This is a genomic window from Klebsiella quasivariicola (genome assembly GCF_002269255.1).
In the GTDB taxonomy this organism is placed as follows: Bacteria; Pseudomonadota; Gammaproteobacteria; order Enterobacterales; family Enterobacteriaceae; genus Klebsiella; species Klebsiella quasivariicola.
Map to the genome: position 1 here is coordinate 2,910,566 of NZ_CP022823.1, position 56,661 is coordinate 2,967,226.

The 56,661-nt window shown below is 58.9% G+C and carries 55 protein-coding genes (2 of these 55 only partly in view); 31 read left to right on the forward strand and 24 right to left on the reverse strand.

Annotated features, from left to right (window positions below):
* Positions 1-415 carry the 5' end (the start) of a peptidyl-dipeptidase Dcp gene (gene dcp / locus B8P98_RS14545; RefSeq protein ID WP_025712253.1) on the reverse strand. The gene continues 1,631 nt to the left of window position 1, outside the view, so the window shows 415 of its 2,046 coding nt (coding positions 1-415); the start codon lies at positions 413-415; its stop codon lies off the left edge, out of view.
* Positions 416-545: 130 nt separating this feature from the next.
* On the opposite strand from dcp, the gene ydfG reads away from it, so the two are divergent.
* Both ydfG and B8P98_RS14555 read left to right on the forward strand, forming a co-directional pair.
* Complete coding sequence (gene ydfG, locus B8P98_RS14550) at positions 546-1,295, forward strand: bifunctional NADP-dependent 3-hydroxy acid dehydrogenase/3-hydroxypropionate dehydrogenase YdfG (RefSeq protein ID WP_025712254.1); 750 nt, start codon at positions 546-548, stop codon at positions 1,293-1,295.
* Positions 1,296-1,386: 91 nt separating this feature from the next.
* Positions 1,387-2,073 (forward strand): GntR family transcriptional regulator, encoded by a 687-nt coding sequence (locus tag B8P98_RS14555; RefSeq protein WP_025712255.1) that lies wholly within the window; start codon positions 1,387-1,389, stop codon positions 2,071-2,073.
* A gap of 48 nt (positions 2,074-2,121) precedes the next feature.
* Here the strand turns inward: B8P98_RS14555 and B8P98_RS14560 are convergent, their stop codons facing one another.
* The 4 genes from B8P98_RS14560 to B8P98_RS14575 all read right to left on the reverse strand — a co-directional run bounded on the left by B8P98_RS14560 (position 2,122) and on the right by B8P98_RS14575 (position 6,309).
* Positions 2,122-2,553 carry a universal stress protein gene (locus B8P98_RS14560; protein ID WP_008805007.1) on the reverse strand — a complete coding sequence of 144 codons (432 nt, stop codon included), beginning with the start codon at positions 2,551-2,553 and terminating at the stop codon, positions 2,122-2,124.
* Positions 2,554-2,819: 266 nt separating this feature from the next.
* Positions 2,820-4,283, reverse strand: a complete 1,464-nt coding sequence (locus B8P98_RS14565) for a mannitol dehydrogenase family protein (RefSeq protein ID WP_087805612.1) — start codon at positions 4,281-4,283, stop codon at positions 2,820-2,822.
* 267 nt (positions 4,284-4,550) lie between these two features.
* Positions 4,551-5,834 carry an MFS transporter gene (locus B8P98_RS14570; protein WP_095033158.1) on the reverse strand — a complete coding sequence of 428 codons (1,284 nt, stop codon included), beginning with the start codon at positions 5,832-5,834 and terminating at the stop codon, positions 4,551-4,553.
* A gap of 112 nt (positions 5,835-5,946) precedes the next feature.
* Positions 5,947-6,309 (reverse strand): YnfA family protein, encoded by a 363-nt coding sequence (locus B8P98_RS14575; RefSeq protein WP_167382697.1) that lies wholly within the window; start codon positions 6,307-6,309, stop codon positions 5,947-5,949.
* Between the two features lie 108 nt (positions 6,310-6,417).
* On the opposite strand from B8P98_RS14575, the gene B8P98_RS14580 reads away from it, so the two are divergent.
* The gene (locus B8P98_RS14580) at positions 6,418-6,759 is read left to right on the forward strand and encodes a DUF1283 family protein (RefSeq protein ID WP_004206035.1); all 342 of its coding nucleotides are present in this window, start codon (positions 6,418-6,420) and stop codon (positions 6,757-6,759) included.
* Between the two features lie 78 nt (positions 6,760-6,837).
* Positions 6,838-7,398, forward strand: a complete 561-nt coding sequence (speG, locus tag B8P98_RS14585) for a spermidine N1-acetyltransferase (protein WP_025712260.1) — start codon at positions 6,838-6,840, stop codon at positions 7,396-7,398.
* Here the strand turns inward: speG and B8P98_RS14590 are convergent.
* The gene (locus B8P98_RS14590) at positions 7,392-8,102 is read right to left on the reverse strand and encodes a YnfC family lipoprotein (protein ID WP_025712261.1); all 711 of its coding nucleotides are present in this window, start codon (positions 8,100-8,102) and stop codon (positions 7,392-7,394) included. The two genes, speG and B8P98_RS14590, sit on opposite strands and share 7 nt — an antisense overlap.
* A gap of 101 nt (positions 8,103-8,203) precedes the next feature.
* Here B8P98_RS14590 and B8P98_RS14595 point away from each other — a divergent pair, with 101 nt between their 5' ends.
* From B8P98_RS14595 to clcB, 6 genes are all read left to right on the forward strand, one after another.
* Positions 8,204-8,473 (forward strand): DUF1161 domain-containing protein, encoded by a 270-nt coding sequence (locus tag B8P98_RS14595; RefSeq protein ID WP_025712262.1) that lies wholly within the window; start codon positions 8,204-8,206, stop codon positions 8,471-8,473.
* A 151-nt stretch (positions 8,474-8,624) separates the two neighbouring features.
* A complete protein-coding gene (gene ynfE / locus B8P98_RS14600) occupies positions 8,625-11,060 on the forward strand; it encodes a selenate/tellurate reductase subunit YnfE (protein WP_095033159.1) in 2,436 nt (811 codons plus the stop codon).
* Between the two features lie 10 nt (positions 11,061-11,070).
* Positions 11,071-11,688, forward strand: coding sequence for a DMSO/selenate family reductase complex B subunit (locus tag B8P98_RS14605; RefSeq protein WP_080897404.1), 618 nt, complete (start codon positions 11,071-11,073; stop codon positions 11,686-11,688).
* 1 nt (position 11,689) lies between these two features.
* Positions 11,690-12,547 (forward strand): DmsC/YnfH family molybdoenzyme membrane anchor subunit, encoded by an 858-nt coding sequence (locus B8P98_RS14610; protein ID WP_025712265.1) that lies wholly within the window; start codon positions 11,690-11,692, stop codon positions 12,545-12,547.
* 40 nt (positions 12,548-12,587) lie between these two features.
* Complete coding sequence (dmsD, locus tag B8P98_RS14615) at positions 12,588-13,196, forward strand: Tat proofreading chaperone DmsD (protein ID WP_080924578.1); 609 nt, start codon at positions 12,588-12,590, stop codon at positions 13,194-13,196.
* 134 nt (positions 13,197-13,330) lie between these two features.
* Complete coding sequence (gene clcB / locus B8P98_RS14620) at positions 13,331-14,626, forward strand: voltage-gated ClC-type chloride channel ClcB (RefSeq protein WP_080897405.1); 1,296 nt, start codon at positions 13,331-13,333, stop codon at positions 14,624-14,626.
* Here clcB and bioD read toward each other — a convergent pair.
* The 3 genes from bioD to B8P98_RS14635 all read right to left on the reverse strand — a co-directional run bounded on the left by bioD (position 14,579) and on the right by B8P98_RS14635 (position 17,648).
* The gene (gene bioD / locus B8P98_RS14625) at positions 14,579-15,274 is read right to left on the reverse strand and encodes a dethiobiotin synthase (protein WP_025712269.1); all 696 of its coding nucleotides are present in this window, start codon (positions 15,272-15,274) and stop codon (positions 14,579-14,581) included. The two genes, clcB and bioD, sit on opposite strands and share 48 nt — an antisense overlap.
* 127 nt (positions 15,275-15,401) lie before the next feature.
* Complete coding sequence (mlc, locus tag B8P98_RS14630; protein ID WP_025712270.1) at positions 15,402-16,622, reverse strand: sugar metabolism global transcriptional regulator Mlc; 1,221 nt, start codon at positions 16,620-16,622, stop codon at positions 15,402-15,404.
* Between the two features lie 123 nt (positions 16,623-16,745).
* A complete protein-coding gene (locus B8P98_RS14635; RefSeq protein ID WP_025712271.1) occupies positions 16,746-17,648 on the reverse strand; it encodes a LysR family transcriptional regulator in 903 nt (300 codons plus the stop codon).
* A gap of 130 nt (positions 17,649-17,778) precedes the next feature.
* On the opposite strand from B8P98_RS14635, the gene B8P98_RS14640 reads away from it, so the two are divergent.
* Positions 17,779-19,029 (forward strand): MFS transporter, encoded by a 1,251-nt coding sequence (locus B8P98_RS14640; RefSeq protein WP_080897406.1) that lies wholly within the window; start codon positions 17,779-17,781, stop codon positions 19,027-19,029.
* A gap of 30 nt (positions 19,030-19,059) precedes the next feature.
* Here the strand turns inward: B8P98_RS14640 and B8P98_RS31490 are convergent, their stop codons facing one another.
* Entirely contained in the window at positions 19,060-19,152 is a 93-nt protein-coding gene (locus B8P98_RS31490; protein WP_210235180.1) for a KPN_01571 family protein, read from the reverse strand.
* A 216-nt stretch (positions 19,153-19,368) separates the two neighbouring features.
* Here B8P98_RS31490 and B8P98_RS14645 point away from each other — a divergent pair, with 216 nt between their 5' ends.
* From B8P98_RS14645 to B8P98_RS32030, 5 genes are all read left to right on the forward strand, one after another.
* Complete coding sequence (locus B8P98_RS14645; protein WP_080897407.1) at positions 19,369-20,856, forward strand: carboxypeptidase M32; 1,488 nt, start codon at positions 19,369-19,371, stop codon at positions 20,854-20,856.
* Positions 20,857-21,019: 163 nt separating this feature from the next.
* The gene (gene asr / locus B8P98_RS14650) at positions 21,020-21,439 is read left to right on the forward strand and encodes an acid resistance repetitive basic protein Asr (protein ID WP_080897408.1); all 420 of its coding nucleotides are present in this window, start codon (positions 21,020-21,022) and stop codon (positions 21,437-21,439) included.
* Between the two features lie 69 nt (positions 21,440-21,508).
* A complete protein-coding gene (gene ydgU / locus B8P98_RS32140; protein WP_049245797.1) occupies positions 21,509-21,592 on the forward strand; it encodes a small membrane protein YdgU in 84 nt (27 codons plus the stop codon).
* Positions 21,593-22,377: 785 nt separating this feature from the next.
* On the forward strand, positions 22,378-23,190 hold the full coding sequence (locus tag B8P98_RS14660; protein ID WP_025712277.1) for a trypsin-like serine peptidase: 813 nt from the start codon (positions 22,378-22,380) through the stop codon (positions 23,188-23,190).
* 21 nt (positions 23,191-23,211) lie between these two features.
* Positions 23,212-23,298, forward strand: coding sequence for a hypothetical protein (locus B8P98_RS32030; RefSeq protein WP_370511765.1), 87 nt, complete (start codon positions 23,212-23,214; stop codon positions 23,296-23,298).
* A gap of 62 nt (positions 23,299-23,360) precedes the next feature.
* Here the strand turns inward: B8P98_RS32030 and kpnF are convergent, their stop codons facing one another.
* Positions 23,361-23,690, reverse strand: coding sequence for a multidrug efflux SMR transporter subunit KpnF (kpnF, locus tag B8P98_RS14665; RefSeq protein ID WP_025712278.1), 330 nt, complete (start codon positions 23,688-23,690; stop codon positions 23,361-23,363).
* The gene (gene kpnE / locus B8P98_RS14670; protein WP_080897410.1) at positions 23,677-24,039 is read right to left on the reverse strand and encodes a multidrug efflux SMR transporter subunit KpnE; all 363 of its coding nucleotides are present in this window, start codon (positions 24,037-24,039) and stop codon (positions 23,677-23,679) included. Before kpnE ends, kpnF begins: the two co-directional genes overlap by 14 nt.
* A 443-nt stretch (positions 24,040-24,482) precedes the next feature.
* On the opposite strand from kpnE, the gene B8P98_RS14680 reads away from it, so the two are divergent.
* The 9 genes from B8P98_RS14680 (at position 24,483) to mdcH (ending at position 32,800) form a co-directional block, all read left to right on the forward strand.
* Positions 24,483-25,517: an AI-2E family transporter gene (locus B8P98_RS14680; RefSeq protein ID WP_025712280.1), complete on the forward strand. Its 1,035-nt coding sequence runs from the start codon at positions 24,483-24,485 to the stop codon at positions 25,515-25,517.
* A 223-nt stretch (positions 25,518-25,740) separates the two neighbouring features.
* The gene (mdcA, locus tag B8P98_RS14685) at positions 25,741-27,396 is read left to right on the forward strand and encodes a malonate decarboxylase subunit alpha (protein ID WP_025712281.1); all 1,656 of its coding nucleotides are present in this window, start codon (positions 25,741-25,743) and stop codon (positions 27,394-27,396) included.
* Positions 27,396-28,238: a triphosphoribosyl-dephospho-CoA synthase gene (locus tag B8P98_RS14690; protein WP_025712282.1), complete on the forward strand. Its 843-nt coding sequence runs from the start codon at positions 27,396-27,398 to the stop codon at positions 28,236-28,238. Before mdcA ends, B8P98_RS14690 begins: the two co-directional genes overlap by 1 nt.
* Positions 28,239-28,255: 17 nt before the next feature.
* Complete coding sequence (mdcC, locus tag B8P98_RS14695; protein WP_012541865.1) at positions 28,256-28,555, forward strand: malonate decarboxylase acyl carrier protein; 300 nt, start codon at positions 28,256-28,258, stop codon at positions 28,553-28,555.
* On the forward strand, positions 28,548-29,381 hold the full coding sequence (locus B8P98_RS14700; protein ID WP_025712283.1) for a biotin-independent malonate decarboxylase subunit beta: 834 nt from the start codon (positions 28,548-28,550) through the stop codon (positions 29,379-29,381). Before mdcC ends, B8P98_RS14700 begins: the two co-directional genes overlap by 8 nt.
* Positions 29,381-30,181 carry a biotin-independent malonate decarboxylase subunit gamma gene (mdcE, locus tag B8P98_RS14705; RefSeq protein ID WP_012968318.1) on the forward strand — a complete coding sequence of 267 codons (801 nt, stop codon included), beginning with the start codon at positions 29,381-29,383 and terminating at the stop codon, positions 30,179-30,181. Before B8P98_RS14700 ends, mdcE begins: the two co-directional genes overlap by 1 nt.
* Before the next feature lie 136 nt (positions 30,182-30,317).
* The gene (locus tag B8P98_RS14710; RefSeq protein ID WP_095033160.1) at positions 30,318-31,277 is read left to right on the forward strand and encodes an AEC family transporter; all 960 of its coding nucleotides are present in this window, start codon (positions 30,318-30,320) and stop codon (positions 31,275-31,277) included.
* Between the two features lie 3 nt (positions 31,278-31,280).
* On the forward strand, positions 31,281-31,898 hold the full coding sequence (locus B8P98_RS14715; protein ID WP_080897415.1) for a malonate decarboxylase holo-ACP synthase: 618 nt from the start codon (positions 31,281-31,283) through the stop codon (positions 31,896-31,898).
* Positions 31,898-32,800: a malonate decarboxylase subunit epsilon gene (gene mdcH, locus B8P98_RS14720; RefSeq protein WP_025712893.1), complete on the forward strand. Its 903-nt coding sequence runs from the start codon at positions 31,898-31,900 to the stop codon at positions 32,798-32,800. Before B8P98_RS14715 ends, mdcH begins: the two co-directional genes overlap by 1 nt.
* Here mdcH and B8P98_RS14725 read toward each other — a convergent pair.
* The 4 genes from B8P98_RS14725 to B8P98_RS14740 form a co-directional block, all read right to left on the reverse strand.
* Positions 32,790-33,716, reverse strand: a complete 927-nt coding sequence (locus tag B8P98_RS14725; protein ID WP_025712894.1) for a LysR family transcriptional regulator — start codon at positions 33,714-33,716, stop codon at positions 32,790-32,792. The genes mdcH and B8P98_RS14725 overlap by 11 nt on opposite strands.
* A gap of 87 nt (positions 33,717-33,803) precedes the next feature.
* Positions 33,804-34,997 (reverse strand): multidrug effflux MFS transporter, encoded by a 1,194-nt coding sequence (locus tag B8P98_RS14730; RefSeq protein WP_025712895.1) that lies wholly within the window; start codon positions 34,995-34,997, stop codon positions 33,804-33,806.
* 264 nt (positions 34,998-35,261) lie between these two features.
* A complete protein-coding gene (mqo, locus tag B8P98_RS14735) occupies positions 35,262-36,872 on the reverse strand; it encodes a malate dehydrogenase (quinone) (RefSeq protein WP_243812716.1) in 1,611 nt (536 codons plus the stop codon).
* Positions 36,873-37,179: 307 nt separating this feature from the next.
* Entirely contained in the window at positions 37,180-38,100 is a 921-nt protein-coding gene (locus B8P98_RS14740) for an N-acetylmuramic acid 6-phosphate etherase (RefSeq protein ID WP_095033161.1), read from the reverse strand.
* Between the two features lie 372 nt (positions 38,101-38,472).
* Here B8P98_RS14740 and B8P98_RS14745 point away from each other — a divergent pair, with 372 nt between their 5' ends.
* Both B8P98_RS14745 and dcuR read left to right on the forward strand, forming a co-directional pair.
* A complete protein-coding gene (locus tag B8P98_RS14745) occupies positions 38,473-40,089 on the forward strand; it encodes a sensor histidine kinase (RefSeq protein ID WP_080924571.1) in 1,617 nt (538 codons plus the stop codon).
* Positions 40,086-40,805, forward strand: a complete 720-nt coding sequence (dcuR, locus tag B8P98_RS14750; protein ID WP_004176303.1) for a two-component system response regulator DcuR — start codon at positions 40,086-40,088, stop codon at positions 40,803-40,805. Before B8P98_RS14745 ends, dcuR begins: the two co-directional genes overlap by 4 nt.
* Here the strand turns inward: dcuR and B8P98_RS14755 are convergent.
* Together B8P98_RS14755 and B8P98_RS14760 are read right to left on the reverse strand one after the other, a co-directional pair.
* A complete protein-coding gene (locus tag B8P98_RS14755; protein ID WP_080897420.1) occupies positions 40,786-41,736 on the reverse strand; it encodes an FAD:protein FMN transferase in 951 nt (316 codons plus the stop codon). The genes dcuR and B8P98_RS14755 overlap by 20 nt on opposite strands.
* 67 nt (positions 41,737-41,803) lie before the next feature.
* Positions 41,804-44,581: a flavocytochrome c gene (locus B8P98_RS14760; RefSeq protein WP_095033162.1), complete on the reverse strand. Its 2,778-nt coding sequence runs from the start codon at positions 44,579-44,581 to the stop codon at positions 41,804-41,806.
* 641 nt (positions 44,582-45,222) lie between these two features.
* Between B8P98_RS14760 and B8P98_RS14770 the strand changes: the two genes are divergently transcribed.
* From B8P98_RS14770 to B8P98_RS14780, 3 genes are all read left to right on the forward strand, one after another.
* The gene (locus B8P98_RS14770) at positions 45,223-46,734 is read left to right on the forward strand and encodes an anion permease (RefSeq protein ID WP_080897423.1); all 1,512 of its coding nucleotides are present in this window, start codon (positions 45,223-45,225) and stop codon (positions 46,732-46,734) included.
* Between the two features lie 54 nt (positions 46,735-46,788).
* Complete coding sequence (fumA, locus tag B8P98_RS14775) at positions 46,789-48,441, forward strand: class I fumarate hydratase FumA (RefSeq protein ID WP_087805583.1); 1,653 nt, start codon at positions 46,789-46,791, stop codon at positions 48,439-48,441.
* A gap of 161 nt (positions 48,442-48,602) precedes the next feature.
* Positions 48,603-50,219: a mechanosensitive ion channel family protein gene (locus B8P98_RS14780; protein WP_080897425.1), complete on the forward strand. Its 1,617-nt coding sequence runs from the start codon at positions 48,603-48,605 to the stop codon at positions 50,217-50,219.
* A gap of 989 nt (positions 50,220-51,208) precedes the next feature.
* On the opposite strand, the gene pcaC is transcribed toward B8P98_RS14780, so the two are convergent.
* The 6 genes from pcaC to B8P98_RS14820 are packed head-to-tail and all read right to left on the reverse strand — an operon-like array spanning position 51,209 to position 56,273.
* Positions 51,209-51,598 (reverse strand): 4-carboxymuconolactone decarboxylase, encoded by a 390-nt coding sequence (gene pcaC, locus B8P98_RS14795; RefSeq protein ID WP_080897426.1) that lies wholly within the window; start codon positions 51,596-51,598, stop codon positions 51,209-51,211.
* Complete coding sequence (gene pcaD / locus B8P98_RS14800) at positions 51,588-52,355, reverse strand: 3-oxoadipate enol-lactonase (RefSeq protein WP_025713075.1); 768 nt, start codon at positions 52,353-52,355, stop codon at positions 51,588-51,590. Before pcaD ends, pcaC begins: the two co-directional genes overlap by 11 nt.
* On the reverse strand, positions 52,345-53,697 hold the full coding sequence (locus B8P98_RS14805) for a 3-carboxy-cis,cis-muconate cycloisomerase (RefSeq protein WP_025713074.1): 1,353 nt from the start codon (positions 53,695-53,697) through the stop codon (positions 52,345-52,347). Before B8P98_RS14805 ends, pcaD begins: the two co-directional genes overlap by 11 nt.
* Before the next feature lie 9 nt (positions 53,698-53,706).
* Complete coding sequence (gene pcaF / locus B8P98_RS14810; protein ID WP_025713073.1) at positions 53,707-54,909, reverse strand: 3-oxoadipyl-CoA thiolase; 1,203 nt, start codon at positions 54,907-54,909, stop codon at positions 53,707-53,709.
* Between the two features lie 10 nt (positions 54,910-54,919).
* Positions 54,920-55,576: a 3-oxoacid CoA-transferase subunit B gene (locus B8P98_RS14815; protein ID WP_025713072.1), complete on the reverse strand. Its 657-nt coding sequence runs from the start codon at positions 55,574-55,576 to the stop codon at positions 54,920-54,922.
* Positions 55,577-55,586: 10 nt separating this feature from the next.
* Positions 55,587-56,273 (reverse strand): 3-oxoacid CoA-transferase subunit A, encoded by a 687-nt coding sequence (locus B8P98_RS14820; protein ID WP_025713071.1) that lies wholly within the window; start codon positions 56,271-56,273, stop codon positions 55,587-55,589.
* A gap of 169 nt (positions 56,274-56,442) precedes the next feature.
* On the opposite strand from B8P98_RS14820, the gene B8P98_RS14825 reads away from it, so the two are divergent.
* Positions 56,443-56,661: the start of an IclR family transcriptional regulator domain-containing protein gene (locus B8P98_RS14825; protein WP_012541880.1), read on the forward strand. 588 nt of this gene lie beyond the right edge of the window; only the first 219 of its 807 coding nucleotides appear in the window; the start codon lies at positions 56,443-56,445; its stop codon lies beyond the right edge, outside the window.

Consider the following 56,661-nt stretch of genomic DNA (forward strand, 5'->3'; position numbering starts at 1 on the left):
TCTGGGTCAGAAGACGGTGGGATTCGCTATCCAGCGTCAGCGCATCGCGCTGCTGGTAGACGGTATTGACTCGTTGAAATAAGGCCTCGTTAAGCCAGATGTCGTTTCCCAGCTCGGCAAGCTCGGCGGAAAATTGTTCATCCAGAGACTGAATAAACGGATTGGTATGGGCGCCGGCCATGGCGAAAAACACTCGCGTAACCCGCGCCAGCAATTGCCCGCTCTGCTCCAATGCCTCAAGCGTATTGGCAAAATTTGCCGGCTGTGGATTGTCGATAATAGCGCGGATCTCGGCGCGCTGCTGGCGGACGCCCTCATCAAATGCCGGACGATAGTGACTGTCCTGGATCAGATCAAACGGCGGCGCCTGGTAAGGCAATAAACTGACGCTCAGAAAGGGGTTACGCTCAGACATCTTTTTCTCCTGCACAGGCTAATTCTGTAAGATTAGGCTTCTCCTTAAGGGGTCGCAATGATTTCCGTTACCGGTCGCCGTCTGCGCGTGCTATGGTATGAAAACACAAAAAGCGTTGAGGAACAGTAAGATGATTATCATGGTCACCGGCGCCACCGCCGGTTTTGGTGAAAGTATTACTCGCCGTTTTATCGCTAACGGTCATAAAGTGATTGCTACCGGACGTCGCGAAGAGCGCCTGAAGACGCTGAAAGACGAACTGGGCGATAACCTTTATATTGCGCAACTGGACGTCCGCAACCGCGCCGCCATCGAGACGCTGATCGCTAACCTGCCCGCCGAATGGCAGGCGATTGACGTGCTGGTAAACAACGCCGGCCTGGCGCTCGGTCTGGAGCCAGCGCATCGCGCCAGCGTAGAAGACTGGGAAGATATGATCGACACAAATAATAAAGGGCTGGTGTATATGACCCGCGCCGTCCTGCCGGGAATGGTGGAACGCAATCGCGGGCATATCATCAATATCGGCTCCACGGCGGGCAGCTGGCCTTACGCTGGCGGCAACGTCTATGGCGCGACCAAAGCCTTCGTCCGCCAGTTCAGTCTCAATCTGCGCACCGACCTGCACGGCACCGCGGTTCGCGTCACCGACATCGAGCCAGGTCTGGTCGGTGGCACCGAGTTCTCGAATGTTCGTTTTAAAGGTGATGATGCCAAAGCCGGCAAAACTTACGAGAACACCGAAGCGCTGACTCCGGAAGATGTGACTGAAGCGGTCTGGTGGGTCGCCACCCTGCCAAAACACGTCAACATTAACACCCTGGAAATGATGCCGGTCAGCCAGAGCTTTGCCGGACTCAGCGTCCACCGTCAGGGCTAACCGCCAGCCACCCGGCCTGCGGGCCGGGTATGGGCGGAACCGCAAAAAACGCGTAAAATAGTGCGCATAATCCCTTAAAAAGTAACCATCAATGGCCGCAGAAACGCAACTGAATCCGACACAACCCGTCAATCAGCAAATTTACCGCATCCTTCGTCGGGATATCGTTCACTGCCTGATCCCGCCAGGCACGCCGCTGTCGGAGAAAGAAGTCTCCGTGCGTTTTGATGTGTCGCGTCAGCCGGTGCGCGAGGCCTTCATCAAGCTGGCGGAAAACGGGCTTATCCAGATACGTCCCCAGCGCGGCAGCTACGTTAATAAAATTTCGTTGTCGCAAGTACGCAATGGTTGCTTTGTCCGTCAGGCGATTGAGTGCGCGGTGGTCCGCCGTGCCGCGGGCATGATTAACGATGAGCAAATTTATCAGCTGGAACAGAATCTCCATCAGCAGCGTATTGCCGTCGACCGGCAGCAATTAAACGATTTTTTCCTGCTCGATGATGAATTTCACCAGAAACTGTCAGTTATTGCCGACTGTCAGCTGGCGTGGGATACCGTAGAAAATATTAAAGCGGCAATTGACCGTGTGCGCTACATGAGCCTGGACCATATCACCTCTCCGGAGATGCTTTTGCGTCAGCACCATGAGATTTTCAGCGCGCTGGAAAAACGCGACGCCGTCGCCGTTGAACAGGCGATGAATGTCCATTTGCATGAAATCAGCGAATCCGTACTGCTGATCCGCCAGGAAAATCGCGACTGGTTTAGCGAAGAGTAACGTTCAGACGGCTGCGAAAGATGCTCGCAGCCGTCGAGACTGAGGGGGTTATCTGACCACCAGCACCGGCGTTTTGGCGTAGCGCAGAATGGACTCGGCGTTGGAGCCCAGCAGATGGGTAGAAATGCCCGGTTTGCGCGAGCCCACCACGATCACATCGAACTCTTCGTTGTTGCTGATAGCCAGAATTTCATCACGCACGTTACCAAACACCACCCGGGTATGGATCCGCGACATCGGGATGTCGAACAGTCGCGCTACCTCGCGCATCTTTTTCTCCGACTCTTCTTTCATATAGGCTTCGAATTTACGAATATCCGCCGTAAAGCCGCGTAATAGCGAACGACTGCTGTTCGGCAGCACGTTGAGCAATGTGATTTCACCGTTTTCCGCAGTGGCGAGGAATTCCGCGTGACGCACTGCTTTGTCACTTAAATCCATTTCAAAGACATCAACAGGCAATAAAATTTTTTTATACATGGCCCGTACTCCTTTTCCAGAGAAAGTTCTTTTTCAATGACTTAACTATGCCATTCTGGCGCTGAAATACCAGCCATTATTCGGAAAAATAAGGCCTAATTATCTTTAGTAAATCAGGGAAATATAGAGTTATGTATAGACATTGCGTTCGATCATATTTTCCGCCCAGCAAAAGCGATCGACAGCAAAAAAAAGGAAATATCAGCGGAACGTGCTAGTAATAGCAGAACAGCCGGTGTCGGCCCCAGGCCGACACCGGAAAATACTTATTGCGCCTCGGCCCAGGCGGCAACGGTGGCTTTGGCCCCCTGCCGCTGTAGCGCTAAGTAGGCACGGGTCACCGCCGCGACAAAGCGTGCTTCCTGTGGCAGTTCCACGCCGAAAATCGCCTCAATGCCCAGCAGCGCTTTGACTCGCGCTTCGCCATCGGCGCTCGCGGCCACCGCCTGCTGGATAACCGGCAGCAACGGGTCGCATATTTCGATTGCCTGACCCGCATCGTCAACACCGCCGACGTAGCGCATCCACCCTGCCACACCCAGCGCCAGCAGCGTAAAATCACGCTGGTGCAGCAGATGCCAGCGCACCGAGTCCAGCATCCTCTGCGGCAGTTTCTGGCTGCCGTCCATGGCAATCTGCCAGGTACGGTGCTTCAGCGCCGGATTACTGTAACGGTCGATCAGCAAACTGGCATAGCGTGAGAGATCCACCCCCTTCACCTTCAGCGTTGGCGCCTGTTCGTCCAGCATCAGCGACAGCGCCGCACGACGGTAGTTGTCGTCCTGCATGCAGTCGTTAATATGCTGATAACCGGCCAGATAGCCGAGATAAGCGAGGAACGAATGGCTGCCATTGAGCATTCTCAGCTTCATCTCTTCGAAAGGCACCACGTCAGCGACCAGTTCCGCCCCCGCTTTTTCCCACTGCGGACGCCCGGCAACAAAATTATCCTCAATGACCCACTGACGGAAGGGTTCGCAGGCCACCCCGGCCGGGTCGCGTACCCCGGTCAGCTGTGCAATTTTATCGAGGGTTTCCGGCGTAACGGCCGGGACAATCCGGTCCACCATCGTCGACGGGAAGGTCACGTTCTGTGCAATCCACGCGGCAAGATCCTCGTCTAATGCCCGGGCGTAGGCGCAGACGACGTTGCGCATGACGTGGCCATTTTCCGGCATGTTATCGCAGGACATCACGGTAAAAGCAGGCAGGCCCGCTTTTTTACGGCGAGCTAAGGCCTCCACCACCACGCCCGGCGCCGATTTCGGCTGATGCGGGTTCTGCAGATCGGCGACGATCAGCGGATGATCGAGCTGCAACTCACCGCTGGCCGGAGAGTGGCAATAGCCTTTCTCAGTAATGGTCAGGGAGACAATGGCCACCTGCGGCTCACACATCGCCGCCAGCACCGTTTCGAGTCCGTCGACCTGCGCATGCAGGGCCTGCTTCACGACGCCGACCACGCGCGCCGTCCACGCGTCGGCGGACATTTCGGCTACGGTAAACAGCAGGTCCTGCTGTTTCAGATCGGCGATTTGTTGTTCGCCACCAATCAAATTCACTTCGGTATAGCCCCAGTCGCTACCGTGGTCGCTGGCCAGCATATCGGCGTACACCGCCTGATGGGCACGGTGAAACGCGCCAAAGCCAAGGTGGACAATACGGGGGATCAGTGCGCTGCGATCGTAGCCAGGCAGCGTGGCGCGAGCGGTTAAGAGGGTGTTTTCCATGATGACTCTCATTGTTATGTGTCTCATCAACCATTCTCGGGGAGAACTCTCGAGGAGAATGCCTTTGTGCCACCCACCTTCTCACGCAATTGGTATAACATCTTTGATTTCTGTCAACTACCATACAAGAAGATCTTACCTGATAATGTTTCGGGCATGGCTGGCTACCCTCACCGCAGGGACGGGGTAGTAAAAGGCAACGGAAAGGGAAGAACATGGCGGCCGCGCGTCCCTGCGGGCCTGCTGTTAACGGCTTAACGAGTGTCGTTAGTCAATGCGGGTTCTGACGATAAAGAAGTAGCAGAGCGCTCCGGCAAAGGTCACCCCGGCGGCGATGACCAGCGCCAGATTGAAAGAATGGGTGGTATCCACTACCCATCCGGTGACGATCGGCGCGAACGAGGCAAACACAAAACTGCCAAAGTTCTGAATAGCTGCCACCGAGGCCACTTTGTGTTCCGCCACCAGCACCTGCACCAGTCCCCAGGCCGAGGTCCCGGCGAAATGAACGCAGAATAACGCCATGGAGATGAAAGCGACCGCCTGGGTCGGGGTGGACGATTGCACCACCAGCAGGGTCCCCAGCGCCGACAGCACCAGACCGATAACGATCGCCGTTTTGCGGGTCTTCGCCAGATCGTAGCCTCTGCGCGCCAGGGCATCAACCACCAGGCCGTTGACCCACATGCCCACCGCCGCGGCAAGGAACGGGATCGCCGCCACCCAGCCGGTGCGCGCCAGGCTTAACCCTTGCTGCGCCTGCAAATAGCCGGGCAGCCAGGCGATATATAACCAGCCGGTGTAGTTCACACCGGAGAAGCCCAGGATCATCCCCCAGGTGGTGCGCCGTTTGAACAGCGCCAGCCACTCACTGAACTTCAGCGCCGGGCGGGCCACCTCCTCGCTGGCCAGATAGCGCTGCTCCTCCTCCTGCAGGGAGAAGTGCCGGCGGTTTCGGTAGCCGACATACCAGCACAGACCGACCAAGATCCCGGCTAAGCCAATCACCACAAACATCATCCGCCAGCCCCAGGCCAGCTGCATAATGACCAGGGCCGGCGGTGCGATGGCCTGACCCAGCACCGTCGAGGAGTTAAAAATCCCTACCGCCGTGCCGCGCTCTCTTTGCGCATACCAGTCGTTGATCGATTTCACGCCGGCAGGCATAAACGGCGCTTCGCCGATCCCGAGCCCAATGCGCAGCAAAATAAAATGTGAAAACGAATTGACCATTCCGGTCAGGGCCTGCATCGCAGACCAGAAAATCAGTCCGGCGCCCAGCACAATCCGCGGCCCGACGCGATCGAGCAAAATACCAGACGGCAGTTGCGCAAAGCCGTAGGAGAGCGAGAAGGCGGAGAGCAGTACCCCGAACTCGGTGGCGCTCAGCCCCAGATCGGCGCGTATCGCCTCCCCGGCGACACTGAGCGAAGAGCGATCAAGAAAGTTAACGATACCGGCGATAAATAACAGCGTTAACGTGATCTTCTGCACCCGACGAATGCGCAGGGGCGTCGCGCCCGGATGGGCGGTAAGTGTATCGATGGCCATCATTGTTCCTTACAGAGTCATAACCAAATATGATGTCTGATAAGTAAGGCAACAGGTCGACTACCATACAAGAATCAGGGTTAAAAAAGGTGGCCGGGATCACACAGGTGATTCACGCCCGTCCCCAGCCCGCCACGATAATCAGCATCCCACACAGGGCGATGGCCGCCCCCGCCCAGTCGTAAAAGCTCAGTTTGACCCCGTCCACCACCCGCAGCCAGAGCAATGCGGTACAGACGTAGACCCCACCGTAAGCGGCATACACCCGTCCGCTGGCGGCAGGATGGAGCGTCAGGAGCCAGACGAAGAGCGCCAGGGCCAGAGCGGTGGGGATCAGCAAGAGCGGCGTGGCCCCGCGTTTTAACCATAACCATGGCAGATAACAGCCGATGATTTCACACAGGGCAGTAGCGAAGAACAGCAGCGTTGTTTTGAGCATTAAAAGATTCGTAAAAGAGACCAGCCGTTGAACTATTCTACGCGATAATGGCGCCTGCCCCACGCTGTTTTGTCGGCTATGCCCGGTAAAAGAGCTGTAGTAAACTTAACCTGAGGGTTAACCCATCACTTAAAGGAAATCGTGATGAACATGACACTGAACAAACGCTGGTGCCTGACCGCCATTCTGGCGTTAAGCGCCGTGGTCTACACCTCCAGCTCGTTCGCCGCTACCGACCGGCTGGTGATTGAATCTGGCGACAGCGCGCAAAGCCGTCAACAGGCGTCGATGGAAAAAGAGCAATGGAACGACACCCGCAGCCTGCGCCAGAAAGTAAATAAACGGGCGGAAAAAGAGTGGGACAAAACCGATGTCGCTTTCGACGCGCAGGATAACTGCCAGAAAAGCGCCAACGTCAACGCCTACTGGGAGCCGAACACCCTGCGCTGCCTTGATCGTCGCACCGGTCGGGCTATCAATCCCTGATCTGCCTCCTGACAACGCTGGCGCCTGCGGGCGCCGCCTTTCCTATTGTTCTGTTCAGCTTTAACCACAGGATTACCCATGACCGACGCGCTACACGTCAGACTCCGCCCCCTTGAGCGCGAAGATTTGCGCTTTGTCCACCAGCTCGATAACAACGCCAGCGTAATGCGCTACTGGTTTGAAGAGCCGTATGAGGCCTTCGTTGAACTTTCCGATCTCTACGACAAACATATTCACGATCAAAGCGAGCGCCGCTTTGTCATCGAATGCAACGGCGATAAAGCCGGACTGGTCGAGCTGGTTGAGATCAACCATGTGCACCGCCGGGCCGAGTTCCAGATCATCATCTCTCCCGAATTCCAGGGAAAAGGCCTCGCCACACGCGCCGCGCGGCTGGCCATGGACTATGGCTTTACCGTGCTCAATCTGTATAAGCTGTATCTTATCGTCGATAAAGAGAATGAAAAAGCGATCCATATTTACCGCAAGCTCGGCTTTATGGTCGAGGGTGAACTGATCCATGAGTTTTTCATTAACGGCGAGTACCGCAACACCATCCGCATGTGTCTGTTCCAGCATCAGTATCTGGCCGAGCACAAAACACCCGGCCCCTCTCTGCTGAAGCCGACGGCTCAGTAATAGTCGATGCGGTTTTTAATCGTGTAGTGGCGGGTCAGCGGCGGCTGCACGCTTTCATCGATAACCTGCAGTTCACAGCTCAGCGGATTGTCGTGGCGATCGTAGTCGCAGGTCTGGCGCACCGTGCCCAGCGTGCGTTCGTTGAAGGTGCTAATGGCGGTATAGTCCATTTTCTTGCGAGGGTCCTTCGACGGCGTGGAGGCAACGGTAAATTGCTCTTCTTTGGCAGTGGTGGTTTTTCCCAGCGGATAGCCATCGCTGTCATAACGATAGGTGGCGGTGGTCTCTTTGCCGCGGGCGCTAATAATAAAACCGTTCTCATCCGTCTCCCAGATCACCCCGGCGGCGGGCATCTCTGCCAGTTGACACTTGCCCTGCAACCGTAGCCGCTTCTCGTGGGTGCGTCCATCGACATAATAGTTGGCGTCCAGCAGCAGCGTGGCGCCGGTATTGTTCTCCCTATCTTCCAGGGTCAGGAGATCAAAACACCCCTCTTTTGACAGCTGAGCGCTTACCTTTTTTACCACCACATCGTGTTCATCCAGTAGCGTCTGGCTGAAATCTTTCACCGGCCCACGCAGCGGATCGAACTCAAATTCATTGGAAAAACTCGCCATCTCCGGGGTGAAGGCTTCCGGAGCGCTTTGGCGGTCGCACGCCGTCAGCAGCAGCGCTGCCGGGATCAGCCAATACAATCTTTTCACAGGCGATTCCTTTTGTGTACATCCGATCATATTAGCAAATACAATTGTTTACACCAGTTCTGCTATGCTTAATTCTGGATAACATCGATAAGGAGTGTAAGATGAAACTATCCCTGTGGACAGGCGCCGCACTACTGCTGTGCTCCACCACCGTGCTGGCCGCGCCCGATTCCTGTGAACGGGTAAAGAGCGAAATACAGCAAAAGATCATCAATAATGGCGTACCGGAAACGGCCTTCAGCCTGGCCATTGTGCCCAACGATCAGGCAGATCAGGCCGGCGTTCAGGTAGTGGGACATTGCGCCAATGACACCTTTAAAATTACCTATACGCGTAACAGCGATACCCCCGTCGAAAGCGACACTCAGTAAGCCTTTCCCGGCTTTCAAATGAAAGATCTTATCTCTGGTTGACCAGGGATAAGATCTGCTGGCTACCCATAACGTATTATCGCTCACCCCTGCGTCTGTTGATGACGCGGGCGGCCCTTCTCCGCACAGCATAACTATCATGGAGTGAGCAATGTCGAATCAGGAATCCCCCGGCGGCGTCACCCGACGCGCGCTCATCAAATCCACAGCCCTCGGTTCTCTGGCGCTGGCCGCCGGCGGCCTCACCCTGCCCTTTACGCTGCGCAGCGCCGCGGCGGCAGTGCAGCAGGCTACCGGCGACACGACCCGCGTCGTCTGGGGTGCCTGTTCGGTTAACTGCGGCAGCCGCTGCGCGTTGCGATTGCACGTGCGGGATGACGAGGTTATTTACGTTGAGACAGATAACACCGGCGACGACCGCTACGGCGACCATCAGGTGCGCGCCTGCCTGCGCGGGCGTTCAATTCGCCGGCGCATTAACCACCCGGATCGCCTTAACTACCCGATGAAACGCGTTGGTAAACGCGGAGAAGGCAAATTTGTCCGCATCAGCTGGCAGGAGGCGCTGGATACCCTCGCCGACCGCCTGAAAAGCGTGGTGGCGCAGTACGGTAATGAAGCGGTGTACATTAACTACTCTTCGGAAATTGTCGGCGGCAACATCACCCGTTCGTCGCCTTCCGCTTCGCCGGTCACGCGGCTGATGAACTGTTACGGCGGCTCGCTCAATCAGTACGGTACCTATAGTACCGCCCAGATTGCCTGCGCCATGCCCTACACCTACGGCAGTAACGACGGCAACAGCACCTCGGATATTGAAAACAGTAAGCTGGTGGTGATGTTCGGCAACAACCCGGCGGAAACCCGGATGAGCGGCGGCGGTATAACCTGGTATCTGGAGCAGGCCCGCGAGCGCTCGAACGCCCGGATGATCGTTATCGATCCGCGCTACACCGATACCGCCGCCGGTCGGGAAGATGAGTGGATCCCTATTCGCCCCGGCACCGACGCCGCACTGGTGGCCGGTATCGCCTGGGTGCTGATTAACGAAAATCTGGTGGACCAGCCTTTTCTCGATAAATACTGCGTTGGCTACGACGAGAAAACGCTGCCGGAAGGCGCCCCGGCCAACGGCCATTATAAGGCCTATATTCTCGGCGAAGGCGATGACGGGATCGCCAAAACGCCGCAGTGGGCCTCGCGCATTACCGGTATCCCTGCCGATCGCATCATCAAACTGGCGCGCGAAATCGGTATGAGCAAACCGGCGTACATCTGCCAGGGCTGGGGACCGCAGCGCCAGGCCAACGGTGAGCTTTCCGCCCGGGCGATCGCCATGCTGCCGATCTTAACCGGCAACGTCGGCATTAACGGCGGCAACAGCGGCGCCCGCGAGTCAACCTACACCATCACCATTGAGCGCCTGCCGGTGCTGGAAAACCCGGTCAAGACCGCCATCTCCTGCTTCACCTGGACCGACGCCATTGCCCGTGGCCCGGAGATGACCGCCACCCGCGACGGCGTGCGCGGCAAAGAGAAGCTGGATGTGCCGATCAAGTTCCTGTGGAACTATGCGGGCAACACCATCATTAACCAGCACTCCGACATCAATAAGACCCACGATATTCTGCAGGATGAGAGTAAATGCGAAACCATCGTGGTTATCGACAACTTTATGACCTCCTCGGCGAAATATGCCGACCTGCTGCTGCCCGACCTGATGACCGTCGAGCAGGAAGATATCATCCCTAATGATTACGCGGGCAATATGGGCTATCTGATTTTTATCCAGCCCGCCACCTCGGCGAAGTTCGAACGCAAACCGATTTACTGGATCTTAAGTGAAGTCGCGAAACGACTCGGCGACGACGTATACCAGCGCTTTACCGAGGGGCGCACCCAGGAACAGTGGTTGCAATATCTGTATGCCAAAATGGTGGCGAAAGATCCGGCGCTGCCGGACTACGACGACCTGAAGCAGATGGGCATCTACAAGCGTAAAGATCCGAACGGCCACTTCGTCGCTTACCAGGATTTCCGCCGCGATCCCGACGCGCATCCGCTCAAAACGCCGTCCGGCAAAATTGAAATCTACTCCAGTCGGCTCGCCGAGATTGCCGCGCGCTGGCAGCTGGAGAAAGACGAAGTCATCAGCCCACTGCCGATCTACGCCTCCACATTTGAAGGCTGGGACGATCCGTTGCGCAGTCAGTACCCGCTGCAGCTGTTTGGTTTTCACTATAAAGCGCGCACCCATTCCAGCTATGGCAATGTGGACGTGCTGCAGGCCGCCTGCCGTCAGGAAGTGTGGATCAACCCGCTCGATGCCGAGAAACGCGGGATTAAAAACGGCGATCTGGTGCGGGTGTTCAACCCGCGCGGCGAAGTCCGTCTTCCGGCGAAAGTGACCCCGCGCATCATGCCGGGGGTCTCAGCGATGGGCCAGGGCGCCTGGCACGACGCCAATATGGCCGGCGATCGGGTCGACCATGGCGCCTGCATGAATACCCTGACCACCCACCGTCCGTCGCCGCTGGCGAAGGGGAATCCGCAGCATACCAACCTGGTCGACATCGAGAAGGTGTAAGGAGTAAACCATGAGCACGCAATATGGATTCTTTATCGACTCCGCTCGCTGTACCGGGTGCAAGACCTGCGAGCTGGCCTGTAAGGACTACAAGAATCTCACACCCGAGGTCAGCTTCCGCCGTATTTACGAATATGCCGGCGGCGACTGGCAGGAGGACAACGGCGTCTGGCAACAGAACGTTTTTGCTTATTACCTCTCCATCGCCTGCAACCACTGCGAAGATCCGGCCTGTACCAAGGTCTGTCCGAGCGGCGCAATGCACAAGCGCGAAGACGGTTTTGTGGTGGTCAACGAAGATGTCTGTATTGGCTGCCGCTACTGCCATATGGCCTGTCCCTACGGCGCGCCGCAGTACAACGCCGACAAAGGCCATATGACCAAGTGCGATGGCTGCCATGAGCGCGTCGCCGAGGGGAAAAAACCGATCTGCGTCGAGTCCTGCCCGCTGCGGGCGCTTGATTTCGGTCCGATTGCCGAGCTGCGCGCAAAGCACGGCCAGCTGGCCGCGGTGGCGCCGCTGCCGTCGGCGCACTTCACCCGGCCGAGCATTGTGATCAAACCTAACGCCAATGCCCGGCCGTGTGGTGATACCACCGGTTACCTGGCGAATCCGAAGGAGGTGTGAGATGGGAAGCGGATGGCATGAATGGCCGCTGGTGCTGTTTACGGTGCTGGGGCAATGCGTGGTTGGCGCGATCATCGTTAGCGGCCTCGGCTGGCTGTCGCTCGCGGACCAGCACGCCGCAAGACAGCGGCTGGTGCGCTGCATGTTTTTTATCTGGCTGCTGATGGGCATCGGTTTTCTTGCTTCGGTGATGCATCTCGGCTCACCGCTGCGCGCGTTTAACTCGCTGAATCGCGTCGGCGCTTCGGCGCTGAGCAACGAAATCGCCAGCGGCGCCTTGTTCTTCGCCGTGGGTGGATTCTGGTGGTTGCTGGCGGTGCTGGGGAAAATGCCGGCAGCGCTGGGAAAAGTCTGGCTGATCGTCACTCTGCTGTTGGGCCTGCTGTTTGTGCTGGCGATGACCCGGGTCTATCAAATCGATACCGTGCCGACATGGTACAATGGCTATACCACCAGCGCGTTCTTTCTGACGGTGCTGCTCAGCGGGCCGCTGTTTGCCGCCCTGCTGCTGCGGCTGGCGAAAGTCGACTTTAACGGCTGGTTTTTTGCCGGACTGAGCGTGGCCGCGCTGGCGATCAGCGCCGCGGTGATCGTTATGCAAAGCGCCGGGCTCGGCGCCATCCACAGCCCAGTCCAGCAGGCAGCCACCCTGCTGCCAGACTACGGCAAACTCCAGGCGTTGCGCCTGATCCTGCTGGCCCTGGGTCTTGGCTGCTGGCTCTGTCCACTGATCCGCCGCCAGCCGCCGCGCGCCGTGGGGCTGCTGGTTGGTCTGCTGCTGGTGTTGATCGCTGAATGTATAGGCCGCGGACTGTTTTATGGTCTGCATATGACCGTCGGTATGGCGGTTGCCGGTTAATGAGACGGCGCTCGAGCGCGCCGCAGTAAGGAATAATGTCATGATGCCGTTCCCAAATCGCGACGCTGTCGCGTTAAGCGCCCGCACCCTGGGCGCGCTGTTCTCTTATGCGCCGAATAGCGTGGAAATTGCGCCGCTGGTCGCCGCCTTCCAGGACGGGAGCTGGCAGCAGCAGTGGCCCTTCCCGGTAGCGGCCCCGCTGGCGTCAGGGTTTACCGCATCGGCGGAAGAGACGTTGCCTGAAGCCTGGCAGCGCCTGTTTATCGGGCCGTGGGCCCTGCCGGCGCCGCCCTGGGGCTCGGTTTGGCTGGATAAAGAGTCGGTGCTGTTTGGCGATTCCACGCTGGCCCTGCGCCAGTGGATGCGCGAGAACGGCATCGCGCTGCAGGGCGATGGCAACGAACCCGAAGATCATTTCGGCACCTTGCTACTCCTGGCGGCATGGCTGTGCGAAACCGAGCAGGATGCGTTGTTTGCTCAACTGCTGGCCTGGCATCTGCTGCCGTGGTCCGGGCGCTTCCTGCGCGTTTTTGTCGAACACGCCGCCCACCCCTTCTACCGGACGCTGGGTCAGCTGGCGCAGACGACCCTGGCGCAATGGCAGGAGAATCTGCCGATCGCCGTGGCGGAGAAACCGCTCTATCGTTAATCCTTTCACCGCGCCGGTATCCGGCGCGGTATTATTTTGCCACTTTTCAGCCCTTCCCCCGCACTTATCGCTTTTGCATCTAAGGTTATTCCCTATCACAATAAGGCCATGTTTTCCGAACCTTGCCGTGAGTGATGCACCGTCTCCATCCCTATCCTGATGTGCAGGTGATGTTTCGCCGCCTGCTGATCGCCACCCTAATTGGTCTTCTCGCCGCGCTGGCGGTGGCGCTATTTCGCCACGCCATGGTGGTGCTGGAAACGCTGTTTCTTGGCAATGACAGCGGGAGCCTGGTCAACGCCGCACAGTCGCTGCCGGCGTGGCGGCGGCTGATTACCCCGGCGCTGGGTGGCCTGGCGGCAGGAACCTTACTCTGGCTCTGGCAGCGTCGCAGCGTCACGCGCCCTCATGCCGCCACCGATTACATGGAAGCGCTGGAAACCGGCGATGGCTGTTTCGATACCCCGGCAAGCCTGGTGAAATCGCTGGCCTCGCTGCTGGTGGTCGTCACCGGCAGCGCCATTGGCCGGGAAGGCGCCATGATCCTGCTGGCCGCGCTGGCGGCTTCGCTGTTTGCCCGCCGCTTCACGTCGCAGAGTGAATGGAAGCTATGGGTCGCCTGCGGCGCCGCCGCCGGGATGGCCAGCGCCTATCATGCCCCGCTGGCCGGAAGCCTGTTTATCGCCGAGATCCTCTTCGGTACGCTGATGCTGGCCTCGCTCGGGCCGGTGGTTATCTCGGCGGTGGTCGCCCTGCTGTTGACGCAGTTTCTCAATGGCGGCGCCGCGCCGCTGTATCACGTCGTCCTGCAGCAGAACCTCAATGCGCTGCACTATGGCTTAATGCTGGCCACCGGGCTGCTGGCCGGGGTGTGTGGGCCACTGTTTATCTGGCTGATGGACTACAGCCACCGCGGATTCGTCAAACTGAAACTGTCTCCGCCGTGGCAGCTGGCGCTGGGCGGGCTGATTGTCGGTGGCTTATCGCTCCTCACTCCGGCGGTATGGGGCAACGGCTACAGCGTAGTGCAAAGCTATTTGCTGGTACCGCCGCCCGGCGCGCTATTGCTCGCCGTGTTCCTGTGCAAACTGTTGGCGGTGCTGGCCAGCAGCGGTTCCGGTGCGCCCGGCGGGGTCTTTACCCCCACGCTGTTTGTCGGCCTGGCGATGGGCATGCTGTTTGCCCACCTCAGCGGGCTGTGGTTAGCGGGAAATGAGGAGATAGCCATCCTGATGGGGCTGACGGGTATGGCGGCGTTTCTGGCCGCTACCACCCATGCGCCGATCATGTCGACATTGATGATTTGTGAGATGACCGGGCAGTATGTCCTGCTGCCCGGCCTGCTGATAACCTGCGTCGTGGCGTCAGTGCTGTCGCGGACGTTACGCCGGGATTCGATCTATCGCCATCACGTTGCCGAGCATGTCTAAATCGACGTAACGGCTCAGCTCACGCTGTTCGGCGCGCGGCAAATACGGCAGTTCGCCAATCAGCGGTGCCGGCAGCTTTTTGCTGAGTACATCGATGATTTCAGCATAGTGCGCCAGACCGGGGTTGATCCGGTTGGCCACCCAGCCGATCAGCGGCAGCCCGTCATTAGCGATCGCCTGGGCGGTAAGCAGCGCATGATTAATGCACCCTTCCTGGATCCCCACCACCATCAGTACCGGGAGCTGCTCCTGCACCACCCACTCGGAGAGCGGTCGCAGGTCGTTCATCAGGCTGCGCCAGCCGCCGGTGCCTTCGACCACCACATGCTCGACCTGCCCGCTAAGCCGCTGCAAACCATCTGACAACAGACCATAGTTAATCGGACAGCTGTGCGCCACGCTGCTTTCGTCTTCACTCAGGGCGATAGGATTGACCGCCTCATAGGGTAACGCCAGCGTGGAGACGCTCTGCAGTACCAGCGCGTCTTTGTTGCGCAAACCGTCCGGCGTCTCTTTGCTGCCCTTCGCCACAGGCTTGTACCCGGCCACGCTTTTGCCTCTGGCAGCAAGTGCCTGCAACAGCGCACGGGTAACCACTGTCTTCCCGACAGAGGTGTCTGTACCTGTAATAAAGAAACGCTTAAACATCACTAACCCCACAGTTTTGTCGATGAAATATACGGGAGAGAAATAATCAACAGTGGGCAAAGTCTACGTGAAGCCGCTGGGGGTCGGCTTGAGATAGCGCAATTTTTGGTGTGACTATGAAAAAATGTTAACCCTGTAACAGTCGTATGAGTAAGGATCCGTTATAGAGCGCATCCTTGACCAGCGCCGCGCCAGCCATCGTTCCACGGTTGGAGAACTGGGTGCTTTCGACAGCAATATGCTGACTGTAGGCGGGGAGCGATTGTTGCCGAATGCAGCTGGAAATTGCCGGAAAAAGGATCTCTGCCGCCAGATTAAACGGCGAGCCAATCAGGATTTTCTGCGGGTTAAACAGGTTGACCATGATCGCCAGAATACGACCAACGTGGTTACCTACGCCGCTGATAATATCTCGGGCCAGCAGATCGCCCTGCAGCGCCGCCTGGCACAACCACTCCACGCTCAGCGGACGCTGGTGCAGCAGAGAGCTCATCGACTGCGCCATGCGCATCTGCGCCAGCTCCAGCACGCTCTCCACGCTGGCAATGGTTTCCAGACAGCCATGGTTGCCGCAGTAGCAGCGTTTGCCGTAGGGATCGACCTGAGTATGGCCGATCTCCACCAGGCTGCTGCTGCCGGCATGCAGCAGGCGACCGTCGGTAATGACGCCGGCGCCCACGTTATGGTCGATCACCACCTGAATGACGTCACGAGCGCCGCGCGAGGCGCCAAATAACGATTCCGCCATGGTCCAGGCGCTGATGTCATGCTGAATATAGACCGGCACGCCGGTATGATTAGCCAGCGCTTCGCCCAGCGGCACATCTTTGACATCCTCATAAAACGGCATTCGATGGATAATGCCATTTTCGGTATCAATAATTCCCGGCATCGTCATGGCGATGGAAGTAAGGCGTTCCAGCTTCTTTTGATGGCGAATAAAGAACCGATCAATGTGGTCGATAACCCGGGTGAGAAACGGCGTACTGTCGGTGAGCGCCAGTTCCAGCTGATCCTCCACCACCAGCTGGCTACTTAAATCTCGCAGCGAAAGATGGATCTCGCCGCGGCTGATGCGCACCGCCAGATAGTGCCAGGCTTCGGTTTCCACCATCAGTCCTACCGCCGGACGGCCACGGCTACCGGGCTCCTGGATCTCCGTCTCCTGCACCAGATGCGCTTCCAGCATTTCGCGGACGATTTTGGTGATACTGGCGGGCGCCAGTTGCGCAAATCGGGAGAGGTCGATACGCGAAACCGGGCCGAGCTGATCAATCAGGCGATATACAGCGCCCGCATTGGTCTGCTTAATTTGATCGATATGGCCTGGTTGACTATCCGCTACCACCATTGACTCCCTTATTTTCGCGCTTCGAAATAAACTTTCGGCTATGGTGAAGCACTTCGATGGTGAACGTCAAATTTTTACTTAGCCTTGTGATTTACTGCACATTTCCAGCCTGTTTTCGCCTCAATTCTGCTCGGTTTTCCAGGCCAGCAGCGCATCGCGAAAGCGTTTTGCCAGCGCCCCCTGTTCGTGGTGCTTCGACCACACCAGCCACATCTCCGATACGGCATCCTGCTCCTCAATCGGCAGCCAGCGCATTTCACTGAGCTGCACGCGCTGAAAGGAGGCCGGCAGAATCGACACCCCCAGCCCGGCCGCCACCAGGCCGATAATGGTCATCGCCTCCCCCACCTCCTGGGCAATCACCGGCGTATGCCCGTAGCGGCGCAGCAAGCCGAGGATGTCGTCATACAGGCCGGTGCCGACGTGCGGGTCGAAAAAGACAAAGGGTTCACGCGCCAGCGCTGCCAGGCTGACCGAGGGCAGACGGGCCAGCGGATGGTTGGCCGGCACCATCGCCAGCAGCGGTTCGCGCAGCACCCGCTCCCATGCCAGGGTGTCCGGTAACTGAGTATTGCGCAACAGTCCCAGGTCGAGGGCTCCCTCGCTCAGGGGCACGATCTGTTCGCGAGTGTTGGTCTCCCGGGTCAGAATATGCACATCCGGATAGCGCTGGCGAAACATCGACAGCGTATCAGACACCGCCTTAATGAAAGGCGCCGACGAAGTAAAACCGATACGCAGCTCGCCAGTTTCCCCATGATGCAGACGCGCGGCGCGGGCGGCCGCGTCATCGACCTGGGCGAGGATTTGGCGGCTGTCGGCGAGAAACTGTTTCCCGGCCGCCGTCAGGCTAACGCTGCGGTTGGTGCGGGCGAACAGACGCGCCCCGGTCTGCTGCTCAAGGATCTGAATTTGCTGACTTAACGGCGGTTGCGAGATGTTCAGTCGCGCCGCGGCGCGGCCAAAATGCAGCTCTTCGGCGACGGCGATAAAGTAGCGCAGATGACGCAACTCGATATTCATATTTAAAACGTCTTATTTGAGATTATTAATATATTAGACAGAATATTTACATTTTCATACCCTAAAAATGTGAGCTGAATGGTCACAACACTCTGTTGGTAAGCAGCAACTTCTACGCAAGGAATTCTCTGTGAGTCGTACAACAACCGTTGACACCGTGCCGGCGGGCGAGGTCAGCGTCGCTGGTGCATCCCGCCCGGATCAGTTTATTAAGCGCGGCACCCCGCAGTTTATGCGCGTCACCCTCGCGCTGTTCTCCGCCGGGCTGGCCACCTTCGCCCTGCTCTACTGCGTGCAGCCGATCCTGCCGGTACTGTCGAACGAGTTCGCTGTATCGCCGGCCAGCAGCAGTATCTCACTCTCCATTTCCACGGCGATGCTGGCGGTAGGCCTGTTGTTTACCGGCCCGCTCTCCGATGCCGTTGGCCGCAAACCGGTGATGGTCACCGCCCTGCTGCTGGCCGCCTGCTGCTCGCTGCTGTCGACCATGATGTCCAGCTGGCACGGCATTCTGATTATGCGCGCGCTGATCGGCCTGTCGCTGAGCGGCGTAGCGGCGGTTGGCATGACCTACCTGAGCGAGGAGATCCATCCCAGCTTTGTCGCCTTTTCCATGGGGCTCTATATCAGCGGCAACTCCATCGGCGGCATGAGCGGCCGCTTGCTCACCGGGGTATTCACCGATTTCTTCGGCTGGCGCGTGGCGCTGGCGGTAATCAGCGGCTTCGCGCTGGCTGCAGCCGTTATGTTCTGGCGCATCCTGCCCGAGTCTCGGCATTTCCGTCCCACCTCGCTGCGACCGAAAACATTACTGATTAACTTTCGCCTGCACTGGCGCGACCGCGGCCTGCCGCTGCTGTTCGTCGAAGGTTTCCTGCTGATGGGGGCCTTTGTCACCCTGTTTAATTACATTGGCTACCGGCTGATGATGTCGCCATGGTCGTTAAGCCAGGCTGTGGTGGGGCTACTGTCGGTGGCCTATCTCACCGGTACCTGGAGTTCCCCGAAGGCGGGCGCCATGACGGTACGCTATGGCCGCGGGCCGGTGATGCTCGGCTTTACGGCGGTGATGCTCTGCGGTCTGCTGCTGACGCTCTTTTCTTCACTGTGGCTCATTTTCATCGGCATGCTATTGTTTTCGGCGGGATTTTTCGCCGCGCACTCGGTTGCCAGCAGCTGGATTGGCCCCCGCGCTCGCCGCGCCCGCGGCCAGGCGTCATCGCTGTATTTGTTCAGCTATTATTTAGGCTCCAGTCTGGCGGGGACATTAGGCGGAGTGTTCTGGCACCACTACGGTTGGAACGGCGTCGGAGGCTTTATCGCGCTACTGCTCCTTGCCGCGCTACTGACCGGCACGTGCCTGCATCGGCGACTGAAATAGTCGTTTGTGACGTGGCCTGCGGGCCACGTTTCACCACATGCCCATGATGGATGACAAACCCATCAGCTCTCTCAAGGCATCAATGGACAATAAAGCAATAAACAGCCAGGTGAACGGATTCATAAACCACCCCCGAACCTCCAGACCTGTGTAATCGATCACAGTTTAGTACCGATATGTTACCGTTTTCTGTCACACCGATCACAGAGGTGAGCTTATTCTCCCACCATGTGTCTTTCCCTTCCCCTGTGCGCAACGCTCGACCCGCGGGGCGTATCAGGATAGTGTAGAAGCAGACCGATAATCTCTTTATTCACCTGTCACGGACCGCACGCTACTATGACTGAAAATACGCCTTATCAGCAGCTTACCCGCACCTTTCAGCGCCTGTCGCGCTTTTCGCATCTCTCCGCCATCGCCGGCTGGGATATGTTCGCGATGATGCCCCCGGGCGGGAGCGTCGCCCGCAGCGAAGCGCTGGCCGAGCTCGGCGTGCTGCAGCATCAGATCCTGACCGATAAAAAAGTGGGGCAATGGCTTCAGGAGGCCCGCCAGCAGGATCTCAATGATGTCGAACAGGCCAACCTGCGCGAAATGCAGCGTCAGTACGATCAGGCGGCGCTGCTGCCGGAGAGCCTGGTGGAGGCTAAATCGCTGGCCGGCAGCCGCTGTGAGCATGCCTGGCGCAGCCAGCGTCCCGCCAACGACTGGACGGGCTTTGCCGACAATCTTCGCGAGGTGGTCAAACTGAGCCGTCAGGAAGCGCAGATCCGCGCCGATGCCAGAGGCGGTTCACGCTACGACGCGCTGCTGGATATTTTCGAACCGGATATGACCAGCGCGCGGCTGGACAGCCTGTTCGCCGATCTCAAATCGTGGCTACCCTCCCTGCTTAGCCAGGCGGTGGAGAAGCAGGCGAAGCAGACGTTAATCGCCCCGCAGGGGCCTTTCCCCATTGCTGAACAACGGGAACTGGGCCTGCAGGCGATGCGCATCCTCGGCTTTGACTTCGACGGCGGGCGCCTCGATATCAGCGCCCACCCGTTCTGCGGCGGCGTCCCCCAGGACGTGCGCATAACCACTCGCTACAATGAAAAGGATCTGCTCAGCGCCCTGTTCGGCGTGATCCACGAAACCGGCCACGCCCGCTATGAACAGAACCTGCCCCGGCCCTGGATCGACCAGCCGGTTGGGCTCGCCCGCTCCACCGCCATTCACGAATCGCAGAGCCTGTTCTTTGAAATGCAGCTGGGACGCAGCGAGCGCTTCCTAAACCGCCTGTTGCCGGCGGTGCGCGAGCGCTTTGGCGACCAGCCGGCCTTCAGCCAGGACAATTTTGTCGCCTGGAATCAGCGAGTGAAACCGGGCTTTATTCGCGTCGATGCCGACGAGGTCAGCTACCCGGCACATGTGATCCTGCGCTATGAAATTGAACGCGCGCTGATCGACGGCGACATTGAGGTGGAAGATATCCCATCGCTGTGGGACGAGAAAATGCAGCACTGGCTGGGACTGTCGACCACCGGCAATTATCGCGATGGCTGCATGCAGGATATTCACTGGACCGACGGCGGCTTTGGTTACTTCCCTTCCTACACCCTGGGCGCAATGTATGCCGCGCAGCTGATGGCCGCCGCTCGCCGTGCGCTGCCGACCTTAGACCGCGATATCGCCGAAGGGGATTTCAGCGCCCTGTTCGACTGGCTGCGACAAAATATCTGGCAGCATGGCAGCCGCTTCACCACCTCGCAGTTGATCCAGCAGGCCACCGGCGAAGAACTAAGCAGCCGCTATTTCCGCGACCATCTTACCGCCCGTTACCTGTGATCGTGCGCGCCGGGCTACCCGGCGCGTCCTTCCCCCCTGGCTTGTACATTCGGTTACACGCCGATACCAAACACTCACGGAAAGCCCGAAAAGACAAGCATATAGTGATTTCACCGGCCCCGCAGTGGGGTTGAAATTAAGAAAACTTTTCGAGGATATCAGAATGAAAAAAGTATTAGCTCTGGTCGTTGCCGCTGCTATGGGTCTCTCTTCTGCCGCTTTCGCTGCTGATGCAGCAAGCACCACTCAGGCGCCAGCTGCTACCCACAGCACGGCTGCCAAGACCACTCATCACAAAAAACAGCACAAAGCTGCGGCAAAACCGGCTGCAGAGCAGAAAGCGCAGGCTGCCAAAAAACACAAAAAAGCAGACGCTAAACCAGCCGCTGCCCAGAAAGCCCAGGCCGCTAAAAAACACAAAAAAGCAGACGCTAAACCAGCCGCTCCGCAGAAAGCCCAGGCAGCGAAAAAGCACCACAAAACTGCGGCTAAACCGGTAGCCCAGAAAGCCCAGGCAGCAAAAAAACACCACAAAACCACTAAACACCAGGCCGCTAAACCAGCTGCACAGCCGGCAGCATAATTCCTCCCGGTGAACCAACCTTCTTAAATAATCGGCGCTGTTTCAGCGCCGTTTTTTCTGGAGAGCACTATGCTGCGGCGCTATCGTTTTGAGCTCATCCTGATCCTGTTAATCATTTGCGCAGTGGTTGCTACCCGCTTTTTCCTCTATTAATCCTGTCCACCCCGCTCTGATTTTGTTGCTCCTGCTGGCTTTTCAGTTAACTCACTATCGTGCGGCTATCGCTGACCACACCTTCCTGCATCTCCTTTACCTGAAAATTCCAGCAGCACAAAAATGTCCGGCGCCCGAAGACGCCAGACACTTAAGTCATAAACTATTGCGCGCCGGCCACCTCGCAGTGACCAGACTCTTCACAGTACGCGTACCGCTTCCATCACCAGATAACCGGTCGCACCCCAGATAGCGACCGAGACCAGGGAAACATAAACCAGTGCGCGAATACCTTTTTTAGACATATACCCTCCGAACCACGGGGAAATAGAATTGAGGTATCATCGCCGGTATTACCTCTCTATTTACTCAACGGCAGGTTGACCGTAACAACGTTTTCGGTGAGAAAATGTTTCGCATTGAAAATAATTACGAGGGGCGTAAAGAAGTGCGAATTCTGGTGAAGTTCTGGTGGGTAAACGTATTATTTTTGCGCCCATCCCTGACAAACCAGGAATAGTCCCAAGAGCGAATTGATGCAATATTAATCAGATTCAGTACGTTCTGATACACGAATTGAGTTGCGCCGCACGCCGCTTTCTGCGGAAATAATCACTGAAGACTGTTGGCATTAACTGTTTGAAATCAGACGGTTTAGCCGGCAGTCTTTCCAGCCGCGCTTCGGTAAAGATTGCCGTTTGGGCTGACTGGAATTAGTGTTTACTTTCAAAAACTTAAATCTCCTGCTACTGTCAATAGACATCATAGCCTCCCCAGAGAGTGATATGCGTAGAGACGTTCTGTTATTACTGTGTTCATTTTATCTGTTGCCTCTGGGCGCCCATGCCGATGAGAGCGGTCTGAGCGCCAAAGACATTAAAACGCTCTTTTTCGGCCACGATGATCGTAAAGCCGTCAGCCACCCTGAAGAGAGCCCGTGGGATGCGATTGGCCAGCTGGAAACCGCCAGCGGCAATTTGTGTACGGCCACGCTCATCTCTCCGAATCTGGCGCTAACCGCGGGACACTGTCTGTTAACCCCCCCGCGCGGCAAGCCGGACAAAGCGGTCGCCCTGCGCTTTATTTCCCGCAACGGCAACTGGGTGTATGAGATTCACGGTATTGATGGGCGGGTGGAGCCAGGTTTAGGTAAGCGCCTGAAGGCTGATGGCGATGGCTGGATCGTCCCCTCCGCCGCTGCGCCGTCAGATTTTGGCTTGATCGTCCTGCGTTACGCCCCGTCGGGCATCACGCCGATCCCGCTTTTCCCCGGCAGTAAGGCCGATTTAACCGCCGCGCTGAAGGCAGCGGACCGGAAAGTGACCCAGTCAGGTTATCCTGAAGATCATCTGGATAATCTGTACAGTCACCAGGATTGCATTGTGACCGGCTGGGCGCAAAGCAGCGTGCTGTCGCACCAGTGCGACACCCTGCCAGGGGACAGCGGCTCGCCGCTGCTGCTGAAGACCGAGGATGGCTGGCAGGTGATCGCCGTGCAAAGCTCCGCTCCTGGTCCGCAGGATCGCTGGCGGGCCGACAACCGCGCCATTTCCGTCACCGGCTTTCGTGATAAGCTCGAAACGCTGGCCGGAGAGTAATAGACCGTGATCGGCGAGAGAATGTATTTTTGCCCCCTCGTGGCGGAAGAAATTTTTCGCCAGCCGAAAGCCGTGAACCTGCGCAGTCCTCATCATCACCGGGCATAATTACAAGCTGGCCATCACCACAGTGGGCCTGTTTGCCGCCTGCCTTCGCAGGCGGCAAGACGTCAGGCGAGCTTAATGAGCACCATGCCGGCCACCAGCAGGATGAGCCCCGCCCAGCCTTTGTTATTCAGGCGCTGACCAAACAGCACCCAACCGGCGGCAATGGTCGCCGCGATACCGAAGCCGCCCCACAGCGCATAGGCGACTGAGAGATCGATCCCTTTGACCGCCTGTGACAGGGCGCTGAATGCCCCCAACACCGCCGCCAGGGACAGGATACCGTAGATTTTGCGGCGGAAGCCGTCGGAAAACTTCAAAAAGACGTTGGCGATGATTTCAAGCACGATGGCGATAGCCAGCCAGGCGGCGTGTACCCACTCAAACTGCTGCATGGCTCACCTCCTGCGGCTTCGACGTTTTTTTCTGAGTCCCGGACTTAATTAAGACAATCCCCGCCACCAGGGTCGTCAGGCCGGCTATCTTCAACAGCGACAGGCTTTCATCAAACAACAGAACGCTAAACAGAGTAATCAGCAAAATGCCAATTCCTTCCCACAATGCATAAGCCACGCCGAGGGCTATTTTTTTAACTGCAAAGGCGAGAAAAATATATGAGAGGGCAATCATGGCCAGCATTAAAATAAAGCCGGTGTGCCCACCACTCACGCTTGCCCATTTCATAGACAAGGTGCCGGTAATTTCAGCGACAATCGCTAAAGCCAATAAAATCCAATAAAACATGATCCTTTCTCCTGCTTGAGAATATAATCCATTACCGTTTACGCGAAACGTAAACCGGAAAATTTCTGACGTAGATTTCGCTGTGCGCTTGGCGCCAGCTCAGGCAGTAAGAAAGGTGACTATAGCGCCGAATGCCAGTGCTGTTCGCCGGCAAAACGGGAAAAAGAAAGGGATACTGCGGGGTGATTTAAAATATACATCCTGAACTGATTGTCCATAAAATTACAATTATCCGCGGTGTTGCTTCTCGTCCGGTGCGGATGAAAATTATCCTCAGTAGTTATACACAGCTAAATTTGTAGCATAGTGCTACATTTAATTCAAAGACTTTGCAATTCTTTACGCCGCTGTTTTGCTTCAATGCGTTTTTTCTGCAAAAAAACGTCATTATGCTAATGTAACGCAACCTGTTAATAGGCAAGGAAGATCGAGGTCGGGACCCTATGGCTAAACCCATTATTACACTTAACGGATTAAAGATGGTCATCATGCTGGGCATGCTGGTGATCATCCTTACCGGCATTCGCTTTGCGGCGGACATTATTGTCCCTTTTATTCTCGCCCTCTTTCTGGCGGTCATCATCAATCCGCTGGTACAACTGCTGGTCCGCTGCCGGGTACCGCGCGTACTGGCGATTTCGCTGCTGATTGGCCTCATTGTCATGCTGGCCGTGGTGCTGCTGGCTTCGCTGGGGACCTCGCTGAACGAGCTGGCGCGTACCCTGCCGCAGTATCGCAACTATCTGTATGAGCCGATGCAGACCATCGCCCCCTGGCTGCAGCGCATGGGGTTCACCGTCTCGGTGGTGGAGTTGAATAAATACATCGACCCTAACGCCGTGATGACGCTGGTGACCAGCCTGCTCACGCAGCTGTCGAACGCCATGTCTTCAATTTTTCTGTTGCTCCTGACGGTGGTGTTTATGCTGCTGGAAGTTCCGCAGCTTCCCGCCAAGCTGCAGCAGCTGATGTCCCGCCCGGTAGAAGGCATGGGCGCCATCCAGCGGGCCATTGACAGCGTGTCGCATTATCTGGTGCTGAAAACCGCGATTAGCCTGGTCACCGGCCTGGTGGTCTGGGGCATGCTGGTGCTGCTGGATGTACGCTTCGCCTTTATGTGGGGGCTGCTGGCCTTCGCGCTAAACTATATTCCCAATATCGGTTCCGTGCTGGCGGCTATCCCGCCGATTCTGCAGGTTCTGGTATTCGGCGGCCTGTACGAGGCGCTGGTGGTGCTGGCCGGCTATCTTATCGTTAATCTGGTGTTCGGTAATATTCTGGAGCCGCGGATTATGGGACGCGGCCTGGGACTCTCCACGCTGGTGGTGTTCCTGTCCTTGATCTTCTGGGGCTGGTTGCTGGGTCCGGTCGGCATGTTGCTGTCGGTGCCGTTGACGATCATCGTCAAAATTGCCCTGGAGCAGACCAGCGGCGGGCAGAGTATTGCCTTCTTACTCAGTGATGTGAGTAAAGAGTAACCTTTCCCCGGGCCGGCATCAGACCGGCCCATTTCCACACCTTTGCGCCCGCGGTAGACCCCTACGCCTTTTGTATTAGTGATCCTCATCACAAAGGGCGACTCGAAATTATTACTCTCAAGCTAACGATCTCCCACTACGCTTAATTGATGCCCAGCGCCACGCGACGCACACTAACTACCACCAGGACAAACAAACGATTTGTCGAATCAGGAGGTTAATAATGAATGCCGAACAAACGACGGGGCGGGTCTGGAACCGTCGCCGGACGGAAAAACAGCGGCGACTGGCCGAAGCGAAGATCGCCGGCAAGGTCATCCCCACTGACCAACTGGTCAGCGTACTGGAAAATCTGATCGCTCCCGGCGACCGGGTAGTACTGGAAGGTAACAACCAGAAACAGGCTGATTTCCTCTCCCGCATGCTGGCGGAAGTCAATCCGCAAAAAATCCACGACCTGCATATGATTATGCCCAGCGTCGGGCGCAGCGAGCACCTGGACCTGTTTGAAAAGGGCATTGCCCGTAAGCTGGACTTCTCCTTCTCCGGCACGCAGAGCCTGCGCATTTCGCAGCTGCTGGAAGATGGCCTGCTCGAAATCGGCGCCATTCACACTTATATCGAACTCTATTCCCGCCTGTACGTTGACCTGTCGCCGAATGTGGCGCTGATCGCCGGCTATAAAGCCGACCGTAAAGGTAATCTGTATACCGGGCCAAGTACCGAAGATACCCCGGCGCTGGTGGAAGCCGCCGCGTTCCATGACGGGATTGTTATCGCGCAGGTTAACGAACTGGTGGACGACGAATGCGATCTGCCGCGCGTCGATATTCCCGGCTCGTGGATCGATTACGTGGTGGTCGCCGACAAACCGTTCTTTATTGAGCCGCTGTTCACTCGCGACCCACGTCTGATTAAGCAAGAACACATTCTGATGGCGATGATGGCGATCAAAGGCATCTACGCGGAACATCAGGTGCAGTCGCTCAACCACGGGATCGGCTTCAACACCGCCGCCATCGAACTGCTGCTGCCCACCTACGGCGAACAGCTCGGCCTGAAAGGCAAAATCTGTAAACACTGGACGCTGAACCCGCATCCGACCTTAATCCCGGCGATTGAGAGCGGCTGGGTGGAGAGCGTGCACTGCTTCGGCGGCGAACTGGGGATGGAAGAGTACATCCGCGCCCGTCCGGACATTTTCTTTACCGGCCCGGACGGTTCGATGCGCTCCAACCGCGCCTTCTGCCAGCTGGCGGGTCAGTATGCGGTAGATATGTTTATCGGTTCGACCCTGCAGGTTGATGGTCTGGCCAACTCCTCCACCGTCACCCGCGGCCGGCTTTCCGGCTTCGGCGGCGCGCCGAACATGGGCCACGACCCGCACGGTCGTCGCCACGCCACCCCGGCCTGGCTCAATATGATCACCGAGCCAGACCCGATGCAGCGCGGGAAAAAACTGGTGGTGCAGATGGTGGAAACCTTCCAGGCCGGGGTGAAACCGACCTTCGTTGAAACGCTCGACGCCGTCGACGTCGCCAAAACTTCCGGCATGCCGCTGGCGCCGGTGATGATTTACGGCGACGACGTGACCCATGTGCTGACCGAAGAAGGTATCGCCTACCTGTACCGCGCGGAAAGCCTTGAAGAGCGCCGGGCAATGGTCGCCGCGGTGGCCGGGATCACTGATATCGGTCTTGGGGTGGACGCCAAACGCGTCGCCGCGCTGCGCCAGAGTGGCAAAGTGGTGTACCCGGAAGATATCGGCATTCGCCGTAGCGATGCCACCCGCTCGCTACTGGCGGCCGGCAGCGTCGCCGACCTGGTGGAGTGGTCCGACGGACTGTACAACCCACCGGCAAAATTCCGGAGCTGGTAATGAAAAATCTCTCCCCCCTGCACGCAGAAAGCCGCGTCAGCTGGCTGGCGCATACCGCCAGCGCGTGTCTGATTGACGAAGCCCGTCTGAGTCCGAAACCGGGCCTGGTCGATAGTCGCGGCAACGGCGCGCATCAGGATCTCAATCTGGACCTGATGGAACGCTCCGCCCGCAGCCTGCAGCCGACCTTTCACGCGCTGGCGCAGCAAAGCTGGCAGCGTCCGGCGGATATCGCCCTGCGCGAAACCGTCGGCCGCCTCGGTCGCGAAGGTGAAGCGCAGATGATGATGGCGACAGGTGGAGTTAACACCCACCGCGGCGCCATTTGGGCGCTGGGCCTGCTGGTCAGCGCGGTGGCGATGTTGGGTGGAGAGGGTCAATCACAGGCGATCGCCGCCGCCGCAGCCGCCCTTGCCCGCCTGCCGGACGGTTTCGCGCCGAAAAGCTTTAGTAAGGGTCTGCGCGCCAGCCGCCGCTGGCAGGTGCCGGGCGCACGCGAGGAAGCGCAGCGCGGATTTCCGCATGTTACCACCCTGGCGCTGCCGCAACTGCAGCAAAGCCGGGCGCGAGGCGCCAGCGAGCCGCAGGCGCGCCTTGATGCGCTGATGGCCATCATGACCTCGCTGAGCGATACCTGCGTGCTGTCGCGCGCCGGCATGAATGGCCTGCACGCTATGCAGCAAGGCGCCCGCGAGGTTCTGGCGGCTGGCGGTTGCGCCAGCGTCGCCGGTCGCGCCGCGCTGGCGCGCCTTGATGCGCAGATGCTGGCGCACAACGCCTCGCCGGGTGGCGCGGCCGATCTCCTTGCCGCCACCCTGTTTCTCGACCGGGTTGCCGGCTAACGCATTCAGAGGATGTTATGGAACAGATTACATTGTCATTTCCTGCCAACCGCGCCCTCAGCGGCAAAGCATTGGCAGGGGTCGTAGGTTCAGGCGATATGGAAGTGCTTTATACCGCCGCACAGAGCGCCACGCTCAACGTACAGATCACCACCTCCGTGGATAACAGCCAGGCGCGCTGGCAGGCGCTGTTCGACAGGCTGAACCTGATCAACGGTCTGCCCGCCGGGCAGTTGATTATCCACGACTTCGGCGCCACGCCGGGCGTCGCCCGTATTCGTATTGAACAAGTCTTTGAGGAGGCCGCTCATGCGTAACGATCGCAGCTTTATCGAACTGCGCGCTCGCGAACGCGCCCACGCCCTGCTGGACGACGGCAGCTACCGCGAACTGCTGGATCCGTTTGAAGGCATTATGTCGCCGTGGCTCGGCGCGCAGGGCATCGTCCCACAGTCCGACGACGGTATGGTGGTCGCCAAAGGCACGATCAACGGCCAACCTGCGGTGGTGATTGCCATCGAAGGCACCTTCCAGGGCGGCAGTATGGGCGAAGTCTCCGGCGCCAAAATGGCCGCCGCGCTGGAGCTGGCGGCGGAAGATAACCGCAACGGTATCCCGACCCAGGCGGTGCTGTGCCTCGAAACCGGCGGCGTACGTCTGCAGGAGGCCAACCTTGGTCTGGCCGCCATCGCCGATATTCATGCCGCGATTGTCGACCTGCGCCGCTACACCCCGGTCGTCGGCATTATTACCGGTACCGTCGGCTGCTTCGGCGGCATGTCCATCGCCGCGGCGCTGTGCAGCTACCTTATCGTCACTCGTGAAGCCCGTCTTGGCCTCAACGGCCCGCAGGTTATCGAGCAGGAAGCCGGCATTGAAGAGTACGACTCCCGCAACCGGCCGTTTATCTGGAGCATGACCGGGGGTGAAATTCGCGCCGCCAGCGGCCTGATCGACGCGCTGGTTAACGATGGCGTTAACGCCGTTAAAACCGCAATGAACGAGGCGATCGCCAAAGGCGTACCGGTACAGCACCGTAGCGACAACTATGACGATTATCTGCGTCGCTTGAGCCAGTTCGATACCCGCCAGCAGGCGGATACCGCGCAGATTAAACAGCTTTTTGCCCGGGAGGATAAATAATGAGTCAGTTCCCAAACCGCGCCGCGCTGTGGCTGAATAAACTGGCGCCCGACGCGCCGCTGATGAGTGGTCTGTGCCCTTCGGTGCAGGTCGCAGATGGCCAGATTGATGGCGAAAGCGTCCGCTTTATCGCCGTGGTGCCAGACGCCAACAACCACTACCCGCGCGCCGCCGGCGGCGAAGTCGGCTTGCTGGAAGGCTGGACGCTGGCGAAAGTGGTCAATGAAACCATCGCCGCTGACGCTGACCAGCCTGTCAAACGGCCGATCGTCGCGGTAATTGATGTCCCAAGCCAGGCCTATGGCCGCCGCGAAGAAGCTTTCGGCATCCACCAGGCGCTAGCCGGGGCGGCAGGCGCCTACGCCAAAGCCCGTCTTGCCGGCCACCCGGTGATTGGCCTGATTGTCGGAAAAGCGATGTCCGGGGCGTTTCTGGCCCACGGCTATCAGGCCAACCGCCTGATCGCCTTTAACGATAGCGGTGTGCTGGTCCACGCGATGGGGAAAGAATCGGCAGCGCGCATTACGCTGCGTACCGTGGAGGCGCTGGAGAAACTGGCGGCGACAATCCCGCCGATGGCCTACGACGTCAGCAACTATGCGACGCTCGGCCTGCTCTCCGCCCTTCTGGATATTAATAATCCGGATGCGCCAGACGAAGGCGATCTGTCGCTGGTCAGCCGTACCCTGCGCGACGCCATCGCTGACGCGCGCAAAGATACCTCACTGAAGTGCCGCCTGGGCGCGGAAAACCGCCGCAGCTCACAACTGGTTCGCGATCGCATGCGCGCCAGCTGGTAAGACGTTCGTACGTAAGTAGTAGAAGAAAACCTGCCGGAAGCGGTCCCCCGGAGCGCGGAATACACGCTCCGGGAAGGGACGGCTTTTAGAAAAAATAACAATCGCGCCAGTACTCTATTTTATTTACAGGTGATTTATGACTTATGTGATTATTCATGCTCTTGCCCCGATTTTCGTCATTATGCTGCTGGGCTTCTGGGCCGGTAAGGCCGGGATGGTAGATAATAAAAATGTCTCCCTGCTCAATATCTTTGTAATGGATTTTGCCTTACCCGCCACGCTGTTCAGCGCCACGGTACAAACCCCATGGGCCGGTATTGTCGCCCAGTCGCCGCTGGTGCTGGTGCTGACCGGCGCGATGTGGATAACTTATGCCGCCATCTACTTCCTCGCCACCAGCGTGTTCAAACGCACCCCGCAGGATGCCGCGGTGCTGACCCTCACCGTCGCCCTGCCGAACTATGCCGCGCTGGGTCTGCCGATCCTCGGCAGCGTGCTGGGTGAAGGCGCGTCAACCTCGCTGTCGGTGGCGGTTTCTATCGCTTGCGGCTCGGTGCTGATGACCCCGTTCTGCCTGCTGATTCTGGAACGTGAAAAAGCCCGCGCCGCAGGTGAAAACACCGGTTCCACGCTGGCGATGCTGCCGGTGCTGATGTGGCGTTCGGTGAAAAAGCCGATCGTCTGGGGTCCGCTGCTCGGGGTGGTGCTTTCCGCTATCGGCATTAAAATGCCGGATCTGCTGCTGGCTTCCATCAAACCGCTGGGCCTGGCCGCCACCGCCGCCGCGCTGTTCCTCACCGGGGTGATCCTGTCGGCGCGTAAACTGCAGCTCAATGCGCTGATCGCCACTTCCACCATCGTCAAACTGCTGGTGCAGCCGTTTATTGCCTGGGGTCTGGTGATGCTGCTGGGTCTGCACGGCTCCATCGCCATTACCGCGATCCTGATGATTGCCCTGGCCGCCGGTTTCTTCGGCGTGGTCTTCGGCAACCGCTTTGGCGTACAGTCCCCGGATGCTGAAGCCGTGCTGCTGTTAAGCTCGGTTCTGTGTATCCTGTCGCTACCGCTGTTTATCTCTTTGACTTCAGGACTGTAAACCATGTCAGCAACGCCGCGTCCCCACGACTTAATCTGGTTAAACCACGCCAGCGCCCTGGAAGCTATTGCCGAGCCGTGGGTGGCTCAGCAGTGGCGAGCTGCGCTGCCGGTGGTGGTGAGGCGCGACGTTGACGACCAGGCCCGCATCCCGGTGGGGGTGCGGGGCATGAAGCGCGAGCAGCGTGCCGCCGGCTGGGTCCAGGCGCACAATATCGTGCGCTGCGTGACGCCGGAAATGCTGGTGGAGCGCGAGCGTCTGCTGGGCTCCCCTTTTGTTTCACAGCCGCCGGTTCAGGCGGCTATCGCCCTTACCTTACACCCCTGGCCCTGGCGCTGGGGCGTCACCGGCAGTACCGGCTACGCGCTGGCCACTGAGATCCCGGTACTCCATGCGGCAAGCGATCTGGATCTGCTGATCCGCGCGCCGCAGCCGCTGGATCGCGAGGCGCTGCGCGAGTGGCAGGCCCGTGTGGCCCAACTCCCGTGCCGCGCCGATACCCAGGTCGAAACGCCGTACGGCGCCTTTGCCCTTAATGAATGGCTGCGCGATGGCCGCGCGCTGTTGAAAACATCCCGCGGCGCGCGCTTAACCGCGACGCCGTGGCACAGGGAGGAATGATGAAGATTTTATTTACCTTTCCCGGCCAGGGCGGCCAGCATCCTGGCATGCTGGCGGCGATCCCCGATCGTGAGGCGATCCTCACCCAGGCGCGCAATGTGCTGGGGGAGGAAGTCGATACTCTCGATAGCGCCGATGCGCTACAACACACCCGTGCAGTCCAGCTTTGTCTGCTGATCGCCGGTGTCGCCTGGGCGCGAGAATTACAGCGCCAGGGCGTCAATCCGCAGATGGTCAGCGGCCTGTCGATCGGCGCGTTTCCCGCCGCAGTCATTGCCGGCGCGCTCGATTTCACCCGCGCGCTACGACTGGTGGCCCTGCGCGGCGACTTAATGGAGCAAGCCTATCCCGAGGGTTACGGTTTGACGGCGATCATGGGTCTGACCCGTTCTCGGGTGGAAGCCCTGATCCAGGGCCATGAGGTTTATCTCGCCAACCTGAACGCCGAAACGCAGTTCGTGATCGCCGGTCGTGATGAGGCCATGGCCGAGGTGGCGCAGCGGGCGCTGCAGGCGGGGGCCAGTAAGGCCCGGCGGCTGGCGGTGAGCGTTCCGTCGCACTGCGCGCTGCTGGATAAACCCGCCGCTGAACTGGCAAACGCCTTTGCCGGCATCACCTTAACGCGTCCGCAATGCGCTTATTTAAGCGGCTCAACCGCGCGCGTGCTGTGGGACCCGCAGCGGATCGCCGACGACCTGGCGATGAATATGGCGCGCCCGGTCCACTGGCAGGAAGCGATGATTGCCGCCGATGAGCGCGACGCGCGCCTGGCCATTGAGATGCCCCCCGGCGGCGTGCTCACCTGCCTGACCCGCCAGGCGGGCTGGCGCGGAGAAACGCTTTCGCTGGAACGCAGCGGTGTGGACATCGCCCGCCATCTGGCGCAGCGGCTTAGCGACTAAGGCTGCGGGCGTACATCCGCCCTTCCGCGGCCAGCGCCAGCAGATCGGCGTCGCGTTCACGGTGGTGCGAATAAACAATCGAGATCAGCTGGCGCATCTGGTAGGGCTCCGCCAGCTTCAACAGCTGGACATCCTTCTCATAGACTTTCTTCATCCGCCCCGGCAGTAGCGCAAAACCGACGCCCGCCTGCACCAGGCTGATCATCGAAAAAATATCATTTACCCGGGTGACAATTTCTGGCTCAAAACCGGCAATATGGAACGCTTCCCGAAACCCGGCATAGGTGGCAAACCCTTCCGCCAGCGAGACAAATTTCCGGTCGGCGAAATCGCGCAGGTCGGCGAGCTGAGTGGCATCCAGCCGCTCCGTCGCCGGCGCGGCGAGAAAGATATCATCTTCAAACAACGGCACCACGTCGAAAGCAGTCTGGCTGAACTCCCCTTCGTTGGTGGCGATTAAGATAGCGTCCAGCGCATCATCTTCCAGCATATCGAGCAGCATCTGGTTGGAACCCATGGTCAGATCCAGCTCCAGCTCCGGGCGGCGCAGCTTCATTCCCATGATAATGCGCGGGACGGTTTCCAGCGTCAGGGAGTAGAGCGTACCGATACGTAGTCTTCCCTGACCGACGCCAGCGACCTTGCGCGTCGCCTCAAGGCCGCGGCTCATCAGGCTCATCACATCCTGACAGTATTCCAGTAGCGTCCATGCCGCCTGCAGCGGCAGCAGATTGCGCCCTTTGTGGACGAACAGTGGGCAGCCGACGCCCTCTTCAAGCGTATGCAGCGCGCGGTGGACGCTGACGCTGCTGAGCTTCATCGCTTCGGCGGTTCTGGCGATATTGCCCTTCGCCATAAACATCATAAAGACCGACAGCTTGCGGAAGGTGATCTCCTGGTTAATATCGTCTTGCATGGCCCTTCCACACTCCTGGTTAGCGTTTTCTTATACAAATTCAGGCCAGTATAACAATAACCACTAAAACTGTGTTGATGGCGACCCCTATTGTCTGCCGCCGCTATGGCGATGAGTCCATGCCAGGAACAGGCTGGCGAGAGTAAATGCCGCCATAATCCATGCCATGGTCCAGGGTGTACCGTCGTGCAGCCATGCCAGCAGCAGCGAGGAGACAATACCGCTGCCGTACTGCAGCGAGCCAATTAGCGCCGAAGCAGAACCGGCATATTCCCCGGCCTCATCCAGTGCTGCGGCGGTGGAGGTGGCGGCAATCACCCCATTCATTGAGAAATAGAGGAAAATGCTCACCACGATCAGCGGCAGGCCGCCGACCTGTAAACGCACGCCGGTAGCCAGTACGCTAACGGCGATTGCCGATACCGCCAGCGCCGCTTTCAGCAAGGTGCCCAGCGCATGCCGCTGAACCAGCCGGCGGTTCGCCACGCTCATCAGCATGACGCCGACAATATTGACCGCAAACAGCCAGCCGTAATGCTGCGGGGCGACGCCAAAATAGCGAATATAGACATCCGGCGAACCGGTAATAAACGCGTAAGCGGCCACGTAAAAACAGGTCAGACTGAGGGTATAGCGCATGAACGTGCGGTTTCTCACCAGCGCGGCGTAGTTGCGAAAAGCGCCCAGCGGCGACCCTGGCTGCCGACGCGCCGGCGGCAGGGTTTCCGGTAGCCAGCACAGCGCAACCAGCATCAGCCCGCCAATCGCCACCAGCAACCAAAAAATGGCGTGCCAGCTGGTGAATTTAATCAGCTGCCCGCCAATGAGCGGACCGGCAATCGGCGCAATCGCCATCACGATAGTCAGCGTCGAAAGCATCTGCGCCGCGCGGGTACGGGCAAAGAGATCGCGGACCATCGCCCGCGCCAGCATCGGCCCGGTACAGGCGCCCAGGGCCTGAAATACGCGCCAGAAAACAATCTGATCGATAGTGGTCGATAGTGCACAGCCCGCGGAACCGATAATAAACAGCACCATGCCGATAAACAGCGGTATGCGACGCCCGAGTCGATCGCTTATCGGTCCCCATACCAGTTGCGCCAGCGCAAAGCCAATCAGAAAGCCAGTGATGGTCAGCTCCGCGTCGCCCTGCAACTGCGCGGCCATCACTGGCATGGCCGGCAGGTAAATGTCGGTGGAGAGTGAAGTGAAGGCCATCAGGCCGCTCAGAATCAAAATAAAAAGCGCCCCACTGGTGGCGCGCTGATGCGATGACGTCATTTAGGCTATCCGTTAAGGAGAGAAAGGCGGAAAAACGGCCCGCAATGGTAGCCGTTTCAGGGACACGGACAATCCCCGCCAGGCAAAACAAGGCTATGAATAAAATTCATAAATGGGTTCGATACATCGGAGACACAACATGCAAAATCATCAGGCTGTGAGGCCATCCATCAGGTCTGATAAGCGAAACGTCATCAGGCACTGTTTTTAATCATCAGGGGAAGACCGTAGTCTTCCCCTGATGTTCACCGCACGAATGTGGCGTTACAGCGCCATATCGTGCTGCGGCGAGGCCTCGCGCTGCGGCTCAGCCGGTTTGGCGGTCGCGGTGGGCGCCGCCGCTGGCATCTGGATCACCGGCGGCTTCGTCAGCTGCAGCGCCGCGGCGGTGTCATCCCATACCTGCTGGGTCAGCGCCACGTTGCCGTTCAGCTTCTGGCCGTAGCTCGGCACGATCTCATGGATGCGGCTCTGCCATTCCGGCGAGTTAAACTGCGTCGGGAACATCTGTTTGAGCACGTTCAGGGTGATCGGCGCGGCAGTGGAAGCCCCCGGCGATGCGCCGAGCAGCGCGGAAATGGTTTTCTGCTGATCGACCACCACTTCGGTACCGAGCTTCAGTACACCGCCCTTCTCCGCGTCTTTCTTGATGATCTGTACGCGCTGGCCGGCCTGGATCAGTTTCCAGTCTTCTTTACGCGCGTCCGGGTAGTACTCTTTCAGCGCCGCAAAGCGGTCGTCATCGCTGAGCATCACCTGGCTGACGAGATATTTCACCAGATCGAAATTGTCGAGACCGACGTGGGTCATCGGCAGCACGTTATCGGTGGTGGTGGTGCTCAACATATCAAAGAACGAGCCATTTTTCAGGAACTTGGTCGAGAAAGTGGCGAATGGCCCGAACAGCACCACGCGCTTACCGTCGAGATAACGGGCGTCAAGGTGCGGCACCGACATCGGCGGTGCGCCGACCGAAGCCTGGCCATATACCTTCTCGAGATGTTGCGCGGTGACCGCCGGGTTCTCGGTCATCAGGAACGAGCCGCCCACCGGGAAGCCGGCATAGTTATCCGCTTCCGGAATACCGGTTTTTTGCAGCAGCTTCAGTGCGCCGCCGCCGGCGCCGATAAAGACGTATTTGGCGTCAATAGTCTGCGCTTCCCCGCTCTGCACGTTCTTAATCGTCACGTGCCAGGAGTTATCGGCATTGCGTTTGAAATCCGTTACCTCAGAGGAGGTTTGCAGGCTGAAATGGCTGTTTTTCTTCAGGCTGCCGATCAGCTGGCGGGTGATTTCGCCGTAGTTAACATCGGTGCCCACCGGCGTCCAGGTAGCGGCCACTTTCTGCTGCGGATCGCGCCCTTCCATCACCAGCGGCGCCCACTGTTTAATTTGCGCATGATCGGTGGAGAATTTCATTCCCTGGAATAAGGTGGTCTGCTGCAGCGCGTTATAACGTTTCTGCAGATAGTCGACATTATCACCCCACACAAAACTCATATGCGGCGTGGAATTAATAAAGGAGTGCGGATCGTGCAAAATACCGCGCTTCACCTGGGCCGACCAGAACTGACGGGAAATCATAAACTGTTCGTTAATATCCAGCGCTTTGCTGACGTCAATCGAACCATCGGCCCGCTGCGGCGTATAGTTCAGCTCCATATTAGCCGAATGACCGGTACCGGCGTTATTCCAGCCATTGGAAGATTCCAGGGCTACGCCGTCCAGTTTCTCCACCATGGTCAGGTCCCAGTCCGGCTGCAGCGCCTGCAGCCAGGTGCCGAGCGAGGCGCTCATGATCCCGCCGCCAATCAGCAGGAAGTCAGTTTTTTTAGAGGTATCCGCTTCAGCATGCGTCGCCGCGCTGACGAACATGGCTAAGGCGGTAAAGGAAATCATCGTTTTTTTCATTGCAGGCATAATAGAATTATCACGTAGCACACGGTAATAAGAGGCAGCATATTAACGCACTTTTACTTTATTTTAAAATATCATTTACACTCTCGCATTTTTAATCAAACAATTATTTAACTTAAAAAAGTGAATTTTAAAATAAAACCACGCCACAAAAAAAATAGCGCTGAAAATTCAGCGCTATTGCTGGATAAAATAAAAGATAAGCATTTCTTTAATTACTAAAGTCCAGGCGCATGCTCATCGCGCGCGCCTGGCAGAGGAGGGATTACTGGGCGGGAGTGACAGCGCTGCGCTGGGCTTCGCGCAGAGCGAGACGCAGATGATCGTGGTGTTTCGTCAGCAATTCACGCGCGTGCCAGGCATCCAGCCCGCTGAGCAGCATCAGGATCGCGGTGCGGCAGTGGTGATGGCAACTGGCCAGCGCCGCTTTGGCTTCACTGCGGGTGCAGTCGGTGGCGGCCATCACAATCGCTATCTGCCGCTCTGCCCAGTGCGGACCGTCAGCCTGCAGATCCACCCGCAGGTTGCTGAACACCCGACCATCACGGATAGCAAGACCGGTCGACACCATGTTGATAATCTGCCGCTGGGCCTGCTGGGCCTTCGGATTGGTTAAGCCCGCCACCGCTTCGGGTCCGGTTTGCGGAGCAATGATGATATCCGCCAGTTGCGCCGCCTCGCTGGCCGCCTGCTGCGTGATGACCGCAATGGGCGCCCCCAAAGACCAGGCGTGGCGCATCGCCCCCCACACCCACGGCGTTTTGCCGCTAACAGTGAGCGCCAGCAGCATGTCGTTGCTGGTAAAGTCCAGCGACTGCAGCTCAAAAGCGCCAAGGTCGTAATTATTCGCCGCGTTTTCCATCTCAGCCATCGCCGCTGTCGGGCCACCGGCAATAAGCCCTACCAGCGCGTGTTTGCCTTCCGGCGAATAGTCGCTGACCGCCTGGACGGCGGTACGGCCCGAGGCGCCCGCGCCGATAACGATCAGACGCCCTCCCCGGCTCATCGTTGCGGTGGCGATATCAATTAACCGGGCAATATCCGGCAGGCAGGCGCCGACCGCCTCCGATATCTGCTTATCATCCTGGTGCAGTATCGCCAGCATGTCGGCCGTGGCGAGACGATCAATGTGGGTGGTATCGGGGTGACGGCGTGCCTGCATTGAAGCGGTTAGCGAACTGCTCATAAAAACCTCCATTTACAACAGAAAAAGCGCATCGCGGCGGGATCAGCGGCCTGATGTATGTCCTTATATTCATCAGGCCTATTTAACCTTTGTCGCCACTATAAGGTGAATCTTCTGCGCTTTACCGCCGCCGGGGTCACAGTTTATCGTCCCGAGCACCCGTTCGCGGGCGATTGCCGGTTATCTGAACAATAGTGTCTTAGACCTCATCTTCCCCGCCCGCCGACATGGTCAGCCAGAAGGATCGCTGGCAGAGGTTATAAAACGGTTTACGCATTGGCTGAACCGCCTCGATCGACTTTGCTTTCACGGCTTTATGAAAACCGCCCTATCAGCGATAATATGCCTTCACTGAATCTATCCGGGATCGTCATGAAGGCATCTGCTCACCAGCCACCCGTTCGTCAACGCGCCTTATCCTTAAAACTGAGCACGGCCGTCTCGTTGATGATCGGCAGCGTTATCGGCGCCGTACTGCTGCTGGTGTATGCCCTGTGGTATATGCAAATCAGCAATGCCACGCGCGATGGCCTGAAAGAGACCGCGCTGGCGGTGGCGCGCACCATGGCCGATATGCCGCAGGTGAAGCGCGGGCTGGAGGCGCCCCCGCAGCAGCAGATCATCCAGCCGCTGGCCCAGACCATTACCCGGCGCAACGACCTGCTGTATGCGATCGTCACCGATATGCAAGGCATTCGCTATTCGCATCCGGATAGCTCGATCATCGGGAAGCCGTTCATCGGCCAGGATATTCTGCCGACGCTGCAGGGCAAAGAGAACGTTGCTATCAACCACGGCGTGCTGGCCCTGGCGCTGCGGGTGTTTACCCCGGTGTTCAACGACCAGCATCGGCAGATTGGCGTGGTGGTGGTCGGCATTTCGCTGAGTAAGGTGGATCAACAGATCGCCAACAGCCGCTGGGATGTCCTGCTGACCATCCTGTTCAGCGCCCTGGTCTGCGCGCTGGGCACCTGGAGCCTCGTGCGCGGCCTCAAGCGCGTCCTGCTGGGGCTGGAGCCGCACGAAATCTCCACCCAGTTTCAGCAGCGTCAGGCCATGCTTCACGCCCTGAAGGAGGGGGTGGTGGCCGTCGATGCCCATGGCGAGGTAAATCTCATCAATCCCGCGGCGCAGGAGATCCTTTTTTCCGGCCCGGATAAGACCCTCGCCTCAAGCCCCCTGCTCGCCGACCTGCAAACTGTCTTGCAGAGTGGCGAGCCAATGTATGACCGCGAGCTGGGATGCAATGGCCTGCTGCTGATTAGCAATACAGTGCCCATCCGCAGCCAGGAGGCGGTGGTCGGCGCCATTTGTACCTTCCGCGACAAGACCGAGGTCAGCCAGTTACTGCAACGGCTGGACGGCATGATGAGCTATGTGGATGCCCTGCGCACCACCTCCCATGAATTTATGAATAAACTGCACGTGATCCTCGGCCTGCTGAATATGAAAAGCTATGGCAAACTCGAGGAGTATGTGCTGCAGACCGCCCACCGCTACCAGGCGGATATCGGTGATATTCAGCACCGCATTAAATCCCCGGTGGTGGCCGGCTTTCTGATCGGTAAAATTCAGCGCGCCACCGAGTGCGGCTTTACTCTGACGCTGGCGGAAGAGAGCCTGGTACCGGATTGCCCGAATGAGAAGCAGGTCACCGTGCTGGTGACGGTGCTGGGTAACCTTATCGAGAACGCGCTGGATGCCATGAGCGGCCAGGCGGAGGGTGAGATCGGCCTGCTGTTGCACTATCAGGACGGCTGGCTAAGCGGTGAAGTGAGCGACGACGGGCCGGGGATCCCGGAGAATAACATCGACGCTATCTTTACCAAAGGCTTCTCCACCAAAGGCGAGAATCGCGGCGTCGGGCTGTTTCTCGCCAACCAGCAGCTGCGCGAGCTGGGCGGCACCCTCGCCGTCGAATCGGAACCCGGCGTATTTACCCAATTTTTTGTTCATCTCCCCTGGGATAGTAAAAGGAAACGTGCGTGATAAATGTGTTGATTGTTGACGATGATGCGATGGTGGCCGAACTCAATCGCCTGTATGTGGCAAGGGTTCCCGGCTTTCGTTGCAGCGGGAGCGCTTCGACGCTCAGTCAGGCCCAGGAGATGATTAACGATCCGCAGCAGGAGATCGATCTGGTGCTGCTGGATGTCTACATGCAGCAGGACAGCGGGCTCGATCTGCTGCCGACCATCCGCGAGTCGGGGCGCGCTATCGATGTCATCATGATCACCTCAGCGGCGGATGCCGCCACGGTGCAGACCGCCATGCATTACGGGGTGGTCGATTACCTGATCAAACCCTTCCAGTTTCCGCGTTTTGAAGAGGCGCTCACCACCTGGCGGGAGAAGCGCAAGCTGATAACCGGCCAGCCCTATTACGAACAGGCCGACGTTGACCGCCTGCTGCACGGCGGCGCGCCGGAGGCCAGCGACGCACGCAAACTGCCCAAGGGATTAACCGCGCAAACGCTGCGCACGCTCTGCCAGTGGATTGACGCCCATCCGGACGTCGAATTCTCTACCGATGAGCTGGCGGCGGCGGTCAATATCTCCCGCGTCTCGTGCCGCAAATATCTGATTTGGCTGGCGCAGATCAATATTCTCTACACCACTATCCACTACGGCGCTACCGGGCGGCCGGTCTATCGCTACCGCCTGGTGGCCGAACAGTACAGTTTGCTTAAGCAGTACAGTCAGTAATGCGGTAGCCGCTGTCCAGCGGCGCAAAACGCAGCCGCTGCGGCGATGAGAGAATAATGTCGCGATTTTTGGTGACGAAAATCGCGTCGATATCCTGCCGCTGACGCAGCGCTGCGCAGCCCTTCTCCACGCCGAGGCCGAACAGCAGCGTGGTCCAGATATCGCCGTCTAAGGAATCCGCGGAAATCACCGTCACGCTGTCGAGCTCGTTATCCAGCGGATAACCGCTGCGCGGGTCGAGAATATGGTGCCAGCGTTTACCGTCCTGCTCGAAATAGCGTTCGTAGGTTCCCGAGGTGACCACCGATTGCCCGTTGACCGTCAGGGAACCGATCAGCGCCTGCGCATCGGCAAACGGTTTTTTCAGGCCGATAGTCCATTCTCCGAGGGTATGCACATTGCCGCCGAGGTTGATCAGCGCCTTCTCGACCTGCTGCTGACGCAGATCGTCACGCACCCGGTCAGCGATATAGCCTTTGGCGATCGCCCCCAGATCCAGCTCCATCCCCGGCTGCTGGAGAAACACGCTGCAGGTTGCCTCATCGAGGATCACCTCCTGCGGGCGGGTCAGTGTCAGTCGGGCTCGGATATCAGCCGCGTCAGGCACGCTGTGCCCCTGAAAGCCAATTCGCCACAGCTTCACCAGCGGGCCGATAGCGAGGTTAAAGGCGCTGTCGCGCACCATACTGGCGGCTTTCGCGCACTGGATCAGCTGAAACACCGGCCGGCTGACGGTGACCGGATGGCGCCCGGCGGCGTGGTTAATATCCATCACCTGCGACTCGGCGCGGTTAACGGTTAGCAGGTCTTCGTAGCGTTTGATGAGCTGAAAAACACGGGAGGCCAGCGCCTCATCGTGGGAACAGAGTTTGAGCAGGATGGGGGATCCCATCAGGACAGCGGAGTAGCTATAGACGCGGTTATCGGACATCGGGCTCTCCTTAGAAGGGACAAACCGGGCGGCGAAAGCGCCAGCCCGGATAAAGCAAGGTTACAGATTATCCTCTCGCACGTTTCGCCGCCTGGTGTCCCGCGAGGGTACCAAAGATGATGATATCCGCGACCGCGTTACCGCCGATGCGGTTACCACCGTGGATCCCGCCCACCACCTCACCGGCAGCGTAGGCGCCGCGGATCGGCTGCCGGGCTACGTTCAACACTTCGCCATCGGTGTTAATGGTCACGCCACCCATGGTGTGGTGCACCCCGGGGGCGATGCGAATAGCGTGGAACGGGCCTTCGTTGATCGGCGCACGCAGCGCGGTGGTGCGGCCAAACTGTTCATCATGCTGTTTTTCCACCGCGCCGTTGTAGCATTCCAGCGTGGCGAGGAAGGCATGGTAATCCATCCCCAGTTTCTCCGCCAGTTCGCGTGGTGAGCTGGCGCTGGTGACGAAGCCTTTGGCGATGTACTCATCAGCGGCTTTGTTTTTCGCCCGCACATGCTCGTCAAAGACGATGTACGCGTAATGTTCCGGCAGGGCAATGATCGCCGCGGAGACTTTATCGCGGGTCTCCATCTCGTTAAAGAAACGGTTGCCCTGCTGGTTGACGAGGATTGCCCCACCGCCGCGAATCGACTCGGAAATCAGGTACGAGGTCTGCTGCTCGACGGTCGGGTGAATTTGAATTTCCCCCATATCCACGGTGCCGGCGCCGATGCGCTCCAGCAGCGCGATACCGCTCCCGGTAGCCCCTTTGTGGTTGGTGGTGACGAAGCCTTCGAGGTCCGGACGATATTTCACTACCATGGCGCTGTTAGCGCTGAAGCCGCCGGTGGCCACTACGATGCTTTTGGTCTGTACTTCAATGACTTCTTTCTCGTCGTTGACCAGCCGCACGCCGCTAACTTCGTTACCGCTCATCAGGATCTCTTCCACCGAGGTATCCAGCAGGACGTCGATGCCGCGTTTGGTGATGTTGCGCACCAGGCCGCTGATCAGATAGCCGCCGACCGCCGACCCGTCACGTGGGCGGTGGGTACGGTCGATGCTCATCCCACCGGTGGTAGTGATATCGTTGAGCATAATGCCGCGACGCGCCAGCCACTCAATGGCTTCCGGCGCATTCTCGACGAAACGGCGCAGCAGCTGCGGGTTGTTTTTGTTGTGGCCGCCTTTCAGGGTTTCCTGATAGAACAGCTCTTTGCTGTCCTGAATCCCTTTTACGCGCTGGAAGCGGGTTTCCGCCGCGTTCATCCCGGCGGAAGCCTTAATGGTGTTGCCCCCGATGGTCGGCATTTTTTCGACGATCAGTACGCTGGCGCCTTCGTCGTGAGCCTGAATGGCTGCCGCCAGACCGGCGCCGCCGCTGCCCACCACTACCACGTCATAACTTTTCGGCGCGGCGTCATTGCCGCCCTCTTCCGCCGCCAGCGCTTTGCTCGATTTCAGCATCGCTTTGGCGACCGCTTTTTTCACCGCCTCGGTCTGGCTGGTGGCGCCGGAAATCGCATCCACATGCGGGGTATTGGCGGTGAGGATACGTTCGCGGATCTCTTCGAAGCTGGTGGTTAATTCCACGGTCTGCACCGGACTCGCCGCCAGTTCGATATCGGCAATATGGTCATTTTCGAGGCTGACGTTGATTACCAGCTCATTGGCATCGTCATGGACAGTCTCGACAAACATCCCCGGCTTAAATTTGGCGTCGCCCATGCTCATGTCGCGGATCATCGCTTCCACCAGCGAGAAGCGCCACAGCGGTTCAGGAATGTGCAGCGCTTCACGCTGGGTGCTGTCGATAAACAGTTCCAGCTCTTCGCCGGCGGCGATACGTGACGCCCAGTCCGGATAGGCGATACAGGCGCGGCCTACCGCAATCAGGTCATAGCCGTGATCGAGGCCCTGCTCGGCATCAGCGGCGTTGACGACCCCGCCGACCCCCATCACCGGCACCTGGGCGAGGGTTTCAGAGCGCATGGCGCAGTATTTTTCAATCAGCGGCGTCGGATCGCGGGTATCGACGATAGACGGACGCAGGGTTGCGCCCACCGAGAAGTGGAGATAATCGACGCCGCGGGCGGCCAGTTTTTCCAGCAGGTACATGGTGTCGTCGAAGCGGATCCCCGGGACCTCCATCTCCTCCGGCGAGAAGCGGTAGCCGATGATAAAGGCATCGTCGGCGTACTGGCGGGCCATTTTGTGGGTAATATCCAGTACCGCCAGCGGGAAACGGGCGCGGTTGTCGCGGCTACCGCCCCACTGGTCGTCACGCTGGTTAGAGTTCGGCGAATAGAACTGCTGGATGAGGTAGGTGTTGGCGCCGTGAATTTCGACGCCGTCAAAACCGGCGAGGATCGCGCGACGGACGCCGTCGCCAAACTTGGCGATCATCCCTTCCACTTCTTCACCACTGAGCGCTCGCGGCATAGCGGCGCCCTCACGCGGAGCGGCGATGGCGCTCGGCGCCACCGGCTGGCGGCCACCGATCAGCTGCGGGTCGACCATACGGCCGCCGTGGTAGATCTGCAGAATCGCTTTTGAACCTTGCGCTTTGATCGCCTCGGCAATTTTGGCGAGGCCGGCAATTTTTTCATCATTATCAATGCCGATCGCGCCCGGGAAGGCCAGGCCATAGTCATCAATAAAGCAGCACTCGACAATAATGGTACCGATGCTGCCAGCGCGTGCGCGGTAGTACTCCACCAGCTCGCTGGTGACGGTGCCATCGAAATAACCGGTGCAGGTGGTCATTGGCGCCATGAGCAAACGGTTTTTCAGCTCGGTACCATTTGGTAAAGTAAATGGCTGTAAAATACGTTCGTTACTGGTCATAAGTTACGCTCCAGATTTTAAAATATTAAAAGCTCAGAATGGGGTGACGGAATCATTATTGGTTGTGGTTTTTAATTCCTGTTGTCATGCCAATAATATAGCGTGTTTTTTAGTTACTAAACTAATTACGTTAGTTATAAAACTATTTAACCCCAGTAATAACATCGCTACCTCTATTGTATTATTAAAATAATAAATTACATTTACATAATACAAATGTGTGATAACATTTTGGATACGTTCATTAACATAATCAACTGTGCGTGCAGGATAATTACTCATTACAAATCATAAAGATACAGATAAATGTAATAACCAAAGCATTAATCGTTCATTTAAAATTTAACATTCATTGATATTTTAGCCAAATTAACACCTCATCATATAGGGTTATACTGATAATAAAAAAAATAGTGAAATCACCTGCTTTTCTTGATCTTGATCAATTGCAACAGCCATTGAAAGCGCAATATATAAATAACCAACAAATTTAATTTAACGCCTCATAAAACGCGTTAAATAACCGCCCTGACGATACTCAGAAACGCAAAATAAAAACTAAAGTAACTTTTGTAATTAAAGAAACCACCGAGTATGTCACTGGCGTAAACGTTATTTTCAACAACTTGCAGATACTCATTATGAAAGAGAAAAAGACAACCATACCGCCTGCCGGTGCAGTCAAGCCAACGACTGCGACTAAAAAACGTCTCCTGATGATGGCGCTGCCAATTATCGTTGCCGTACTGTTATTGTTCGTTCCGGTCCCGGACGGCCTGCCGCCGTACGCCTGGCACTACTTCGCTATCTTCGTCGGGGTGATCGTTGGGTTGATTTTTGAACCGCTGCCCGGCGCCGTTATCGGCATCACCGGCGTAGTGGTCATCGCGCTGTGCAGCCAGTGGCTGCTGTTCAGCCCGGATCAGATGGCCGCGCCAGGCTTCAAAATGGCCGGCGCCTCCTTTAAGTGGGCGGTGAGCGGCTTCGGCAACTCCACCGTGTGGCTTATCTTCGGTGCGTTCATGTTCGCCGCCGGCTACGATAAAACGCAGTTCGGCCGCCGCCTGGCGCTGATTCTGGTGAAATATCTTGGCCGTCGCAGTCTGACGCTCGGCTACGCCATCACCTTCGCGGATCTGCTGCTGGCGCCGTTTACGCCGTCTAACACCGCACGCAGCGGGGGGACTATCTACCCGATTATCGCTAACCTGCCGCCGCTGTACGGTTCAAAGCCAAACGACCCGAGCGCACGTAAAATCGGTTCCTATCTGATGTGGGTAGCGATCACCGCCGCCTGTATCACCAGCTCGATGTTCCTGTCGGCACTGGCGCCGAACCTGCTGGCGCTGGCGCTGGTAAAAAGCATTGTCGGCATCAATATCTCCTGGGGCACCTGGTTTATCGCCTTCCTGCCGCTCGGCGTGCTGCTGATCCTCGCCATGCCGCTGCTGGCCTACTGGTTCTACCCGCCGGAGGTGAAAGTCAATAACGAAGTGCCGCTGTGGGCCGCACGTGAACTGGAAAAACTGGGCAAACTGTCGCGCAATGAAATCCTGCTGCTGGTGTTCGTCTGCTTCGCGCTGATGATGTGGATCTTCGCCGCCGACTGGATTGAGCCGGCGCTGGCCGCCCTGCTGGTTATCGTACTGATGCTGTGGACCGGCGTGCTCTCCTGGAGCGACATCACCAACAACAAAGCGGCATGGAACACCTTTGTCTGGTTCGCCACCCTGGTGGCGCTGGCCGACGGCCTCTCCTCCACCGGCTTTATCGCCTGGCTGGGTAAAGAGGGCGGCGCGCTGATGAGCGGCATCTCTCCGGGCATGGCGACCATCGTTCTGCTGCTGGCGTTCTACCTGCTGCACTATCTGTTTGCCAGCACCACCGCGCACACCACCGCGCTGCTGCCGGCCATGCTGACCATTGCCTCGACAATCCCGGGGATGAATATGGAAGTGTTCGTCCTGCTGATGGTCACCTCGCTGGGCGTGATGGGGATCATCACCCCGTACGGTACTGGCCCAAGCCCCATCTACTACGGCAGCGGCTACCTGCCGACCAAAGATTACTGGCGCCTCGGCACCATCTTTGGCGCCATCTTCCTGGCCGCCCTGCTGCTGATTGGCTATCCGTGGATGTCCATGATGTTCTGATTCATAACCGCCGGGACTACCCCGGCGGTTTTTATCTTTATGGAGTAAGTGATTATGTCGACTAAACCGTTTGTTTATCAGGATCCGTTCCCGCTGGCGCACGACGATACCGAATACTATCTGCTCAGCAAAGAGCACGTCTCCGTCGCCGAATTTGACGGCCAGCCGGTTCTGAAAGTGGAACCGCAGGCGCTGACCCTGCTCGCCCAGCAGGCCTTCCACGACGCCGCTTTTATGCTGCGCGTTTCCCATCAGCAGCAGGTCGCGTCAATTCTGCTCGACCCCGAGGCCAGCGATAACGATAAATATGTCGCCCTGCAGTTCCTGCGCAACTCGGAAATAGCCGCCAAGGGCGTACTGCCGACCTGTCAGGATACCGGCACCGCCATCATTATGGGAAAAAAAGGCCAGCGCGTGTGGACCGGCGGCGGCGATGAAGCCGCCCTGGCGCAGGGCGTTTACAACACCTATACCGAAGATAACCTGCGTTACTCACAGAACGCGCCGCTGGATATGTATAAAGAGGTTAACACCGGCACCAACCTGCCGGCGCAGATCGATCTCTACAGCGTCGACGGTGAAGAATACAAGTTCCTGTGCATGGCGAAAGGCGGCGGTTCCGCCAACAAAACCTATCTCTACCAGGAAACCAAGGCGCTGATCACCCCGGCGAAGCTGAAAAACTACCTCGTTGAGAAGATGCGTACCCTCGGTACCGCCGCCTGCCCGCCGTACCATATCGCGTTTGTGATCGGCGGCACCTCGGCGGAAGCGACGCTGAAGACCGTCAAGCTGGCCTCGACCCGCTACTACGACGGCCTGCCGACTGAAGGTAACGAGCATGGTCAGGCCTTCCGCGATGTGCAGCTGGAGCAGGAACTGCTGCAGGAAGCGCAGAACCTCGGCCTCGGCGCGCAGTTTGGCGGGAAATACTTCGCCCACGATATCCGCGTGATCCGTCTGCCGCGCCACGGCGCCTCCTGTCCGATCGGCATGGGCGTCTCCTGCTCCGCCGACCGCAACATCAAAGCGAAAATCAACCGCGACGGTATCTGGATCGAGAAGCTGGAGAGCAATCCGGGGAAATATATTCCTGAGCATCTGCGTCAGGCCGGCGAAGGCGAGGTGGTGAGTATTAACCTGAATCAGCCGATGAGCGAGATCCTCGCTCAGTTGTCTGCCCATCCGGTCTCCACCCGCCTGAGCCTTAACGGCACTATTATCGTGGCCCGCGACATCGCCCACGCCAAGCTGAAGGAACTTATCGATAACGGCGAGGCGCTGCCGCAGTACGTCAAAGACCATCCGATCTACTACGCCGGCCCGGCCAAGACCCCGACCGGTTATGCCTCCGGCTCCCTCGGCCCAACCACCGCTGGCCGCATGGACTCTTACGTCGATCTGCTGCAGTCCCACGGCGCCAGCATGGTAATGCTGGCCAAAGGCAACCGCAGCCAGCAGGTGACCGACGCCTGTCACAAACACGGCGGCTTCTACCTCGGCAGCATCGGCGGCCCGGCGGCAGTACTCGCGCAGCAAAGCATTAAGAGCCTCGAGTGCGTGGCTTATCCGGAGCTGGGGATGGAAGCTATCTGGAAAATCGAAGTGGAAGATTTCCCGGCGTTTATCCTCGTCGATGACAAAGGCAACGACTTCTTCCAGCAGATCCAGAACAAGCAGTGCGCCGGCTGTAAACAGCACGGTTAACGCTCTCCTCTGACGCTAATTCAGGCCGTCGCCGTTTGGGTGACGGCTTTTTTTATGCCCGCGCGCCCCGGCTTGAATTCACTTCGCGCCAGGCTATGCTCATCTAAAAGCCCTCCGTTTTTTGCTGAAAAATAACAATAATTCTTATCTCAGGTGCCGCTATGAACAGGATGAGCATCGTTATCCTCTGGGCGCTGGCGCTGTTGGTGCTCCAGCCAGCGCAGGCCGCCGAACCGCGACAGCAGCCAACGGCCCGTGAACAGGCGCGCACGGTGTATATTTTCCACCAGCCGGTAGTGATGCTGCAGGCCACCTTTGGCCAGACGACGCCTGAAGAGCGCGTTTTGCGCACCCGCAGCGCCCTGCGCGCGTTTACCGAGGATGATATTCGCCAGCCACTGCGGATCGTGCCGGTTATCCGCTATGGTCAGCCAGGCCGACTGTTTATGATGAACGGCAAGCCGGTACTGCTGCTGAGCCAGGGGGATCTTGATGAGGGCGACGATTTAACCCTCGACCAGGCGGCCCAGCGGGTGCTGGCGCGAATGGAAGCCCAGCGCACCGGTTTGCGGGAACAGTTCAACACCCGCTATCTGCTGCTCTCTGCCGGCAAAGCGCTGGCCGGGGCGCTGCTGCTGGCGCTGTTTTACTACAGCGCCTTTCGCGCCTGGCGACGCGTGCGGCGTTTTTTCCTGCTGCGGATCCTCGAAAAACGCAGCGCCATTCCCCAACACTGGCGGCGCTATCTCGGCAATATTGAAGTTCGACTCTATGCGGTGCTGGTTATCTTTATCGGCATGCTGGCCTGTTATCTCTGGCTGAGCTGGGTCTTCAGTTTATTTCCCTGGACGCGGGTATGGAGCGAATCACTGGGCGAATGGTCGCTGGGCGTGATCCGCGATCTCTCGCTGTCGATTGTCGCCTCCCTGCCGGGGCTGATGATTGTGGTGCTTATTTTCCTCCTCACCTGGCTTATCATTCGCCTGGTAAAAGTGCTTCTCGACCAGGTCGCCGCCGGCCGCATCCAGGTGCCAGGCATCCATCCGGAAACCGTCAGCGCCACCCGCCGGCTGATCTCGGTGGTCATCTGGCTGTTCGCCCTCTCCGCCGCCTACCCGTTCCTTCCCGGCGCCAACTCCCTGGCCTTTAAGGGCATCAGCGTGTTCTTCGGCCTGATGCTGACCCTCGGGTCGACCGGGGTAATGACCCATGCGATGAGCGGCCTGGTGCTGATCTACTCCCGGGCGCTGCGCAAAGGCGACTGGATCCGTCTTGCCGATAATGAGGGACAGGTCAGCGAGATTGGCGTGCTGGCGACCAAAATTCTCACCCGTGAGAATTACATCGTTACCGTTCCCAACGCGGTGGTGGTCAGCGGGAAAATTATTAATCTCAGCGCCGGGAGCGCCGATGGCGGGATCAACCTCACCACCAGCGTCACCATCGGCTACGATACGCCGTGGCGTCAGGTTCATGCGCTGCTGGAGCTGGCGGCAAGACGCACCCCCGGCGTGGATCAGCAAATCGCCCCGGTGGTGCGTAAGCTGGGGTTGCTTGACTGGTACACCTCGTATGAGCTGCAGGTGCGCTTACTCCCCGCGACGACGCTACCCGAGGGCCGTAACGCGTTGCACAGCAGCATTATTGATGTGTTCAACGAGTTCGGGGTGCAGATAATGTCGCCGAACTTTGTGATGCAGCCAAAGGCGGCGGTGGTGGTGCCGCAGGAAGCGTGGTACACCGCCCCGGCCGTCGCGCCGCAGGAACCGGAGAAATAAGGGATAACATAGCGGCATTTCCGCCGGGTGTCGGCGGCGCCGCTGAGCAAGAACAGCCAGCGCAGTGCCGCGTTTGTGCCGGGCGGTGGCTAACGCCTTGCCCGGCCTACGGTCCGTGCGGACTGCCGTTAATTTATTCACCATTGTTGCTGAAACTGCCGGTGTTACGGCCTCAACATCGCTGAGACGTTCCCGGCAGGCCGGGGGAACAGGGGGCGGCGGCGACTGGCCGCCCCCTGTGCGCTCCCTGCGCCATAAGAGACATAAGGCAGAAGATCAACCGGGAGCGCAATCTGCCCGGAATTAACACTGGAGTGGTAGCCCTGCTAAGCGCAGCGCGAGCAGGGAAATTTACGTTTACGACATTATTTCGCCGGGTGGCGGCTGCGCCTTACCCGGCCTACGTACGTACGACCTGTCGTTAATTTATTCACCATTATTGCTGAAACTGCCGGTGCTGGCGGCCTCAAAATCGCTGAGACGTTCCCGGCAGGCCGGGGCAGCCCGCATGGATGCGGGCTGAGGGCCGTGTTTTGCACGGACGCTGCCTCGGCCCGACCCGAAGCCTGCCGGGATAAGTCGAAGGGACCGCGCAGCGGCGATTTTGCTGGCCGGAGCCCGGGGGTACAGGGGGCGGCGGCGACTGGCCGCCCCATGTGCGCTCCCTGCGCCATAAGAGACATAACGCAGAAGATCAACCGGGAGCGCAATCTGCCCGGAATTAGCATAGAAGTTGTAGCCCTGCCAAACGTTGTGGCCCTGCCAAACATAGTGCGAACAGGGACATTTCCGGTTGTGCCGTTATTTCGCCGGGTGGCGGCTGCGCCTTACCCGGCCTACGGGGTCTACAGGCGATCTTCGCTTCCCTGGCCCGGCAAGCGCTGCGCCGGAGGGCAATCTATCGGTGCCATACCCGCCATTTCGCCGGGTGGCGGCTGCGCCTTACCCGGCCTACAACGACTGCCGGGCAATCCGACTCGGACGGCGACTCACCCCTGCGCGGCGTCGATGTCGTCAAACACCTGCTGCGCCAGATGCATCGTGGCATTGGCCGCTGGCAGCCCACAATACAGCGCAGAGTGCATAATTAACTCTTTCAGCTCATCGCGGGTCACCCCGTTGTTAAACGACGCGCGCAGATGCATCTTCAGCTCCGCCTCGCGATTGAGAGCGATCAGCATAGCAATGGTGATCATGCTGCGGGTATGGTGATCGAGCCCCGGACGCGTCCAGGTTTCCCCCCAGGCGTAGCGGGTGATAAAGTCCTGAAACTCTTCATTCAACGGCGTCAGATGCTGCAGCGTACGGTCGACGTGAACGTCGCCCAATACTTTGCGCCGCACCGCCATGCCGTCCTGATAACGCTGTTTATCTTCCATGGCGTTCTCCCTGAAAAAAGCTCAGCAACGCTGAGGTAAAATGGGTCGGCGCCTCAATATTTGACAGATGCGATGCCGCCAGCACCACCACCTCGGAGGCGGGGATCTGCTGCTGCAGGAAATGAGCGTCATTAACCGTAGTGACAGGGTCACTTTCCCCGGCGATGATTAACGTCGGTAGCGGGATCTGCCCTACTTCACCCCGCAGGTCGGCGGCGGCCAGTGCCTCGCAGCAGGCGGCATAACCTTCGGCGTCGGTATGAGTCAGCTGATGACACAGTGCCTCCACCACCTCCGGTGCCTTCTGGCGAAACGCCTGAGTGAACCAGCGGTCCGCCGCCCCGGCGGCCACCACCGCCATTCCTTCCTGGCGTACCGCCCGCGCCCGCGACAGCCAGCTGGCCTGATCGCCAATGCGCGCCGCGGTGTTGGCAACGGCCAGCCCATAGAAACGCTCGAGTGCAAAACGGCCAAGCCACAGGCCGGTCAGACCGCCCATCGAGATCCCGCAGAACCAGGCGCGGTCGATATTCAGGTGATCGAGCAGCGTAATCACATCTTCCCCCAGCTGGGCGAGGGTCACTTTGCCATTTTTCGTGGTTTTACCGTGGCCGTGCGTGTCATAGCGCAGTACCTGAAAATGGGCGGTTAACGCCTCGATCTGCGGCTGCCACATCGCCCGGGTGGTGCCCAGCGAGTTGGAGAGGACGATAACCGGCGCGCCTTCCGGCCCGTCGAGTTGATAATCAAGATTCATCACGTTGCTCCTGATAACGCGCCAGCACCTGGCGCACAAAGCGTTCGGCGCTGCCGGTCGCCGTTGCCGGGTCCAGCAGCGTGGTTAAGCGTTCACGAGAGAGATACTGACTGACCTGTGGGTCAGCCGCGAGCAGATCGACCAGCGGAGAGTGACGCTCCAGCGCCTGACGGCACAGCGCCTCGATATGATGATGCGCCTCGGCTTTGCCGATGAATTCCGCCAGCGCCAGGGTTACCGCCTCGGCCATAATCAGCCCATGGGTGATATCGAGATCGGCGCGCATCTTCTGCGGGAAGACCTGCATATCGCGCACCAGCGCTTCGCTTTGCGCCAGCGCCCCGCCCACCAGAGTAATCAGCTCCGGCAGCGTCTCCCACTCCGCCTGCCAGCCGCCCAGCGCCCGCTCGTGCTGCTGGAGTTGGCTGGCGTAGAGGGTCGCCATCAGCCCCGGCGTGCGCTGGGCAGCGGTCAGGATCGCCGCGCAGGCCACCGGATTGCGCTTATGCGGCATTGTCGACGAGCCGCCGCGGCCTTCCGCTACCGGCTCGCCCACTTCAGCCACTTCGGTCTGCATCAGCAGGGAGAAGTCATTGGCGAATTTCCCCAGGGTACCGCAGACGCCGGCAAACCAGGCGCCCGCCTCCAGCAGCCGATCGCGCAGGCTGTGCCACGGGGTATCCGGCAGCGACAGACCGAGGATCTGTGCCAGCGCCTGGCCAACCGCCGGCCCTTTCTCTTTTAGCGCGTCCAGAGTGCCCGCGGCGCCGCCAAACTGCAGCACCAGCAGCCGCGGACGCATCTCGCGCAGCCGCTGCTGCCAGCGCAGGAGCGCGTCGAGGGTGCCCGCCAGCTTCAGGCCAAAGGTCACTGGCAGCGCATGCTGCATCCAGGTCCGACCCGGCATGACAGTATCGCGATAACGATCCGCCTGGAGAGCCAGGGCAGCCAACAGCTGCTCAAGCAAGGTCTCAGCGGCATCCAGCGCCCCGCGCAGCTGGAGCACCAGTCCGGTGTCGATGGCGTCCTGACTGGTGGCGCCCCAGTGGACGTAGCGCGCAGCCTCAGGATCTCGCGCTTTTACCTGTACCGTCAGCTGTTTCACCAGCGGGATCGCCAGGTTACCGGCCCCCACCGCCGCCTCGCCCAGCGCGGCAAAATCGATTTCCTCGTGGCGGCAGGCCGCGACAATCGGCCCGACCGCTTCCGGCGGCACCATCCCGCAGACGGCCTGCGCCTGCGCCAGCGCCGCTTCAAAATCCAGCATGCCCTGCACCCGCTGCGCGTCGCTGAACCAGTCGGTCAGCGGACTGCCGCGCAGCATTGGGGTCAACAAACTCATTCTGGCTCCTTAAACACGTTCAATAATCAGGGCGATCCCCTGTCCGACGCCAATGCACATGGTGCACAGGGCGTAGCGGCCGCCGGTACGCTTCAGCTGATAAGCCGCGGTCATCGCCAGCCGGCCGCCGGAGGCGCCGAGCGGGTGGCCCAGCGCGATCGCCCCGCCGTTAGGGTTAACGTGGGCGGCATCATCCGGTAAACCCAGATCACGGGTCACCGCCAGCGCCTGGGCGGCGAAGGCCTCATTCAGCTCGATCACATCCATCTGGGCTAATGTCAGGCCGGTCTGCGCCAGCACCTTACGCACCGCGGGCGCCGGGCCAAAGCCCATGATCCGCGGTGCGACGCCCGCCGTCGCCACGCCGACCACCCGGGCCAGCGGCTGGAGATCGTTGGCCGCCAGCGCCGTCTCGCTGGCCAGCAGCAGCGCGCAGGCACCGTCGTTAACGCCGGAGGCGTTGCCGGCGGTGACGCTGCCGTCGGCGCGCACCACGCCGCGCAGTTTAGCCAGCGCCTCCAGCGAGGTGCTGCGCGGATGTTCATCGCGGCTAAACAGCAGCGGCTCGCCTTTGCGCTGCGGCACCTGGACGGCGATCAGCTCATCGGCGAAGCGTCCCGCTTCCTGCGCCGCGGCGGTGCGCAACTGACTGCGTAACGCAAAAGCGTCCTGGTCGGCGCGTGATATGGCAAACTCGTCGGCGACGTTTTCCGCCGTCTCCGGCATGGAATGGACGCCGTACAGGGCTTTCATCTGCGGGTTAATAAAGCGCCAGCCGATGGTGGTATCTTCCATCTGCATGCTGCGGCTAAAGGCGCTCTCCGCTTTCCCCATCACAAACGGCGCGCGGGACATGCTCTCCACGCCGCCGGCGATCATCAGCTGTGTTTCCCCGCTTTTAATCGCCCGCGCCGCAACCCCGATCGCATCGAGGCTGGAACCGCACAGGCGGTTGATGGTGCTGCCGGGTACGCTCTCCGGCAGCCCGGCCAGCAGCAACGCCATCCGCGCCACGTTGCGGTTATCTTCCCCGGCCTGGTTGGCGCAGCCAAAGATCACATCGTCAATGCGCGAGGGATCCAGTCCCGGGTTCCGCGCCAGCAGGGCTTTCAATGGCAGCGCCGCCAGGTCGTCGGCGCGCATCGTCGCCAGGGTACCACCGAAACGGCCAAAGGGTGTACGCACCGCATCGCAGATAAATGCCTGATTCATCATAGGTTCCTTACGCGCTTTCCGCCAGTTGTTCAAAGGTCAGCGCCACCGGAGTGATGCGCTGCAGCTCTTCAAAAGAGAGACCGTTAAAGATTTCCCGCACCACCGGGCCGCGATCGGTAATGTCGATCACCGCCAGGTCGGTATAGATCCGGCTGACGCAGCCGACGCCGGTCAGCGGGTAGCTGCAGTGCGCCACCAGCTTGCACTCGCCGTCGCGGGTCAGGTGATCCATCATCACAAACACCTGACGGGCGCCGATAGCCAGATCCATCGCCCCGCCAACCGCCGGAATCGAATCCGGCGCGCCGGTGCTCCAGTTGGCGAGGTCGCCGCTGGCGGAGACCTGATAGGCCCCCAGCACGCAGATATCAAGGTGGCCGCCGCGCATCATGGCGAAGGAGTCGCCATGATGGAAGAAACAGCCCCCCTGCAGGAGCGTGACATACTCTTTGCCGGCATTAATTAGCTCCGGGTCTTCCTCTCCGGGCTGCGGTTTCGGCCCCATCCCCAGCAGTCCGTTTTCGCTGTGCAGGAACACCTCTTTATCAGCGGGCAGGTAATTGGCGATGCGGGTCGGCAGGCCAATACCGAGGTTCACATACGCGCCTTCGGGAATATCGCGGGCCACGCGCTGGGCCATTTCGTCACGGGTCAGTTTTTGCATCTCAGGCTCCTCAGGCGCGTTGTGCGGCAGTCAGGTTTTCCAGCGAGAAGACTCGCTGGACGAAAATGCCGGGGGTGATGATGTTTTCCGGGTCAAGGTCGCCCAGCGGCACCAGCTGCGAGACCTCCACGATGGTGGTTTTCGCCGCTGTCGCCATGATCGGGCCAAAGTTGCGCGCCGCCTTGCGATAGACCAGGTTGCCCCAGCGGTCGCCCTGGTGGGCTTTAATCAGCGCGAAATCGGCTTTAATCGGATATTCCAGCACGTAGTGACGGCCATCGATTTCCCGCGTCTCCTTGCCTTCCGCCAGCGGCGTGCCGTAGCCGGTGGGGGTAAACACCGCCCCCAGCCCGGCGCCAGCGGCCTGGATCCGCGCCGCGAGGTTGCCCTGCGGCACCAGCTCCAGCTCCACTTTGCCGCGACGGTAGAGATCATCGAAAATCTGCGAATCCACCTGGCGCGGGAAAGAGCAGATCATTTTGCGCACCCGGCCCGCCTTGAGCAGCGCCGCCAGACCCACTTCCCCGTTACCGGCGTTGTTATTAATGATGGTCAGGTCGCGGGCGCCCTGGTCAATCAGGGCGTCAATGAGAAAGGTCGGCTGGCCGGCGGGACCAAAGCCGCCGATCATGATAGTCGCCCCGTCGTGGATCCCGGCGATGGCCTCGCTCAGCGTCGATACGCTTTTATCAATCATCAGGTCGCTCCAGTGATGTGCGGTAATCGCACTTTTATTCGTTGTTCGCACAAAATGTGACCCGCTTAACGATGTCGGTCAAGGGCGATAATCGAAATATGGTGCGATAATCGAACATCGGTTATCTTTAGCGAAAGAATGTGATCGATGGCAAATATGGGGAACAGAAATGGACAAGCATCCAGACGATTTACTGACCGGCGACGGCGATCCGTTTAAGGGCGATCCGAACTTTATGGCCTCTCTGGCACGGGGTCTGGAGGTGATCCAGGCGTTCACGCCGCAGCGGCCCCTGCTGTCCATCTCGCAGATTAGCCAGAAGACCGGCATTCCGCGCGCGGCGGTGCGCCGCTGCCTGTATACCCTGAGCAAACTGGGGTTCGTGTAT

Coding starts and splice junctions, on each gene's coding strand:
- pcaF (WP_025713073.1), bottom strand. CDS start 54,909: ATGAATCAGGCATTTATCTGCGATGCGGTGCGTACACCCTTTGGCCGT.
- B8P98_RS14610 (WP_025712265.1), top strand. CDS start 11,690: ATGGGAAGCGGATGGCATGAATGGCCGCTGGTGCTGTTTACGGTGCTG.
- speG (WP_025712260.1), top strand. CDS start 6,838: ATGACCGACGCGCTACACGTCAGACTCCGCCCCCTTGAGCGCGAAGAT.
- B8P98_RS14605 (WP_080897404.1), top strand. CDS start 11,071: ATGAGCACGCAATATGGATTCTTTATCGACTCCGCTCGCTGTACCGGG.
- pcaD (WP_025713075.1), bottom strand. CDS start 52,355: ATGAATCTTGATTATCAACTCGACGGGCCGGAAGGCGCGCCGGTTATC.
- B8P98_RS14820 (WP_025713071.1), bottom strand. CDS start 56,273: ATGATTGATAAAAGCGTATCGACGCTGAGCGAGGCCATCGCCGGGATC.
- B8P98_RS14690 (WP_025712282.1), top strand. CDS start 27,396: ATGAAAAATCTCTCCCCCCTGCACGCAGAAAGCCGCGTCAGCTGGCTG.
- B8P98_RS14635 (WP_025712271.1), bottom strand. CDS start 17,648: ATGAATATCGAGTTGCGTCATCTGCGCTACTTTATCGCCGTCGCCGAA.
- asr (WP_080897408.1), top strand. CDS start 21,020: ATGAAAAAAGTATTAGCTCTGGTCGTTGCCGCTGCTATGGGTCTCTCT.
- fumA (WP_087805583.1), top strand. CDS start 46,789: ATGTCGACTAAACCGTTTGTTTATCAGGATCCGTTCCCGCTGGCGCAC.
- B8P98_RS14595 (WP_025712262.1), top strand. CDS start 8,204: ATGAAACTATCCCTGTGGACAGGCGCCGCACTACTGCTGTGCTCCACC.
- B8P98_RS14660 (WP_025712277.1), top strand. CDS start 22,378: ATGCGTAGAGACGTTCTGTTATTACTGTGTTCATTTTATCTGTTGCCT.
- pcaC (WP_080897426.1), bottom strand. CDS start 51,598: ATGGAAGATAAACAGCGTTATCAGGACGGCATGGCGGTGCGGCGCAAA.
- B8P98_RS14805 (WP_025713074.1), bottom strand. CDS start 53,697: ATGAGTTTGTTGACCCCAATGCTGCGCGGCAGTCCGCTGACCGACTGG.
- mdcE (WP_012968318.1), top strand. CDS start 29,381: ATGAGTCAGTTCCCAAACCGCGCCGCGCTGTGGCTGAATAAACTGGCG.
- B8P98_RS14710 (WP_095033160.1), top strand. CDS start 30,318: ATGACTTATGTGATTATTCATGCTCTTGCCCCGATTTTCGTCATTATG.
- B8P98_RS14555 (WP_025712255.1), top strand. CDS start 1,387: ATGGCCGCAGAAACGCAACTGAATCCGACACAACCCGTCAATCAGCAA.
- bioD (WP_025712269.1), bottom strand. CDS start 15,274: ATGTTTAAGCGTTTCTTTATTACAGGTACAGACACCTCTGTCGGGAAG.
- B8P98_RS32030 (WP_370511765.1), top strand. CDS start 23,212: ATGTATTTTTGCCCCCTCGTGGCGGAAGAAATTTTTCGCCAGCCGAAA.
- kpnF (WP_025712278.1), bottom strand. CDS start 23,690: ATGCAGCAGTTTGAGTGGGTACACGCCGCCTGGCTGGCTATCGCCATC.
- mdcH (WP_025712893.1), top strand. CDS start 31,898: ATGAAGATTTTATTTACCTTTCCCGGCCAGGGCGGCCAGCATCCTGGC.
- B8P98_RS14780 (WP_080897425.1), top strand. CDS start 48,603: ATGAACAGGATGAGCATCGTTATCCTCTGGGCGCTGGCGCTGTTGGTG.
- ydgU (WP_049245797.1), top strand. CDS start 21,509: ATGCTGCGGCGCTATCGTTTTGAGCTCATCCTGATCCTGTTAATCATT.
- dmsD (WP_080924578.1), top strand. CDS start 12,588: ATGATGCCGTTCCCAAATCGCGACGCTGTCGCGTTAAGCGCCCGCACC.
- B8P98_RS14760 (WP_095033162.1), bottom strand. CDS start 44,581: ATGACCAGTAACGAACGTATTTTACAGCCATTTACTTTACCAAATGGT.
- ynfE (WP_095033159.1), top strand. CDS start 8,625: ATGTCGAATCAGGAATCCCCCGGCGGCGTCACCCGACGCGCGCTCATC.
- B8P98_RS14580 (WP_004206035.1), top strand. CDS start 6,418: ATGAACATGACACTGAACAAACGCTGGTGCCTGACCGCCATTCTGGCG.
- B8P98_RS14565 (WP_087805612.1), bottom strand. CDS start 4,283: ATGGAAAACACCCTCTTAACCGCTCGCGCCACGCTGCCTGGCTACGAT.
- B8P98_RS14700 (WP_025712283.1), top strand. CDS start 28,548: ATGCGTAACGATCGCAGCTTTATCGAACTGCGCGCTCGCGAACGCGCC.
- clcB (WP_080897405.1), top strand. CDS start 13,331: ATGCACCGTCTCCATCCCTATCCTGATGTGCAGGTGATGTTTCGCCGC.
- B8P98_RS14755 (WP_080897420.1), bottom strand. CDS start 41,736: ATGTCCGATAACCGCGTCTATAGCTACTCCGCTGTCCTGATGGGATCC.
- mdcC (WP_012541865.1), top strand. CDS start 28,256: ATGGAACAGATTACATTGTCATTTCCTGCCAACCGCGCCCTCAGCGGC.
- mdcA (WP_025712281.1), top strand. CDS start 25,741: ATGAATGCCGAACAAACGACGGGGCGGGTCTGGAACCGTCGCCGGACG.
- B8P98_RS14770 (WP_080897423.1), top strand. CDS start 45,223: ATGAAAGAGAAAAAGACAACCATACCGCCTGCCGGTGCAGTCAAGCCA.
- B8P98_RS14570 (WP_095033158.1), bottom strand. CDS start 5,834: ATGGCCATCGATACACTTACCGCCCATCCGGGCGCGACGCCCCTGCGC.
- B8P98_RS14715 (WP_080897415.1), top strand. CDS start 31,281: ATGTCAGCAACGCCGCGTCCCCACGACTTAATCTGGTTAAACCACGCC.
- B8P98_RS14560 (WP_008805007.1), bottom strand. CDS start 2,553: ATGTATAAAAAAATTTTATTGCCTGTTGATGTCTTTGAAATGGATTTA.
- B8P98_RS14730 (WP_025712895.1), bottom strand. CDS start 34,997: ATGACGTCATCGCATCAGCGCGCCACCAGTGGGGCGCTTTTTATTTTG.
- ydfG (WP_025712254.1), top strand. CDS start 546: ATGATTATCATGGTCACCGGCGCCACCGCCGGTTTTGGTGAAAGTATT.
- B8P98_RS14815 (WP_025713072.1), bottom strand. CDS start 55,576: ATGCAAAAACTGACCCGTGACGAAATGGCCCAGCGCGTGGCCCGCGAT.
- kpnE (WP_080897410.1), bottom strand. CDS start 24,039: ATGTTTTATTGGATTTTATTGGCTTTAGCGATTGTCGCTGAAATTACC.
- B8P98_RS14645 (WP_080897407.1), top strand. CDS start 19,369: ATGACTGAAAATACGCCTTATCAGCAGCTTACCCGCACCTTTCAGCGC.
- B8P98_RS14740 (WP_095033161.1), bottom strand. CDS start 38,100: ATGAGCAGTTCGCTAACCGCTTCAATGCAGGCACGCCGTCACCCCGAT.
- B8P98_RS14725 (WP_025712894.1), bottom strand. CDS start 33,716: ATGCAAGACGATATTAACCAGGAGATCACCTTCCGCAAGCTGTCGGTC.
- B8P98_RS14745 (WP_080924571.1), top strand. CDS start 38,473: ATGAAGGCATCTGCTCACCAGCCACCCGTTCGTCAACGCGCCTTATCC.
- B8P98_RS14680 (WP_025712280.1), top strand. CDS start 24,483: ATGGCTAAACCCATTATTACACTTAACGGATTAAAGATGGTCATCATG.
- B8P98_RS31490 (WP_210235180.1), bottom strand. CDS start 19,152: ATGAATCCGTTCACCTGGCTGTTTATTGCTTTATTGTCCATTGATGCC.
- mqo (WP_243812716.1), bottom strand. CDS start 36,872: ATGTTCGTCAGCGCGGCGACGCATGCTGAAGCGGATACCTCTAAAAAA.